This window comes from bacterium (genome assembly GCA_035703895.1).
GTDB lineage: Bacteria > Sysuimicrobiota > Sysuimicrobiia > Sysuimicrobiales > Segetimicrobiaceae > Segetimicrobium.
In genome coordinates this window covers 1-43,332 of sequence record DASSXJ010000137.1, presented here as the reverse complement: position 1 = coordinate 43,332, position 43,332 = coordinate 1, and the positions used below count along the sequence as shown (strand labels likewise).

The window sequence follows — 43,332 nt, the reverse complement described above, 5'->3', positions numbered from 1 at the left end:
CCGATCCCCCGCGCGGGGAGCGAGGTTGTTGAAGAGGACGAACGCGGGCAGGTGCCCGATGAGGGCCGAGTGGGGAAGCACGGCGCCCTTGGGGGGACCCGTGGTCCCGGACGTGTACATGATCAGCGCGGGATCGTCGGGACGCGTCTCGGCCGGCGCAAAGTCTTCGCTGGCGCGCTCCTCGAGCAGAGCCGCCCCGTGGGCTCCCGGTACGCCGCGCGCGGTCTCGTCGACGGCGATGAGATGCTGCAGATTGGGCAGCCGGTCCCGGATCCGGTCGAGCTTGGGGGCGGTCAGGCCGTCGAACACGACCGCCCGCGCGCCGCTGTCCCGCAACCGGAACTCGAGCGCATCGTCGCCGAACAGCACCGCGAGGGGCACAGCGACGGCCCCCAGCTTGTAGGTCGCGATGTGGGCTAGGGGCACCTCTGGCCGCTGCGACAGCACAATGGCCACCCGGTCCCCGCGTCCGATGCCTGAGGCCCGCAGCGCGTTCGCCCACCGGTTGGACCTCCGCGCCAGTTCCGCAAACGTGTACGGCGCGGGGTCTTCCGCGGTGACGTCCAACAATGCCACGCGCCCGGGATCCCTCGCCCATTTGTCACAGACGTCGACGCCGATGTTGTACACGGCGGGAATCCGCCAGCGAAAGGTCGCGTGGAGCGTCTCGAACGGCCTGCGGGCAAAGTGGACCAGCTCCATCGACGCCATTATAGTGCACCCGCCCGCATGCCGGGAGAGGGGCTCGTAAAACAACTTGACAATTGTCAACTAGATGCGTGACAATGTCATGAAAGCGTCGGGGTCCCGCCGCGAGCGGGTACGCGCGGCGGCGCCGGCGAGGAGGCCCGGATGACGGAGCTGCTCTACCTGCAGGACAGCTACCTGAGAGAAGTCGACGCCTCCGTCGCCGCGGTGGAGGACAGCGCCGTCGTCCTCGACCGCACGATCTTCTATCCGGGCGGAGGCGGCCAGCCCGCCGATACCGGCTCGCTGCGCTGGCCGGGAGAGGAGCGGCGGGTGGTCGAGATGCGGCGGGACGGCGAGGCCGTGTGGCATGTGCTGGATGGCCCCGCTCCAACGGCGGGAACACGCGTGCGCGCGGTGCTGGACTGGGACCGACGGTATGCGATCATGCGCTATCATTCTGCGCTGCACATTCTGGTCGGGACGGTCTACCGGCTCTTCGGAGCCCGCGTGACGGGCGGGGCGATCTATCTCGATCGTGCCCGTATGGACTTCTCGCTGGAGGATCTCAACAAAGAGCGCATCGCCGCGATCGAACAGGAGACCAATCGCGTCATCGTCGAGGATCGGCGCATCCTGGTTCGGTTCGTCTCGCGGGAAGAGTTCGAGCGGTCGGACCTCGTCCGGCTGGCCAGGGACCTCGTGCCGAGGGACGTGGAGCAGATCCGGGTCATCGAGATCGAGGGCTACGATGCTCAGGCCGACGGCGGGACGCACGTCTCGCGCGCGGGCGAGATCGAGGGGCTGAGGATCGTGAAAACCGAGAACAAGGGAAAGGCGAACCGCCGGCTGGAGATCAAGCTCGGCCGGCAGGCGGACGGCTGACGCGTCTGTGATGAGGTGCCACCATGCAGTACTACGCGCTCTTCTACGACGTGGTCGACGACTTTGTGTCCCGCAGGGTCCCGTATCGCGATGAACATCTGCGCCTCGCCAGGGACGCGCATCGTCGTGGGGAGCTGTTGCTGGCGGGCGCGCTGAATGATCCGGCGGATCGGGCCTTGCTGGTCTTTCGCGCCTCCGATCGCTCGGTCGTCGAACGCTTCGTTCGGAACGATCCGTACGTGTCCAGCCGTCTGGTCACCCGGTGGGAAGTCCGGCCTTGGTCCGTCGTCGTCGGGAACGAACCCTCCGACGCACCTCCGGCGGGCGCCGGACGATGATCGCCCGCGTCTGGTCGGCGCACACGACACCCGCATTGGCCCCCGCCTACGTTGATCATCTGAAGACCCACGTCCTGCCGGCCGTGAGGAAGGTGCCCGGGTACAGCGGTGCCATGCTCCTAGAGCGAGAGGTCGCCGGTGCGATCGAAGTCCTCGTCATTACCTGGTGGCGGTCGCTCGAGGCCATCCACGGGTTTGCCGGAGCCGACGCTGAGGATGCCGTCGTCGCCGATGAAGCCGCTGCGCTGCTCACTCAGTTCGACCGCCGCGTCCGGCACTACACGCTGGTCGTCAAGGACGACGCGGGCGGCGGTGGACCATCCGGACCTGGATGACGTGAACGCGGAGGCCGAAGGGAGTTTCGATCAGCGCGTCGCCGCCGTGCGGCGCTTCAATCGATTTTACACCCGCAAGATAGGCGTGCTGCACGAAGGGTTCTTGGGGAGCCCGTTTCCCCTGGCCCAGGTGCGCGTCCTCTATGAGCTGGCGCATCGCATGCGGCCCACCGCAGCCGAACTCAGCAAGGAGCTGGCCTTGGATCCGGGCTATCTGAGCCGCATGCTGCAGGGCTTTGAGAAGCGCGGCCTGATCGAGAAATCGCCCTCGGACACCGATGGTCGCCAGAGCCTCTTGTCGCTGACGGCGCAAGGACGGGAGGCTTTCGCCCCGCTCAACGCCCGCTCACGCGACGAGATCGGCGCGATGCTGCGCGACCTGTTCCCGGTCGAGCAGATCCGTTTGGTCGAGGCGATGCAGACGATCGAGGGGCTGCTCGGTGCACGACCCGAACCCAAGACCCCCTACCTCCTCCGGCCCCCCCAGCCGGGCGACATGGGGTGGATCGTCCACCGCCACGGTGTGGTGTACGCGCTCGAGCACGGATGGGACGAACAGTTCGAGGCGCTGGTGGCGGGCGTCGTCGCGAAATTCATCCAGACCTTCGACCCGAAGCGGGAGCGCTGCTGGATCGCCGAAAAAGACGGCGAGGTGGCCGGCTCCGTGTTCCTCGTCCATCAGTCGAAGACGGTGGCCCAACTCCGCCTGCTGTTCGTCGAGCCGAAGGCCCGTACGATGGGCATCGGCGCGCGCCTGGCGAGCGAGGCCATGCGCTTCGCCCGGCAGGCGCGTTACCGGAAGATCACGGCGTGCACGTACAGCGCGCTTCGCGCCGCCCAACGCGTCTACGAACGAGCAGGCTTCCGCCTCGTCCGCGAGGAACCCCGTCACCGTTTCGGCCATGACCTGGTCACACAGCGATGGGAGTTGAGACTGTGACTGACCGCATCGAGAGAGGAACGCCGTCGTGGCCATGAATTCGCCCGCGCAGTATGTGGCTGGCCGCCGGATCGGCGGGGCGCGCATCACTGTGATCTCGGACGGCACGCTCGAGTGGACGCCAAGGATCCTGGCTCCCGAAGGCGCCCTGCGGCAGGCGATCCCCGAACTCAGCGCGCGGGGCACGCTCACGCTCGGGCTCAATCTCGTCCACGTGGCGCTCGGCGCCGCGTCGATCGTCATCGACCCCGGATGCGACGACCCATCGTCATCCTGGCAGCAGGGATTCGCGGCAAAATGGCCGGGCCTCCGCCGGTCACCCGGACTGCGGGCCGGGCTGGCCGCCGTCGGCGTCGATCCGGCCGGCGTCACGCATGTGGCGATCACGCACGCGCACGCCGACCACTTCGCGGGCGTGATGGTCGAGCGGAACGGGCGCGACGTCGTGCGCTTCCCGAACGCCCGCCACTTTATCGGCCGCAGGGACTGGGAGGAGAGTCCGGCCCGGGGAGATCCCGCCTCCGACCTGTCGGTGCGTCTCGGCGCGGTCGCTCGGGCGGGCCTCCTCGACCTGATCGACGGGGAGCGCGAAGTGGCGCCCGGCGTCACCATCATCCCCGCACCGGGCGAAACCCCCGGCCACTGTATAGTCCGCGTCGATTCGAGCGGGGAGGGCTTCTATTACGTAGGCGATCTCTTCCACCACCCGTGCGAGGTGGAGCACGCGGACTGGATTCCGGCCGGCCGCGACCTCGACGCGTCGCGCGACTCCCGCGTCCGCGTATTCGGCGAGATCGCGGCGCGCCGCGCGACCGCCGTCTTCAGCCACGACCGCTTCCCGGCTTGGGGGCGCGTCGTGCCGGCGGGGAACTCCTTCGGATGGGAGCGCGACGGATAGCTCGCGGCGATGCTCCCGGTCCCTGATCGGACGCAGGACCGGCGGGACAGGTGGAACGGCTTACGCTTGCGCCTTGAGCTCCTTGTGCAATTGTGAGGTCAGTTCCATCAGCGCTTCGAGGTTCCTCCGGACTTGGCCGACCGCAGAAAATACGCTTCGCAGTTCGCTCGTACCCTCCGCCACCTGCAGCAACGTCAAACAGTTCCCACCGAGGGTGGTCATCTGGTCCAGGGCCTCGAATGCCCTGGCGATGCCGTGTGCCCCGTCCGCCCTCTCGCGCCCCCCGGAGAGGTGGTTCCTGTGGGTCAGAACCGACACCACGGATGTCCCGAAGCGCTTCGCGATGGTCTGAAACGGCTCGTTATTGAGAAGCGCCGCATCGACCTCCTCGTGCCGCTCGTGCGTGCATATCGCGCAGGGCCTACGCATTGGTATTCACTCTCGTCCCGCCTCTCGTGATCGCGTTTCTATCGGAAAAACGTTCTGCCCGGCGGACACGGTCCCCCCCATCGAATGGATCAATCGATTCATCGTTGTGATGAGCGCGGTGTATCCGATGATGGGGCCGCCGGGCAGGTGAAGGAACAGGACCCCGCGGCTCCTAAACGACTCACAGCCTGCCCAGCGGAGGACTGCCATCCCATGATGGAGCGTCTCGCGACCCGTCTCAACGAACTGTGCGGCACGCACCCCTTCGAAACCGGGTGGTACCTGAAAGATCTCTCGAGCGGTGAATCCACCCACCGGCGCGGCGACGTCGTGGTGCCATCGGCAAGCACGCGGAAGATCTCCATCATGATGGCCGCGCTGCGCGCGGTCCACACCGGCAGGTTCTCGCTGGACCAGCCCGTGACGATTCAGGCCAAGTATCAGATCAGCAACAGTGGGTGCTTCCAGCACCTCCGCCCCGGTTTCTCGGTGACGCTGCACGACATCCTCGTCATGATGATCGTCGTCAGCGACAACACGTGCACGGGGACCATCGCGGATATGCTCGGATTGGACCAGATCAACGAGTTCTGCCGGTCGGCCGGCATGACGGGCACGACCCACCGGCAGGGGATTCCACCCAATCCGGATGCGCAGGCGGATCGCCCCCCCGACCTCGGGCGGATAAATGTCACGACCCCGGCCGACGTCGGCCTCCTCCTGGATCTCGTCCAGCAAGGGACCCATGATGCCCGGGCGGCGGGGAGACTCGGGGGTACTCCCGAGCTCTGCCGTCTGGCCGTCGACATTCTGAGCTGGCAACTCCTGAATACGCGGCTCCCGGCGTTGCTCCCGACGGGCACAAAAGTCGCGCACAAGACGGGCACCGCGGGGCGAAACATCAATGACGCCGGGATCATCTTCCAAGACGATCGCCCGGCGTTCATCCTCACGGTCTACACCGGGGGCGTCCCGGAGGAACTGGCGGACGGCACGCCCGGGAAGGCAGCGGCCGATCACCACATCGCGCGCCTGTGCCGGACCTGCTGGGACGTATTGAGCGCAAAACGCGTGGGCGTCTAGGCGGGTAAACGAAGACCCCCGGCGTGGACCAACGCCGGGGGTCTGCTCCCCCCACGAACTGCTTACATCACATATGAATGCCCCCGGGGCATCGGAGGCGGTCACGGTGCGGCATCTCGTTCGGATGAAATCATTCATCCGTTCGGAGGAGAGTTTTCCGCTGACAATCTTACCGAAACTTCTCTCCGTCTTGCCTACTGCCGCGCCCAAACCACCCGGCAGGGCGCGCCGGCGCTCAAACGGCACGCCGCCGGGGCGGCCAGGGACGGACGAGGACGATAGGCCTCGTCCAGGAAAAAGGCGCGAACTAGTGCAACCTCGACCGGCGTCGATGGCGGTGTCGGGGTGCGCAGCGCGATGCCGGTGATCTTGGTTTCGGTCGCCCCGGGCGCCAGTTTGACCGCCGTGCTCTCCGCGTCCGCGCCATCGAACATCAAGTCCACCCGCCCCCACGCCGAGGTGTACCAGGTGTCCCCCACCCGGGCACTGGCCTCGAGTGGGACAACCGGCCCGCGGAGGCGCCTCCACTGTAAGAATAAATACGATCGGGGATCTGCTGGCGCCGGGGATTCAGGCATCGGCGGCATCTCGAGCGGCACCTGCCGGAGCACTTCCAAGGCGCTGATCCGGTAGATCCAAGGGAACTGCTGCAGCACGCCCTCGCGGGGCTCGCCGGCGGGCTGCGCACAGGCCGGCGCGATCGCCGTACGGTACGGGCAGGCGGTGCGGTCCACGACCATGCCGTTTCTAGTTGCGATCTGAAGCACGGGGTGACCGCCGAAGACGCGTCCGCCTCGGTAGCGGTGGGGACGGTGGCCGGGCCCTTGAAACTCCTCAGCAATCACGCCTCCGGCGTCGTCAAGCGTGACCCGCAACACCCATTCGATGTCCACCGTGTGCCCCCACCGCGCGAGCAAGCCGGTCAAATCCGTCCCCGCATCCTCGTGGCTCAACACGACGTGGTACTCGACCGAGGTCATGCCGTCGCGAGCGGCCGTGCGGTAGAAGAGCAGGAGCGGGGTGTCCGTCGTGACGCCGTCGAGAGGACTATCGAGGGCCCGGTAGTGGATGATCGGGGCATGCCGCCAGACGCGCGCGGCCGGATCGACGTCCTCGACACACCCGGTACGCACGCCCACCACCGCCACTTCCTGAGCGGCCGGCGAAGACAACCCGGGATGCATCTCGATCCGCAACACATGGGCGCCTCTTGCGAGACGGCCGAGGAACCGGTGGTACTCGACCGGCTCATCGCCGGCCGCCAGAATGATCTCCTGACGGTCGCCTCCATCGACGGTCAGCGCGACCACTGCCGACTCCCCCCGCAGCCAGGATGTGTCGGGCGCGGCCAGGGTGAGCGCCCCCCACGCTTCGCCGGAGTCAGCGAGCATGAACCGATGATCGAGGGCGCCTCCGGCCCGCAATCGCACGGATCCGTACGGTTGATGGGCTGGGGTCACGCCCGGTCGGCGGGGGTCGCTACCGGCGGACGCATCGGGCCGCCAATCTCGACGACCTCCGCGCCGTGGAACGCGAGGGCGTGGGCGATGCTGAGCCGGACCTCCTGACCTTCGGCAAACGATGCGCTCTTTTCGGTGAACATCCGAAGGGCTCCGGCGCCCGGGGCGTCAAGCAGCACCTGCAGGTAGTGCCCAAGATTGACGACCCGGCGGACTCTGGCGGGCGCGCCCTCCGCACTCACCACGAAGTCTTCCGGGCGGACGGCGAGCGTCACCGCGTCGCCCTCCGGCCACCGCCCCCCCACCACGGCCAGCCGCCACGGGCCCGCCGCGATGCTTCGACCACCGGGCAGCGCGCTGGCGGGGATCAGGTTCATGGTGCCGATGAAGTCGGCAACGAACAATGTCTGCGGGCGCGCGTACAGCGCGTCGGGTGTGTCGACCTGCTGGAGGATGCCGTCCTTCATCACCGCGATGCGGTCGGCGATCGTGAGCGCTTCCTCTTGGTCGTGGGTGACAAACACGGTGGTGATCCCGATCTTCCGCTGGAGCTGCTTGACCTCTTCGCGCATATGCACCCGGAGGCGTGCGTCCAGGTTGCTGAACGGCTCGTCGAGCAGGAGGATCTGCGGCTCCAGCACGAGCGCGCGGGCGACGGCGACGCGCTGCTGCTCACCGCCGGACAGCTGATGCGGATACTTCTGGGCGGAACCCGGGAGCCCGACCAGCGCGAGCACGTCCTTGATCTTCTGCCCGATGGCGTCTCCCGGCAGGCGGCGCAGTTTGAGGCCAAACGCGATATTTCCTGCGACGGTCATGTGCGGCCACAGGTTGTAGCGCTGAAACACCATCGCGGTCGGGCGCCGCTCCGGGGGGAGGGCGACGACGGTCCGGCCGCCGATCTGGATATCCCCCGCGTCCGGGATCAGGAACCCGCCGATCATCCTCAACGTCGTCGTCTTCCCACAGCCCGATGGGCCGAGCAGGCACATTAGCTCGCCGTCCTGCACCTCCAGGCTGACGTCGTGGACCGCGGCGTGGATCCCGAACTGCTTGGTGACGTGGCTCAGGGAGAGGCGCGCCATTTAGCCCGCGCTCACAAACTGTATCCGGCGGCGAGGTACCCGGCCCGCAAGTATCGCTGCGCCAGGAGCAGAAAGATGAGGGACGGCAGGGAGAGGAGCACGGAAAACACCGCGCCCACCGGCTGAGGATAACTGAGGACGAGCGTGTACATTAAGACAGGCATGGTCATGTGGTTGGGCGTCCCCACAATGAGCGTGCCCTGCGCCTCGTCGAAGGCGGCGAGAAAGGCGAACAGTAGCGCCACGATGATCCCCGGCAGCGCGATCGGGAGGGTGATCTGAAAAAACGTGCGGAGAGATCCGGCTCCCACGTCGCGAGCAGCCTCTTCCAGATTCCGGTTGATCCCTCGGAAGGTCCCCGTAGGGATCCAGATCATGAACAGCAGCGTGTTGACGATCTGGATCAGGACGACGCCAGCGAACGTGTCCATCAGGTTCAGGCGGTAAAACAGAGTCGCAATGCTGATGTACAGGCCGATCTTTGGAAACGCGTTCGCGCTGAGAAACGACAGGAGGAGTGCCCGGCGGCCCGGGAAGTCCAGGCGCGCGAAGGCGTACGCGGCGGGGATGCAGATAACGGCCGAGAGAAGCGTCGCAACCGGCGCACTCAGGAAGCTCATCTTAATCGCCTTCAGCACATCGGAGTTGCCAACGACGTAGGCCCACCACTTGAGCGAAAACTCCGGAAGCAGGTTGGGGAACAACCAGCTTCCCGCGACGGCCCACAGGAGGAGGGTGAACAGAGGCCCCAGGATGAACGCGGCGAGGGCGCAGAATGCGCCGAGCGCGACCGCGCGCCGCAGCCCTCCGATCGCCCAGTACCAGGGGCCGCTCACAACAAGTTCCTCTCCCGCCTGCTTACGCTCGTCACGTAGATGGCGCCCACCGCAGCGGCAATGATGAACGCGATCACCGCCATCGTCACTGCCTCAGTCCGCCGGAAGTACTGGGTGAGGTAGTTCGTCATCGTCACGCCCAGCATCTGCGGCGCGTTCCCGCCGACGAGATACGGGATCGTGAACGATCCGAAAATGCTTATGAACAGCAGGGTGAGCGTGATCATGGTGGGGATGGCGTTGAGGGGGAGGATAATCGAGACGAACGTGCGCAGCGGGCCGGCCCCGACGTCCCGCGCGCCGTCGATGAGCGCGTCGTCAATCGACTGCAGCCCCGCGCCCAGGATCAGCACGGCAAACGGAATGCTGGCCCACACCTGTGTGAGGACAATCCCGGTCGCATTGTACACGAGGGAGGGAAACCGTGCGATCCCCAGGCGGTAGAGCATCGTGGAGATCAGGCCGTGGTTCACGAGAAACGTGATCATGGCGAACGACGCGATGACGACCGGGACAAAGAGCGGGATCGTGAACAGGACGGCAAACAACGCCGGCAGCCGGCCCTGCGCGAACCGCAGGTAGAGGGCCAGCGGATAGCTCAGGCAAAACACCACGGCGACGGAGATGAGCGCGATGTCGACGCTAAAGATGATGTCGGACCGGACGATGCGCGCGCCCAGCACCTGCGCGTAGGTGTTAAAGGTCAGTCCCGTAGTCGTCCCAGCGGGCGGCGACAGCGTCTCGATGATGGCCGTGATGGCGGGAACCACGATCAGGAAAATCAGGACCAGAAGGGGAGGGAGCACCAGGGCGAGCCCCAGCGCTCCCTCTTTTCTTGCCGACGCGCTTCCTTTTCGTGCGTCCGTCACTGGCTGCCCGTCACATCACTGACCGACCACGACCTTCTCGTGCCAGAGACGCTTAATGTCGGCGAGATACTTGGGACTGGGATACGGGGAGAATCCCTTCGCCACATCCTTAAACTGATCGCGCAGGGGGGCCGGCATGTACTTCCACTCGATCCCCGGATACCCGGCGATCATATTGATAACCATCGTCTGGGCCTCGGGCGTCAGAAGCCAGTTAAGGAATGTCATCGCGCCTTCCAGGTGCGCCCCGCCTGCAGGGAGCATCACTCGCGCGTCATCTCCGATCAGGGGTGGGGTGATCTGGGTGAACTTCATAGTCTTGGGGAGCTGGCCGCGCTTGAAGAAATCTAACCCCTGATCAGACCAGACCGACGCCATGTAGATGTTCTCTTGCGCCATCAGCTGCAGGACAGCCACATTGCCGTTTGGGTGGAACCCGTTGTTGTACATTGCGGGCTGGAGTTCTCGCAGCAACTTCCAGCCGGGATCCCAGGCGGCTTCCTCCTTGGGATCGTAGCCCTTCGCGAACTTGTCCGGACCGGTGAACCGGTAAATCGCCGCCGTCACGAACGCCTGGCCCGATCCGCCGGTGTTCGGGTCGCAGTAGGTGAACTTGCCGGGATTCGCCTTGATCCAGGCCACAACGTCGTCGAACGTTCGGGGAGCCGTGTTGATGAACTTGCTGTTGTAGCCGATGACGACCGACGATCCTCGGTAGGGCACCCCGAAGTAGTCCACGGCCTGCAAGATATCCTGAGGCACCTTGGCGATATTCGGAAGCAGCTTGGGGCTCAGCTTGACCCAGAGATTCTCGGGGATTCCCGCGTCCACGTATCCAGGTTCCGCCTCCCAGAGGTCGACGTCCGTGGTGCGTCCGGCGCGCTTGGCGCCGAGGATTTTGGCGTAGACGCCGTCGGACCCGTTGCCGTGCAGCAGGCCCACGAAATTGACCTTGTACTTCGGGTACCGCTGGGTGAAGGCCGGAATGAAACCCTTCTGGAATAGATCGAAGACGTTGGTGTCGCCGCTGATGTAGAGGTTCAGGGTGACAGCTTCGGCGGCTCGGGCCGCGTTGGGAACGGTCGACCCTATCAGGACCAGCGCAACGGCGACCAGTGCGGCGACAACGGGCCTGTGGAATCTGGTCATCCTTCGCATGACTCACACCCCCTTAGGACTCCTCGGAGCCGTTCGTTTCATATGCTTGATTCGGGACGCGAGTTCACCTCCCCTCGGCCGATCTGTGAAGGATGGTTGAGAGGCTCTCCATACGGCTAAAATCCTCCTCCGCGGATCCCAGGAAGAGGTGGTAGCGGTACTCGTGGATCACGGTACCCTGGTACCCCCGCAGGACCTCGAACACCCTGTCCAGGGGAATGCTTCCCCAGCCGACCGGCAGGTGGAGATCCCCCTTCCCCAGCGGGAAGGTGTCGGAGGGGGTCTGCGTCCGGTACAGCGGAAAGTTCTCCAGCCGGAGGGGATCGTAGCGGCCGAAGTTGTCGTTGATGTGGACGTGCCGGACGTACGGCAGCGCGGACCGGATCGCCTCCAGGAACTCGAACCGAAAGTAGGCGGCCGCAAGATGCGCATGGCCGACGTCGAGCGTCATCGCGACGTTGGGGCGGTTGATCCGGCGCACGCACTCGATGACGGGTTCGATCCGTTCGACCTCAATGTTCTCGATCCCGAGGAGAACGTCTCCGGCCTCGTCGGAGAGTTTGAGGATGGCCTCCTCGAACGCCGCCTCGTCCTCGGGGTCCTGGCTCCGCTGTTCGAAGTGGATGACGAGCACCCGGCCGCCGGCCCGCTGGCAGAACTGCAAGGTCGAGCGGGCCAGCGCCATCTGCACCTCCCGGTCGGCGCGGTCCCGCAGGTCCAGGCTGCTCGGGCTGTGGACCGAGTACCGGAGATCGTGCCTCCCAAACGCCTCGAGCGCGTCCCGCATCATCGCCGGGTGCAGCCGCCCGCCGAGGATCAGGCCGGTGCCATCCATGCTGATCTCGGCGGCGTTGTAGCCCAACTTCCGGGCGAACCGCAGTTCCTCGTCCCGGCGCTCCCCGCCCCGGATCGACAAACCCACGTGGACCATACCACTCCTCCGCTCACCGCCCTCGCTCAAAGGATACGACATCAGGCACCCCCATGCACGCCCCCTGGGGGGCGTGATCGTACAGAGGTCTAGCCTCCCGGATTTTAGGGTACGAATCGCTAAGGGTGAGAGCATGAGCGACTCGACACGGAAATTGGTCAACGGGAGCGTCGTTGTGCTCAAGATCCTTGCGCTTGCGGCGATCCTCAAGCCGGTGCTCGTTCGTCACGCCTCCAAGGCCGTGACGGTGTTCGAGCAGGCGTTACCGGGGGTCAATCAGCCGAACCATCCGAAATCCTACACGTACTTCAGCGGGTTTCACGTGCTCAACTTCTCCGACATCAAGTTGGGGCTGGCGATCGGAGTGGGCCTCTACCTGGTCGCGCTGGCGATCCAGTTCGTGGCCGTCTCCCGGCTGAACCCTGCGCAGACCCCCGAGGGCCGCCAGGCCTCCTGAACCCATGTCTCTCCCCGTGTGGGCCCCACACAGATAAGCGCCGCGCCCAACGGGATGAAGGGGTGATCCGGCATGCTGGCCCTGCTGTTCCTGGTCCTCGCCGTAGCGGCCGCGTACTATTTTCTGGGCACGCCGCTCCTTGACTTTATTCACCGGTTCACGAGAGAGTTCACGCACTCGTTCCCCTTGTGGGCGTTTTTCCTCCCCTACCCCGGCACCCGCCGGGACGCCGGGGATCCGGCGAAGCCGCCCATCGAACGAGCGCCGCGATCGCGCCCGCCGCAATGAGTAGAGGAGCCCGGCGGTTCTGACGGCGAACGAGTAGCACGCCCACGCCGCCGAGCCGGCGGCCGGCTCGAGCACACGGCGATGAGCACTCGTCTGCGTATCAGCGGGCTTTTGGGAGTTCTCCTGATCGGGGTGGCCCTGACGGTTCAGGGGCGGGCGCAGGAATTCCGGCTCCACAGCGTCTTCCAAGTGCTGGTCATCAACAAAACCACCGGCCACGCCGTATCCGCCGGGACGGGGTTCTTTATCAAGGCCGATGGGACGGCCCTGACCAGCAGCCACATCGTCTATCCGGTGAAAGCCCGGCATTTGATCTACGAGGCGCTCGCCCTCCTGAACCGAGAGTTTTACGGGGTGGAGATCGTGTGCGCGAGCGATCTGCCGTATGATCCAACAACGACTGGGGTTCACGGCGCGGGGCGCGACGTCGCCGAGATCAGGCTCGTGGCGCCGCGCGAACCCGAGCTCACCTACGACAGGATCCGCGTCCCCGGGCACTACGGGCGCCTTCCCACGTTCCCGCCGATCCCGTTGGGTGACGATCCCGTCGTGGGTGACAGCGTGCGGATTCTGGGCTTTGGCGACCTCACGTCGCCGATGCCGTACGAGTGGTCGGCCACGGGCACGGTGAGCGGGACCGGCAAGGCGCCGGACGGCACGGCGGTGTTCAATGTGACCTTTACCCGAAAAACCGAGCCCGGCCACAGCGGCTCCCCAGTGCTGAACACCAAGGACCAGGCCGTAGGGATCCATACCTGGCACCTCGCCTTGGATCCGACGACGGGGCTCGAGATCAGCAGCTCGGCGCTCAGGCCGGCCTGCCCGTAGGGAACTCGGCACTCTGCCGCGAAGACGTCCGCACTGTGGCTCTGCTCCTGCGAGAGTCTCACCTGCGGCAGCTCCTCACGATGCGCGACCTCGTCCCGCTGATGGAGCGCGCGCTCGCCGCCTTCTCCACGGGAGGAGTCGTTCAACCGGTCCGCACGGCGATCCCGGTCCCCCAACACGAGGGCTTCCTGGGGGTCATGCCCGCCTACTTGGTCGGCCAGGGGTCGATGGGGCTGAAGGCGGTCACGTTTTACCCCGGCAACGCCGCCCGCGGGCTGCCGACCCATCTGGCCACGGTGCTGCTGCACGATCCGGCGACGGGCGAGCTGCTCGCGGTCATGGACGGCCGCTTGATCACGGAGATGCGAACCGCGGCGGTCTCGGCGGCCGCGACCAAGCACCTGGCGCGTCGGGGATCGACCGTCGTCGCATTCTTGGGGGCCGGCGTGCAGGCGCGGAGTCATTTGGAAGCGCTGCGAGAGGTCTGCGCTCCCGCCGAAGTGCGGGTATGGACCCGCACGCGCGCGCACGCGGACGTGTTCGCGCGGGAGGTCGCGGAACACGACGGCGTGCGGGCGATCGCTACGGTGTCGGCCGAGCGGGCGGTCAAAGACGCCGAGATCATCTGCACCGTGACCAGCAGCCCGACCCCTGTGCTCCGGGGGCGGTGGCTGTCCACGGGGACGCACATCAACGCGGTCGGGGCGGCGCGCCCGGATTGGCGCGAGATGGACACCGAGGCGGTCGTGAGATCCCGACTCTTCGTCGATTCCCGCGCGGCGGCCGCGGTCGAGGCGGGCGACATCGTCGGGCCCATCGGGGAGGGCGCCATCACGGACGCTCATGTGTACGCGGAGATCGGGGAGGTGTTCAGCGGCCGGCGCCCCGGTCGCACGGACCCCGGTCAGATCACCTTGTTCAAGTCATTGGGACTCGCGGTGGAAGACGTCGCGACGGCTCAGCTGGCGTACGAGCGGGCCCGCGACCGCCAGATCGGCGAGCCGTTCGGGCTGGACTGACGCATCCATCTCGCCCCGATCGTCGCCCGGCGCGCACCCCGCGTCAAGGCGGCGCTTCCCTCGTATGCTACAATGAAGTTCCAATGCGCGACTGCGTGCAGTGCGGTCACGAACTCGAACCGTTCTTCGACTCCACCTGCGAGCCTCCGGTAGCCTGGCTGTGCCAAACCTGCGGGAGCGTCGCCCTCGAAGAGGACCTGCGCTCGCTCTCCCAGACCGCGCGTCGCGAGCTGGCCGCGCTCCAGGCGTTCATGACTTCGGGGGCCGCCGCAGACCACTCCGGACTGGGCCGGGCCCAGGCCAGGGCCCGCGCGATCTTGGAAAACGCCTGGACCATTCCGGTCGACATCGAGCGAATCGCCGAGCAGCACGGCTATCCGATCCGGGAGCGGCCGCTCCCGGAGGGAGAGCGTGGGACGATCGCCCGCGAAGGCGATCACACCGTGATCGTCATCAGCCGGGAAGTGGGGGGACGCTCCCAGGCCGAACGGCGCTGGGTGATCGCCGAGGAACTCGGCCACGCCGTCCTAGAACACAGCGCGCTGGTCGCCAGCTCCACGCCCGGCCGCCCGCCGGGGATCGCGGAACCACGCCGCCGGGCCGAGGAACGCGAGGCCAAACGGTTTGCCGCTGAGGTGCTCATGCCCGAGGAAAAGGTGCGCGGGCGGTTCGCAGAGCTCGCGCCCCGAATCTACCAGGCGCTCGGCCTCCGGCAGCGACAGACCGAGACCGACGAGGTCGTCGCCGCGCTCGCCCGAATGTTCGCGGTGAGCCCGCTGGCGATGCGCGTCCGGCTCGAAGAACTCAACCTCATTCACTGACCCCGGCGCAGGGCGCCGCTACGGGTTCCACTCCATCAGCGTGATGCGGGCGTCGGATGTGCGCGTGGGGTTGTCCGCAGGACACGCTCCGCACAACAGCTCGACCGGTGGCTTCTGCGGCCCGCGGACCTCGTAGGTGACGGGATGCGACGTCCGCGGGAACGTGATGTGCAGGCCGGGGAAACGCCTTGGCACGGCCGGGCGCGCAAGCGCCTTTGTAACGCCGCCGGGCACCGCACCGATGGCCCGTTCGGAGGGCGGAGGCTCGGCGGACCGGGGCTCGGCGGGCTTCGCGACCGGCCCCGTCGCAACGGGCCCGGTCGGGGCAAGACGTACGACCGCGAGCATGCCGGCGCCGACGACCACGGCGCTCAGGAAGATCAAGGCGATTCGACCCCTCGCCATCCCGATCGTCCCTTCCTGCTGGGAACGCTACGCCGCCCGGGAGCGCAGGTGCGTTCGTTGAGCGCCGACTACGCGGAGCGCGGCCGTGAGCTGAGTGTCCTCACCGCGCATCATGTCGTTGATCGTCAGTGCCACGGCCACGTCGGGCGTAATGCCGACCCCTTCGACCACCGTCCCCTGCGGGGTCGTGATCCGTTCGACGGTCACCGACATTCCGGCGCGCTCGGGGAGCGGCACGGTGATCGAGCCGCCGAGGGCCCCCGCCGTCTTCTCCCCGACGATGGTCGCGCGATGATGGTCCCGAAACGCACCTGCCAGGATCTCTGAAGCCGACGCGCTCCCGCCGTCGATGAGGACGACGAGCGGTGTCTTAGGAAACAGCGGAACTCCGGATGTTTGAAGGACGTCCGGCGCGTGCCCGCGCTCGGTGATCTTCGACAACACGGTCCTGGGCGGAAGGAACAGGCTCCCGACCGCGACGGCTTCATGGATCAGCCCGCCCGGGTTCGCGCGAAGGTCGAGGACCACAGACTTCAGTTGGTCCTGGAGCGCAAGCGCCAGCAGTGTGCTCCGGAGCCTGGCGCCGGATCCCCGGGAGAACTCATAGAGCTTCACGTACGCGACGCCCGGCTGGATGAACCGGGCCTCGACGGGGCGCTGCTGGATCGGCGCGCGCACCACCGGCAACTGCAGCGTCTGCTCGCCGCGCATCACCGTCAGGGTCACCGACGACCCGGCCGGTCCGCGGATGTATTGGCTGGCGTCCTGACTGGTCGCGTTCTTGAGTGACCGCCCGTCGACCTGGATGATCCGGTCAAAGCGCTTGAGCCCGGCACTCTCGGCCGGGGATCCCGGAAACACGTCCTCGACAAATATCCACCCATCATTGGTGGCGGGGTCCTTGCGCGAGGTGATGAGCACCCCAATGCCGGTAAACCCCGGCCTGCCGAGGAGCTGCATGCGATTCTCCTGGAACTGCTGGGGATCGAGGAAGTTGGTATGCGTATCCTTGAGGGAGGCCAGCATGCCCGCGGTTGCCGCATAGGCGAGCTGTGTCTGGGGCATCGGGCTGGCCTGCGCCGCGCGCGCGAACGTTGCGGCAAATACCGCCTCCGCCTCTTTGCTCGGTGTCCCGCTGGGGATCTCGGGCAGCGCCGTAGCGCTCAGGTTGGCGGCCTTTCGCAACGTCACGATCGCCGCGTTCAGCAGGGCGACCGGCTGCACAGGGTCCACATACTCGTCCTCGAGCACGTGCAAGGCGGCGAACACGAGATTCTGATCGGCGGCGGCGACATGCTGGACGGGAGTAAGTGGAGACGTCATGAGGACGACGGCAAGGATCACCGCGAGCCACCGCGTAGAGACCGCGCGCACCAAGGACATGATTCACGCTCCTATCGTGATGAGACTGCCCCCTCGGGATCTGGGGAATTCTCTTCCGCTACGACCTTCCCCACTCTATATAGTCTTTATACCCCGCGTTGATTTCTCTAGCGTTCGCGGAGGCCGAGAAATTCCCATCGCTGCCGGCGCCGACGATGAGCAGGTCGGCCGAATCCACGGCCGGGTGAATCAGTACACCGGAGGGACGAGTGCGGCGTACACCATGCGCATCAAGGTGGTGATGTCGAACACCGGCAACCCCGTCGCCTCCCGGATCGCCGCCGCGTACGGGGGCATGTTGGTGCACTCGAGCACGATCGCGCCCACCTCGGGATGGCGCTCCACCATCTCCCGAGCCGCCTCGACGTTCTCCCTCCGCGCGGCGTCGACGTCGAGCTCGAGTTCGTTATCGAGCAGCACCGGCGTAAACGCCTGCCCGCGCTCGAGTCCCCAGATCACCACGGGAACGTCCTCAGCGATCCCCGCACCGGCCAGATGCCGGGGGCCGAGGGCGCGGCCCTCGACGGTCAGGATACCGACCGCGCGGTCGGGCGCGAGCATGCGGGACACCAGCGGAACCAATTGGAGCGCCGAGGAAAACACCGGAACCCGCACCGATTCCGCGAGCTGGCGCTGAAACATCGCGAGAAATCCACACGAGGTGGTGATCGCGAGCACGCCGGCGGCCTCGAGCGTCCGTGCCCCCTGGATGAACCCATCGAGGAGGGCGGGATCGCTTTCGCGCACCACACGCGACGGGGACGCGTTGCGGACTTTGTGATAGAGGACCGGGAACGGAAACGTCCCCGCGTGCCCGATGTCGCCCGGGATTCTCGGAAAGGCCGTGTCGAGAACGAGTACACCGATGGGGTGGCCGTAGAGGTTCCGACCGCCGCGGACCTTCATGGCGCCGTCTCACCGCCGACGCCGGGTAAAGGACCGGCGCCCGGCCGTCGGCTTTGTATTCGCAGATCCGGAATTGATTCCCTCCGGTCCGTGAGCGTGTGCCGGGCCCCCCCTACGGTCGAAGATCACCAACGCGAGCGCGGCGCGGCCGCCGTCGTCGCGGACGATCCCAAACCGGGTAAACCACCACACCGGACTCGACCCGGTCGCCACCTCCTCCACCCCGTGGTGGGGCCGGCCGGTCCGGAGGGTCGCGTCGAGCCTCGAGCGATCCCGCCAGACTTCGTCGGCACTCGCGCCGAGGACCACGGTGGCCGGATACGCGGCATCCGGTGACGCCGCACGCCACGCGAGCCGGATCCCTGCGGGGTCTTGCCGCCACAACAGCGCAAAGCCGGCCCAGGTTCCGGTCAGCAGCCACTGCCGGATGGTGAGGCGGATCGGCGCGGAGAACCGGCGGGCGAGGTCCCTCAGGCCGTCCATGGTCAGGTCGGTACGGGCGGCGATCGGCCGGAATACGCGCGCAGGAAGGAGGAGCTCGGCCGCACCGACCTCGGCCAGTTCGTTCGTGTCCGCGTCGCCCGCGCCGGGCGGCAGCAGCGTGCGCGCCACGGCGAGGGCGACGAGCCCGTTCCACTGCGGCGTGTGAGGCGGGATGCGGCCGTCGACGGCGAGGACTGCGCGGCCGCGGGCCTGCGTGATCAGCGCCGCAGGTTCCCGGGGGAGGTCGACGGGGCGGATCTCCCCGATGCCGCAGCGATGCGCGGCACGCTCCAGGGCAACCGGAGGGCGCGCGAGACCGAACGTCGCACTTGCCGCGCGCGCGCGGCGCAAGACCTGAGCCGTATGCCGCGGGTGCATGGGTTCTCAGTTCGGGCCGCATTCGAGCCGGCCCTCCGCTCGGCCGCCGGAGGACCGATCCGGGCGGCGGCGAAACACGACCGCACATCACCGGGAGGTTCCATCGATGCGCAAGGGAGTGCTGGGGTTCTGGATCGGTGTGGCGCTCACCTACCTCATCTTCACGCTCACGGCCTCCTCCTCGACGCTGGATGTCGATCTGGTCCCCGGCGAGGCCAACGGCATTGTCGTTGCGGAGCGCGTGGACCAAGGGCCCCTGAGCCGGCTGCTCAACCCCGGGATCGCCACCATCGGAACGCTCCGGCTGACGAAGCGCACCTGGGGTCTGGTCACGACGTATGGACAGGAACTCGGCGTCACCGCGGTCCGCCTCGCCCAGCAGGCCGGCACCCAGATCTCCGTCAAGGTCACCCTGGCGATCCCCGGAGCGCTCGTCGGCACGAACGCCACCGGTCGGGACGGCGGTACCTTGGTCTGGACCGAGATCCCGCCCGATGCCCCGCTGTGGGTGCGCACGCGGGCGATCAACTGGCCGGTGGCGGTCTTCGCCGCAGCCGCGATCGCGCTGTCCTTGTGGGGACGAATCGGCTGAGCGGCGCGTCCTGGTCCAGGGACTGCATCGCCATGGCGCGAAAGTAACGGGGCGATGCGCTTCCTCATCCGCGCCACCGATCTCCTCTATGACCTCTACATCTTCCTTCGCAATCTCGTCATCTCGCTCTTCGGTCCCCGGCCGGTGTACGTGCTGCTGGAACTCTCGGGGCCGTATCCGGAGCACCGTGCGCGCCGGCGATGGAGGATTCAATCGCCGCAGAGCCTCGACGACCTCCGCGATCAGCTCGACCTGATCGCGGCGAACGAGCATGCCGCGGGCGTCGTGATCACGGCGCACGCCCTGGAGACCGGCTTCGCGACGATCCAGGGCATCCGGACGGCGCTCCAAGCGTTCAGGAACCGCGGCAAGCGGGTCATCGCCTATCTCCCCCAGGCCAACACGCGCCTGTACTATCTGGCGAGCGCCGCCGACACGATCGTGATGCCGGAGGCGGGCATCCTCGACCTCGTGGGCCTGCAGGTGGGCGTGACGTTCCTCAAGGAGGCCCTGGATCGGATCGGCGTCGTCGGTGAGTTCGCGCAGATCGCCGAGTACAAAGGGGCGGCGGAGCCGTTCACCCGGCGGACGATGTCGGAGCCGATGCGGGACAGCCTCAACGCGATCCTCGACTCGGTCTTCGAGGACGTGCTCACCCACATCGCGGCCGCGCGCAGGCTCGACCCGCCCGCCCTCCGCGTGCTGATGGATCAGGCGCCGCTCAGCGCGCGGGAGGCTCTCGAGGCGGGGCTCCTTGACGCGGTCTGTTTCGAAGACGAGCTCCCCCGCTTCCTTCACCTGAAGCGGCAGCGGGTGCCGGTGATCCTCCCGTGGCCGCTCGCGCGCAAACGCCTGAGGAAGCCGTTTAGATGGCGGACGCCGGGGCAGGCCATCGCCCTCATCGGCGTGCGGGGTGCGATCCACATGGGCGAGAGCCGGACCCCGCCTCCGCTCCCGATCCCCGTCCTGGGCGGCGCGTCCACCGGACACGCCACCGTGGCCCGCGCTTTACGCGCGGTGGAGCGCAACCCGCTGTTTGGCGCGATCATCCTCTCCATTGATTCTCCGGGCGGCTCGGCCCTTGCCTCAGAACTCATCTGGCGCGAAGTCGACCGGGTGAAGCGGGTGAAACCGATCGTCGCCTACATGAGCAACGTCGCCGGATCCGGGGGCTACTACGTGGCGGCCGGCTGCACCCGGATCGTCGCCCAGTCCGCCACCCTCACCGGCTCGATCGGCGTGGTCTCGGGCAAGTTCACCGTCCGCGGCCTCGCCGCGCGCGTGGGCATCAGCCGGGAGACGCTCGTGCGAGGAGAGGCCGCCGCGATGACCTCACCGTTCACGCCGTTCTCCCCCGAGGAGCGGCGCCGCCTCCACAAGCAGATGGACGAGATCTACAACCGGTTCGTGCATCGGGTGGCCGCCGGCAGGCAGCTGGCCCGCGAGGACGTGGCGGCCGCCGCCCGCGGGCGCGTCTGGACGGGCCGTCAGGCGCTGGAGCTCGGGCTCATCGACCGCCTCGGAGACTTTTCCGCCGCGGTGATCGCCGCCAAAGAGTTGATGGGGGTTCCCGCATCGCGCGGGGTCGCTGTGGTCCAGATCCGCCCCCCGCGGAACGTCCCGGTGCGAGGACCGGGACTGCTCGCGGAACTCGGAGACCTCTGGACGGGCCTCACCACGCTCCTCGAGGAGCGTGTGCTCACCCTGATGCCGTGGGAGATCTGGCTCAGGTGAGCATGTTCCCCCAGGCGCCTCGCGCCGTGGTGCTGGCCAGCGGCAGCGCCGGCAACGTGCTGCTGCTCGAGGCGGGCCCGACCCGGATCCTGGTCGATGCGGGGCTCTCGGCCGAGGCGATCGAGCGCGGCCTCGGCGAAATCGGGGTCGACCCGCACGGACTCGCGGCGATCCTGCTCACCCACGAGCACGAGGATCACGCCCGCGCCGCGGGCCCTCTCGGCCGGGCGTTTGGCATACGCGTGATGGCCACCGCGGCCACGGTCGCCGCGGCCGGCGCGAGCCTGACCGGCGCCACGATCACGCCCTTCGACACCGCCCGGCCGTTTCAAGTCGGACCGTTCGAGGTGACCGCGTTCCCCGTCTCACACGACGCGGCGGACCCCGTGGGGTTCGCGTTCCAGGTCGGCCGGCATCGGATCGCGGTCGCGACCGACTTGGGCAGCGCCGGCGAGACCCTCGATCCGTACCTGTCGAGGGCCGATCTGGTGATCCTGGAATCCAACTATGATCTGCCCCTGCTCAACGTCAGCGCGTATCCGTGGTTCCTGAAGAACAGGATCCTGGGTCCCAAGGGGCACCTCAGCAACGATGACGCCGCCCGCGCGCTGGCACGCACGGCGGTGGAGCGAACCCGGACGGTGTGCCTGGCGCATTTGAGCGAGGTGAACAACCTGGCGGCGCTCGCCCGCGACACAGCCCGGGCCGCGATCGCGCGGCGCGGGGGTTCCGCGACCCGCGTGATCGCCGTGCCTCCGAACGGCCGGATGGGCGCGATCGTCCTCGAATAGGAGGGACTATGCGGAAGGTTCGCATCACCGCGGCGAACGTCACCTGCGAGGCGACGCTCAACAGCAGCCGGACCGCAAGCGCGATCTGGGACGCGCTGCCCATCGAAGGGCGGGGCAGCACGTGGGGAGATGAGGTCTACTTCTCCATTCCGGTGACCTGTGCGCCGGAGTTCCCCCGCGAGGTCGTGGAGATAGGCGATCTCGGCTACTGGCCGCCCGGGACCGCATTCTGCATCTTCTTCGGGCCGACGCCGGCGAGCCGCGGCTCGGAGATCCGGCCCGCAAGCCCGGTCAACGTCTTTGGCCGGGTCGACGGCGATCCGGCGGTCTTCAAGGCGGTCCGCGGCTCGAGCAACGTGAAGGTCGAACGGGTGGGCTGATCCCGGATCCCGATGCGCATCGACGATGCCTTGACCCTGGTCCCGGGGACGACCGGGCTCCGGCGCGCGGCGACCCAGATTCTCGGCGGCGCGCTCGGCGCCGTCGATGCGTACGGCGCGACGGCGCGCGCGGTCACACTCGACGGCGACACGCTCGTGGTGGATGGCCACCTGTTCCCGCTCGTGCCGGGAGGGCGCGTGATTGTGGTCGGGGCCGGCAAGGCGTGCGCCCCCATGGCCCGGGCGGTGGAGGACATCCTCGGGGACCGGGTCACCGCCGGGCTCGTCGTCGTGAAGACGGGCTACACAGTCTCCCTCAAACGTATTGCCCTGGTCGAAGCCGGCCATCCCCTCCCGGATACCGCGGGAGAGGCGGCGGCGGCGGAGACCCTCTCGCTCGTCTCGGGGCTGAGCCGCCAGGACCTGGTCGTCTGCCTGATCTCCGGCGGCGGATCGGCCCTGCTCCCCCTCCCTCGAGAAGGTTTGATGCTCGAGGACAAGATCGCCGCCACCGACCTCCTGCTTCGCTCCGGGGCGGACATCACAGAGATCAACATCGTTCGCAAGCATCTCTCCCGGATCAAGGGCGGACAGCTGGCACGAGCCGCGTCGCCGGCGCGGCTCGTCACCGTGCTCATCTCGGATATCGTCGGCAGCCCGATCGACGCAATCGCATCCGGGCCGACCACCCCGGACCCGACGACGTTTGCGGACGCGCTGGCTGTCCTCGAGAAGTACCGCCTCGGCGAGCGCGTCCCGCCTGCCGTCCTCGCTACGTTGCGGCAGGGCGCGGCGGGGAACCTTACCGAGACACCTAAGCCGGGAGACCCGGCGTTCGCCAACGCTGCCACCACCGTCATCGCCGACAACGCTCTCGCCGCCCGCGCGGCGGTCGCCGAGGCCGGGCGCCTCGGGTTCCATGCCCGATTACTCTCTACCTATATAGAAGGCGAAGCCCGAGAGGTGGGGCGGCTGTTGGCCGCGATCGGACGCGAGATCACGGCCACCGGGCACCCGATCGCTCCTCCGGCGTGCCTCGTGTGTGGGGGCGAGACGACCGTGACGGTGACCGGCCCCGGTCGAGGCGGGCGGAACCAGGAACTCGCGCTCAGCGCGGGACGCGCGCTGGCCGGGCTTCCCGCTGTGCTCCTCGTGAGCTTCGCGACGGACGGCACGGACGGGCCCACCGACGCGGCCGGGGGAGTGTCGGATGGGACGGCGTGGGCCCGGGCGCGCGCGAAGGGACTCGATCCGATCCGGCATCTCACCGACAACGACGCGTATCCCCTTCTCGACGCCGTCGGCGACTTGATTCGAGTTGGGCCGACCAACACCAACGTCAACGACCTGATGCTGATTCTCTGCGGTGAACCGCAGTAGGGACGGGCCTACAGGCCGAGATAGGCGCGCTTGATCTCGGGATCCTCCAGCAGATCCCGGGCGGACCCGCACCGGACGATCCGCCCGGTCTCCAGCACGTACCCGCGGTGGGCGATCTCAAGGGCCTGACGCACGTTCTGCTCGACAAGGAGCACGGTCACCCCACGGGCGTTGATCTCGGTGATGATCCTGAAGACTTCCCGCACGAGGATCGGCGCGAGCCCCAGCGACGGCTCGTCCAACATGAGGAGCCTGGGGCGGCTCATGAGCCCCCGGCCGATCGCCAGCATCTGCTGCTCCCCGCCGGAGAGCGTGCCGGCCAGCTGATCCCGCCGTTCGTTGAGACGGGGGAAGAGCGAGAACACCCAGGCCATCGCCTCGTGCCGCTGGGCGCGCAGGTGCCGAGGGTAGGCACCCAGCTCGAGGTTCTCGAGGACCGTCATCCGCGGCCAGAGGCGCCGCCCCTCGGGAATCTGCACGAGGCCCGCCTGCACGATGCGGGGGGGCGGGAGCCGGTCGATGCGCTGGCCGGCAAAGGTGACCATCCCGGCCCGGGGCCGCATCAGCCCGGAGAGCACGCGCATCGTTGTGGTCTTCCCCGCGCCGTTCGCCCCGAGCAGGGTGACGATCTCGCCCTCGTCGACCTCGAGGGATACATCCCAAAGGGCGCGCACCTGGCCGTACGCGGCGACGATCGAGGCCACCTCGAGGACGGCCACGTCCTACCCCTCGAGCCGCTGCCCCAGGTACGCCTCGATCACCTGGGGGAGGTTGGCCACGTCGGTGGGCGGCCCGTCGGCGATGAGCTGCCCGTAGTTCAACACCAGCACTCGATCGGAGAGCGCCATCACCGCCCGCATGACGTGCTCGATCATTACGATCGTGACCCCGCGAGACCTAATCTGCCGGACGAGATGGACCGCCCGCTCGGATTCCGAGGGGTTGAGTCCGGCCAGGACCTCGTCGAGGAGGAGCACGGCCGGCCGGGTGGCCAACGCGCGGGCGATCTCCAGGCGCTTGCGTTCGGCGAGGGTCAGGACGGACGCCGGAAGGTCGCGTCGGGCGGACAGTCCAGTGAACTCCAAGACGTCCAGCGCCTCGGCCCGAGCCGTGTTCGTGATCCGGCCTCCGCTGCCAAACGCCGCGGAGACCATCACGTTTTCCAGCACCGTGAGGTCGAGAAACGGCCGGACGATCTGATGCGTGAGGCACACGCCGAGCCGGCAGACCGCGTGCGGGCTCAAGCCGGTGATGTCCCGGTCTCCAAATCGCACGCGGCCCGCCGTCGGGCGCATGCCGCCGCTGATGATCCGGAACAGCGTGGTCTTGCCCGCCCCGTTCGGGCCGATCAGGCCGGTAATCTGGCCTGCCACGACCTCCATCGAGACGTCTTGGACGGCCTGCAGCCCACCGAACCGTTTGGTCACGTGGCCGAGCGTCAGCGCGGGCCTCATGCCGGCCGCTCCGCCCCCGCGCCGGCGGGACGCGCGCCCGCGGGAGTCACCGGGGTGCGGGGCCGGCGCAGTCTGGCGGCCAGCCCCACCAACCCGTTCGGCTCGAAGAGCAGGATCACGATCAAGAGCGCCCCGTACACCAAGAGGTGGAAGGTCGGATAGCGCGTCTGCAGGTAGTCCTGGACCGCGTAAAAGACCACGGCGCCCACCACGGGACCCCACACGGTGCCGATGCCTCCGATCAGCGCGATCAGCACCAGGCTGATGCTTTGTGTAAAGCTGAAGACGGTGTCCGGGTGAACGTACTGCAAATACGTCGCGTACAAGCCGCCGCACGCCCCGACGATGAATGCGCTCACGATGTGCGCCAGATTTTTGAAGAGCGCGGTCGGCACCCCGAGCCCCTCAGCCGCCTCGAGGTCCATGCGGAGGGCCAGGAGCCCCAGCCCAAACTGGGATCGGCGGATCACGGCGGCCGCCGCGATGGCCGCGGCCGCGAACAGCAGGGCCACCAGATAGAACCAGCTCTTCGACGGAACGGACGTGGGAAGGTTCAACCCCGACGCGCCACCGGTGACCCGGTCCAGATTCAGCATCAGGATGCGCATCGCTTCGCCGACGCCGATCGTGGCGATGGAAAAGTAGGGGCCGACCAGCCGAAGCGTCGGCACGCCCACGACGAGTGAGAACGCAGCTGCGATCACCCCGGCCACCGGGTAGGTGAGGACGGGCGGCCATCCCCCGAGCCAGAGCAGCGCGGTCGTGTACGCGCCGAGGCCGAAGAACGCGGCGTACCCGAAGGACACGTAGCCGGCGTACCCGCCGAGGATATTCCAGGCCACGCCCTGGGCGACGAAGAGGAACGTCAGGAACCCCAGGTTGATGAGCGTGATGTTCCGGGGGGCGAGGACCGGGACCAACGCGAGCATGACCCCAACGACCAGCGCCGGAACGACGGCGATGCGGGCGCGCGGCATCACGGGTGGATGGTCAGGACCGCCGCTGGAGGAACTGCCCGATCCCGCCGGGCATCACGACGAGCGCCACGACGAGGAGGGCGTACGCGATCACGTTTTGCAGGCTGGCCCGCATGAACAACACCGCATACGACTCGGTGAACGCGAGGACCGCCGCCCCTACCGTCACACCGGCGAGGTTCTCCAGTCCGCCCAGCACGATGATCGTGAAGCTCTTGAGCTGAAACGATCCGCCGAAATCCGGATTGAAGCTGAAGAGGAGCGTGAGCAGGCTCCCCGCGAAGCCGGCGAACGCCGTCCCCAGCCCGAACGCCATCGCGCTGATCTGCTCGGTGTCGATGCCCACGAGCAGCCCAGCCGTCGGATCCTGGACGGTGGCGCGGAGCGCCTTGCCGATGAAGGTGTGGCCCAGGGCAAAGTGGAGGATGCTGAGCACCGCGAGCGCCACGGCGAACACAATCAGCCGCGTCACCGGGATGCGAAACCCAAAGAGGGTCAGCGCCTTGTACGTGTACGAGGTGATGATCGACTGATCTTCGCCTCCCCAGATCGCCACGGCGAGGTTTTGGATCACCAACCACAGGCCAAAGAGCAGCAGCAGCGAGGCGATCGGCAGCGCCGTCGCGACGCGGCGGACCAGAATCCGATAGACCACCCACCCGGCCACGAAGAACACCGGGAGGTTGACGAACGCCCCCGCGACCGGATCGAGATGCCACCACTGGAAGTACACGAGGGTCATGAATGCGCCCAGCATCAGAAACCCCGCGTGGCTGAGGTTGATGACCTTCATGACCCCGTAAATGATCGCGAGGCCGTACGACATAATGGCGTACAGCCCCGCGGTCAACAGCGCAGCGATGCCGATCGAGATCAAGTTCTGGGCCGAGAACACCTCCGCCTGATCCCGCCTGACCCTCCCGCTACTGCACGTGAGGCATCGGGAGGCTGGGGTCCCGCGCTTCAGGCAGCTTCTTGGGCCAGACGATTCGCACGGTGTTGCCCGGCGTGTTTTGCACCATTACGTACGGCGCGATGATCTGGCCGTCGGGCGCAAAGCGGATCACGCCGCCGGGCAGCAGCGAGTTCCGCATCACGAGCTTGGAGAGGACATCGCGCACCACCGGTCCGTTGAGGCTCTTGGCCTCGCGGATCGCCTGGAAGAGCACCCGGGCGGTGTCGTACGAGAGGGCTTGGAACCAATCGGGTATCTGATGGTACTGCTGCATGTATTTCTCGGTAAAGAGCTGCGAGGCCGGGTCCTTGAGCGCGGGGGTCCACCACACCGCGGCGACGAGGTAATCGGCGCCCGGTCCGAGCGCCTGCCGGCCCCGCTGGTCCGGTCCCCGGCCGCCGTAGGTGACGAACTGGTGGTAGAGGCCGAGCTGCAGATACTGGCGGTGCATCGTGATGAAATCGGGCAGGTGGGCGTCGGAGAGAAACGCCTGCGCGTTGGACGCCTTCACCTGCTGGAGGAGCGGGCTGAAGTCGCTCCCGTTCAGCTGGAACGGCTGGTTCAGCACGATCTTGAACAGGTCCGGGTGCTTCTGCGCTTCCTCGACCAAGGCCGTCTCATAGTCTTTTCCGTGGTCCGTGTTCTCCCACACGAGCGCGATCGTGAGCGGCTTCGGCAGCTTCCCCGCCGACTGCTGGGCGCTGATAAAGTCCGCGGTGAACTTGCCCATGTTGTAGATGCTGGCCAGGGTGCCAAACACGTACTTGTAGCCGCGCTTGAAGATCTCCGAGGCCGCCCCGCCGCCCTCGACGTACGGAATCTTGTACTGATCGGGGACGACTTCTTGCGCCTCGACCAGGGACGTGTCGTAGCCTCCGAGGAGGAAGTTGACGTGCTGGTCGGTGACCAGTTTTTCCACGAGGCTCCGGGAGCGCGTCGCGTCACTGCCGTCGTCCAGGATCGTCAGGCTGACCGTGTACTTCTGGCCGCCGACGTCGAGCCCGCCGGCCTTGTTGATCTCGTCGATCGCCATCGTGTAGCCTTGCTTGAAGTACTGCCCCGAGGCGACGAACGGCCCGGTGAGCGGCAGGACCGCTCCGATCTTGATCTCGGACGGAGCGGGCTGCCCGGTCGTCACCAGGCCCAGGAGCAGCGCGGGCACGATGACTACTGCAAACATCGCCCTCGTGTATGACCGCATGCACATCCCTCCCTGATGACGCCCTGGTGTGACGACGGTCGCCCGGTATGTTCCGGCCACACCCGAGGACCTCCTGCACCAGCACCTGATCCCCAAACGAAGGGTTCAGGGCGGCGGTATCCCTCCTTCGAACGGATGAAGCGCGGGCGAGGTTCCACGCGAACGTATGAAGGACCCGTTTCGCTCATGGCGAACACCGGGCGTCGTGGGAATTGACCTCGTGCGTCGCATCTTTGCCCCGCGCCCATGAGCGATCGCCTGCGGGTGTGCGTCTGCACCTCCGAGGCGGTGCCGTTCGCCAAAACGGGCGGCCTGGCCGATGTGGCGGGAGCGCTCCCACGGGCCCTCGCGGATGCGGGGTGCGACGTCCGCGTCGCGCTTCCGGCGTATCAATCGATCAATCGCGACCGATTCGCCTTCCGGCCGATCGGGGAGGCGGCGGTGCCCCTCGGAACCGCCCGGGTACCGGTTCAGTTTTTCGAATCACGGCTGCCGGGGAGCGCCGTGCCCGTGCATCTCGTCGCCAGCAACCGGTACTTCGACCGTCCGGGGCTCTACGGTGAGGGCGGGCACGACTATCCGGACAATCTCGAGCGGTTCACGGCATTCTGCCGAGGCACGCTCGCCTTGTTGCGGCACATCGGCTGGTCGCCCCAGGTCCTGCACTGCCAGGACTGGCAGACCGCGCTGCTCCCTGTCTGGCTTCGTGTGGAACCGCGCGACGCGGTGACCGCGAATACCGGCACCCTCTTCACCGTACACAACCTCGCCTACCAAGGCCTGTTCCCGCCCGAGCAGCTGCCCGTCACGGGCCTGACCGCAGACATGTTCACCCCGGCCGGGATCGAGTTCTACGGGAAGATCAACCTCCTCAAGGGCGGGCTCGTCTTCGCCGATCTCCTCAGCACAGTCAGCGCACAATATGCGCGCGAGATCCAGACCGAGGAGTTCGGCTGCGGTCTCGAGGGCGTGCTCCGCAACCGCGCGGGCTCGCTCGTTGGGATCTTGAACGGGGTCGACTACGCCGCATGGGATCCGGCGACCGACCGGTTGATCCCGGCCACCTACACGCCCGAGGACCTCACGGGCAAAGCCGCGTGCAAGGAGCAGCTGCAGCGGGCGTTGGGGCTGGCCCCCGAGCCGCGCGCGCCGCTCATCGGCATGATCACCCGGCTCGCGGACCAGAAAGGCCTCGACCTGGTCTCGGCGATCATCGAGACGCTGATGGACATGGGCGCGCAGTTCGCCCTCCTCGGCACCGGGGACCCGGCCTATCACACGCGATTTCAGGAGATCGGGGAGCGGTATCGAGGACGCGCGGCGGTGACCCTGGGGTTTGACGAGACCCTCGCGCACCGCATCGAAGCCGGCGCCGACATCTTCCTCATGCCGTCCCGTTACGAACCGTCCGGGCTCAACCAGCTCTACAGCCTCCGGTACGGCACCGTTCCGGTGGTGCGGAAGACCGGCGGGCTCGCCGATACGATCGTCGACGCCACCCCCGACGCCCGCGCGCGCGGGATCGCGAACGGGTTTGTGTTCGAGGGGTATTCATCCGACGCACTCCTCGGCGCCGTCACGAGAGCCCTCGTGACATTCCGGAAGCCGGAGGTCTGGCGGCGGCTTCAGGCCGTGGGGATGCGCCAGGATTTCTCGTGGGGCAGGTCGGCGGACCGATACGTCGCGGCGTACCGCCGGGTCGTCGCGGCGCGGGCCGGAGCCGGGGTTCCGTCAAGAGTCTAGAACTCATCGGGGAAGTGCACCTAGGATGAGGAACGGCGAAAGGACGTGGTGGCGCAGTGCCTGAGCTACGGAAGGACCCGATTACCCGCCGGTGGGTAATCATTGCCACGGAGCGCGCGGCGCGCCCGACCGATTTCCCGCCCGGGGAGCCGCTGCAAAACCACTCCGCGTCCTGTCCGTTCTGCGAAGGACAGGAGGGGCGGACGCCACCGGAGATCGCCGCGGTCCGGCGTCCCGGGACGGCTCCCAACTCACCCGGGTGGGAAGTCCGCGTCGTCGCCAATAAATTTCCGGCGCTGCGCATCGAGGGGACGGCGCAGGTGGCCGTCGACGGCCTCTTCGAGACGATGGGCGGCTTGGGCGCCCACGAGGTCATCATCGAGACCCCTCAACACGCGCTCCACCCCGCCACCATGCTTCCGGCGCAGATCCGCACGGCGTTCTGGATGTACCGGGAACGATATCGCGACCTCGACCGAGACGACCGCTTCAAGTACCTCCTGTTGTTTCGGAACCACGGGCGGCCGGCGGGGGCCTCGCTGAGCCATCCCCACTCCCAATTGATCGCGCTGCCGATCGTGCCGAAGCGGGCAACGGAAGAGCTCGAAGGCGCCCAGGCGCACTTCGCCCGCGAAGGACGCTGCGTGTACTGCGACGTGCTCAAGCAGGAAGCGGAGGGGCGGTTCCGCGTCGTGTGGGAGAACGACGAATTCCTCTCGTTCGCCCCATTTGCCGCCTGGTGCCCATTTGAATGCTGGGTCGTGCCAAAGCGTCACGAGGCCAGCTTCGGCAACATCGGTAACGATCAGATCGCTGCCCTCGCCGACATCATGCACCAGACGCTGGGACGCCTGTACCAATGCCTCAGCAACCCCCCATACAACTACATTATCCACACCGCCCCGTACGATACCAAGGTCGGCCATTTCTATCACTGGCACATCGAGATCATCCCGCGCCTCTCCCAGGTGGCCGGGTTCGAGTGGGGGTCGGGCTTTTACATCAACACCGTCCCTCCGGAGGACGCGGCCCGGTATCTGCGCGAAGCGGTCTTCCCCGTCCCCGCGACCCAGCCGGCGCCGACCGAGTAACCCGAGCCCGGAACCAGGGGCCTGGCCGTTTTCGCCGAATCCCAAAGTGGGGTCCTGCGACCCCGCGCCGGAGCACGCGGTCGCCACATCTCGATCACAGCGTGAACTCGCCGCATTTGCCTATCCATCCAAAGGGCCGGTGCGTCCTATGCGCATTCAGGGGAGGGATGTGTGATGCGAACTGAACCACGCGCGTGGTGGGCGGCGGCCGTCGCCGTTCTCGTGCTGGCGCTGGCCGGCACGGGGGCGGGAGCCGCACCAACCCCCGGCAGCACCCTCACGGTGGGGTTGGACCAGGAGCCGCCGACGATCGACCCCCACGCCTCACCCTCGGCGGTGACGTACCAGATCACCTCGAGTGTCATGGAGAACCTCATGTACCAGGGGACAGACGGCAAGGTCGTGCCCTGGCTGGCCACCGCCTACAAGGTGTCCCCGGATGGGAAGTCCTACACCTTCACCCTCCGGAAGGACGTCAAGTTCAGCGACGGGGCACCGCTCAACGCCGCGGCGGTCAAGTGGAACTTCGACCGGATCGTCGACCCCAACTTCAAAGCGGGCGGGGCGCTGCTCGCGCTGATCGGATACGCGGGCTCCAAAGTGATCGATGATTACACGGTTCAAGTAAGCTTCAAGGAAGCCAACGCGCCATTCCTGGTCTATGCGAGCGGCGGAACCCTCGCGCTGATCTCGCCGAAGACCACGCCAACGCAGGGCGACGCGGTCAACCAGAAACCGGTGGGCAGCGGGGCGTTTCTCGTGACCGAGTACTCGCAGAAGGATCACATCACGATCGCCCGCAACCCCGACTACAACCGCAAGGCGCCCTGGAGCGATCGCCAGGGGCCACCCCCCCTCGATCGGATCGTGTTCAAGATCATCCCCGAGCCGGGGACCCGGACGGCGACAGTCGAATCTGGGGAAACGCAGATGGTCAGCACCATAAACTTTCCGGCGCCGGCCCTCGCACGGCTAGAAAAGGACAAGAACTTCAGGGTAGAGCGCACTCCCTACCCGGGGGCGCCGCGGATCTGGGTGCTGAACGTCACGATCCCACCGACCAACGACCTCAAGGTGCGCCAGGCGCTGAACTATGGGGTGAACCGGGCGGCGTTCATCGAGTCCGTCTATAAGGGCCTCGGCAAGGCGGCCTGCGCCCCTGTCACCCAGGCGATGCTGCCCGCTCCGGCGTTGTGCGCACAGTATGCGTACAATCCCCAGAAAGCCGCCCAGCTCCTCGACGAGGCCGGCTGGAAGTTGGGGCCCAACAACGTCCGGATGAAGGACGGCAAGCCGCTCACGATCCTGATCAACTCGATCAACTACGGCGCCGGCAACCTGCCGGAGATCGAGCTGCTGCAGGGGCAGCTGCTCCAGTTGGGCGTCGATGCGAGGATCAAGAGCCAGGCCAGGCCGCCGTGGTACGAGGACAATTACCACTGCGCCACCAACGGACCTGTGCTGTTCCTTCGATCCGTCGACTGGGACAACGTGATGTACGGACTATTCTCCTCGGCGACCGTGCACAGCAACTTCAACTGGGCATGCTACTCGAACGCCGACGTGGACAAGCTGATCACCGAGGGCAAGGTGGAGTTTGACCCCGCGAAGCGGCGGGCGATCTATCTGCGGATCGAGAAAATCCTCGTCGATCAGGCGGTCACCGTGCCCCTGGTGGATGAGCTCTCGGTCTGGATCATGCGGGGGAACGTCAAGGGCACCGCCTACAACTACTCCGCGTATCCCATCCTGACCGACGTGTCCCTCGCGAAGTAATCGCCCGGCCGGGGCCGGTCTCACCGGCCCCGGCCCCGTCTTCTCCAGAGGCAGGCCGTGACCCGATATATATCCGCGAGGCTTCTCGTCACCGTCCCTGTCGTCTTCGGCGTCACCCTCGCCGTGTTCTCGATGCTGTTCCTCATCCCGGGCGACCCGGTCAAGATGATGTTGAGCGAGTTCGTCACAAATCCGGAGCAGATCGCGAGGATGCGCGCCCAGTTGCATCTCAACGAGCCGTTCGCCGTGCAGTACGGCCGGTTCGTCTGGAACGCCGCGCACGGTAATCTGGGAGACTCGATTCGCGACCGGCGTCCGGTGACTACCGAGATCATCGAAGTCGCACCGTCCACCATGCAGTTGGCGATCGCAGCCCTTCTCCTGAGCAGTGCCGTCGGGATGACGTTGGGCATCGTCGCCGCGGTCCGCCAGAACTCGTGGATGGATCTCGGCTCGATGCTGGTGGCTCTCGTGGGCGTCTCGATGCCCTCGTTCTGGCTTGGCCTGCTCTTGATCTTCGCCTTCTCCCTGCACCTCGGGTGGCTGCCCGCCACAGGCGGGGGCGGGCTCGATCACCTCCCGCTGCCGGCCCTCGCCCTCGGCCTGGGCGCCGCGGCGATCATCGCCCGGCTCACCCGCTCGAGCATGCTCGAGGTGCTGCGGATGGAGTACATGACCACCGCGCGGGCGAAGGGGCTGGCGAGCCCGGGGGTCGTGCTGCGCCACGGCCTCAAGAACGCGCTCATCCCGATCATCACGATCTTCGGGCTGCAGTTCGGCCAGTTACTCGCCGGGACGGTCTTCATTGAAACCGTGTTCGGCCGGCCCGGGATCGGCCGGCTCCTCGTCGGCGCGATCCTGAACAAAGACTTTCCGCTGGTGCAGGGCATCGTGCTCTTCGTGGCGTTGGGATATGTGCTGATCAACCTCGCGGTGGACGTGATCTACGCCGCGGTCGATCCGCGGATTCGCTATGGCTGAGATGGCCGTTCCGATCGCCCCGCGGGCACCTCGCTCCTCGTGGGCGCGCATGCTGCCGAGTGTGCGCCGGCATAGGGGGGCCATGGCGGGGATGGGCATCGTCATGGTGCTCATCCTCATCGCGTTCGGTCAGAGCGTGCTCGCGCCCCAAAGCGCCACCAAGATCGACATCGCGGCTGCACTTCGCGCGCCCGACAAAGTCCACTGGATGGGCACGGATCAGTACGGCCGGGATGTCTACAGCCGGGTCATCCACGGATCCAGCATTTCGCTCACCATCGGCTTCATCTCGGTCGGGATCGCCGCGACCGCGGGGACCGCCGTCGGCCTCGTGGCCGGGTTCTACGGAGGGAGGGTGGACGGACTCCTCATGCGGCTCATCGACGTCATGCTGGCGTTCCCGGGCGTTCTGCTGGCGCTGGCGATCGTCAGCGTGCTCGGGCCCAGCCTGCGCAACCTCATGATCGCGGTCGGCATCTCTGCGATCCCGTTCTACGCGCGCCTCGTCCGAGGATCGGTGCTCATCGCCAAAGAACAGCTGTACGTCGAAGCCGCCCGGGTCGTCGGCGTGCCGATCTCGACCATCCTCATCCGGCACATCCTCCCGAACGTCGTGGCGCCGATCATCGTCGCGGCGACTCTGGGGATGGGCACCGCGATCCTGGCCGCGGCCGGCCTCTCGTTCATCGGCCTGGGGAGCCAGCCGCCCACCCCCGAGTGGGGCCGGATGCTGAGCGAGGGCCGGGACTACCTCCGGGACGGATGGTGGATCTCGACGTTTCCCGGGATCGCGATCATGCTCACGGTCCTGGGCGTCAATATCCTCGGCGACGGCCTCCGGGACGTCCTCGACCCCAGACTGCGAATCTGAGGGACCGCCATCACCTCGGGCCGCGATCGCGGCCCGAGACCAACTTTCTGAGTCGCTTTTCCATCTTGGCGACTTGGGTTCTGGCTCTCTCTTCCGCCTCGGACAGAGGCCGGCCCCGCACCGGTGGATTCGCCGGGCGCTGCTGATCCACGTTCGGTGCCGGACGCTGAATCCGTCTCGTCTTTTTTCTGCGCGACGCCACGATGAGGAATCACCTCCGATGGGGCGCCAGGTCGCGGGAGTCCGCGCCGTTCGCCACGAAGTTCGCTTGGGAAGGTTCGTGCGCCTGCCATTCGGGACCTGAGCCGCAAAGAGGAGGTCACAGACCAATGAAAGACACGGTGCTGATCGAGGAAATGACCTGGCCCGAGGTGACCGACGCGATCGCCTCGGGAAAGCGACGCGTCATCGTCATGTTGGGGGCGATGGAACAGCACGGTCCCCACCTGCCGATCGGCACGGATACGTACCTCGGTTACGCGACCGGTGAGCGCCTGGCCCGGCGGTTGGGGGACGCTCTCGTCGCGCCAGTGGTATCCCTCGGGTACTCGGTCGGGCACCTCCCGATGGCCGGCACGGTGAGCATCGAGGAATCGACCCTGGAAGCCATCATCGTCGACGTGTGCCGATCGCTGGCGCACCACGGGTTCCGCGAGATCATCCTCCTCTGCAGCCACGGGGGCAACTACCGCGCGATCCGGAGCGTGCTCGCGCGGCTGCGCGAGGAGCACCGGGACATTCGGATCTCGACGATCACCGATTTCGACGAGTGGCTGGAGAGCACCAAGAAGTTTGCCGCCCGCGAGGGGCTGGATATGGCCCGGCTGGGGGTGCACGCGGCCCAGGGCGAGACGTCGCTCATGCTGGCGCACCGCCCGGAGCTCGTGCAGATGGCCAAGGCGTGCGAGGGGTTTGTCGGCGACGCGTCGATCCGCTGGCGTTCCAAGGTACCGCCGCCGATGGACACGATGAGCCCCACCGGGATCTTGGGGGATGCGCGCGGCTCCACCGCGGAACTGGGCGAGAAGATGTTCAACGAGCGGATCGAGCGCGTGGCCCGGATGATCGAAGAAGGCGTTCTCGCGGGCTGACCCGCGCCGCCGAGGACGGACCGAGAGGAGCGGAGGCCGTGAGCACGCTGGGATTCGTGGGGCTCGGCTCCATGGGAAGCGGCATGGTCGGGCGGCTCCTTGCGGCGAAGCGCAAGGTCGTGGGCTACAACCGGACGCGGGCCAAAGCCCAGCCCCTACTCGACCGCGGGATGACGTGGGCGGAGACGCCGCGGGCGGTCGCCGAGGCCGCCGACGTGGTGTTCACGATGGTGAGGGACACTCCGGCGCTTCACGCCGTGACGGAGGGGCCCGACGGGATCCTGGCGGGTCTCGGCCCCGGCAAGATCTACGTCGACATGAGCACCGTCAGCCCGGCGGCGAGCAAGCACCTCGCGGCGCGGGTCGCCGAGCGTGGGGGGAAGATGCTCGACGCCCCCGTGTCGGGCAGCACCGTCAGCCTCCGGGAAGGGAAGCTGACGTTCATGGTGGGCGGAGAGCGGGCGACGTGCGATGCGGTCACGCCGATCCTGCTGGACATCGGCCCCAAGGTCACTTACGTCGGCGGTCACGGCCAGGGGGCGCTCATGAAGATCGCGACCAACCTGAACCTCACAGCGCAGATGCTGGCCTTCAGCGAGGGCGTGCTCTTGGCCGAGAAGGGCGGGATCCGGCGCGAGACCGCGGTCGAGGTCCTCCTGAACAGCGCCCTCGCCTCGCCGATGCTCCGGTACCGCGGTCCGTTCGTGCTCCGGGACCCGGAAGAGGTCCTCTTCGACGTGAACATGATGCAGAAGGACATGCTGCTGGCGCTGGAGATGGGCCGGGCGCTCGACGTCGCCCTGCCCACCACCTCGCTCGGAAACGAGTTCCTGACGGCCGCGCGGGCGATGGGGCTCGAGCACAAGGACTGCGCTGCGGTATTCGAGGCGCTGGCCCGGCTCGCCGGCCTCCCGCGGTAGCCCTCGTCCCGCGGACACACCAACCGGGCCGGCGGCTCGATGCCACCGGCCCGGCCCCGACCCGGTTACTTCGGGATCTCAGGCAACCAGAACGCCATGAGCCCGGCGCTGTTCGGGCGCTGGTCCAAGGTGTAGATCACGTGGTTCGTCTCGTCGAAGGCGACGGCGTGGCTCCCCACCGCCGTCGGCAGGTTGGCGAGCCAGCGGACCGGCGACCCGCCGAAGACCGCGAGGGCTGCTCCCTTGGGAAAGTTGGACGCCGCGAAGAACCACAGGTTCGTCTTTGGACTGTAGAATGCCATATCCCCAGCACCGGCTTGGTCAAACTTCGCGATGACCGCGTGCGTCTTCAAGTCCCACAGCACTGTGATCGGGGTTTTCTTGTTCGAGCATCCCAGCAGAGCCTGGTTTGTCCTCGGATTGATCGCCAGGCCGTTCGGGTCGCAGTCGGCCCCGACATTGTGCTTCCCGACCAGCGCGTCCGTCACCGGATCGAATTGGTAGACGGCGTTCTGGTCGGAACTCGTCATGTACATCATGCCGTCGGCCGCGTTGTAGCGCGGCTGCTCGAGACCCTCTCCGAGATTCTTGAACTGCTTGATAATCGTGTTCTTGACGGCATCGACCGAGGTGACCAATCCGTCGTCGCTGTTGGCCGCGTAGAGCTTCTTGTCTTTGGCGTCATAGTCCATTTCATCCACCCGCTTCTTGCCACCGGACGACAGGCGGGCGATCACGGTGTTACGGGTGGAGGAGGCGGGGTTGATGTCGATGATAGCGATGTTGCTGTCGTTGGTCCCGGCGAACACCTTGTTCACATTCTTGGCCAATGACACACCGTTCGGTGGACTCCCGGTCGCGATTGTCTGAAGATACTTGGCCGAGGGGGTGGAGATGTCGAAGATGTCCACGCCCCCGGTCGTCCGGTCGGCCACGTACATCAAGTGGGCGGCCTGGTCGATCTCGATGATGTCGAAGGATCCCGTCTTCCCCTTGGCGGGCGGAATGTCCACGTTCGGGAGCGGCAGCGCAACGTCGGCCCCGATGACGGGCAGGCCGAGCAGGAACACCGCGATGACGCCCGCCGCCGCGGAGAGCAGGGAGCGGGCGCGGTGCGCACGCACGGACAGAGACTGCCTGACTGACTCCATACCGACCTCCTCACGCAACGGTCCCGGGTCTCCGGGGCGTCCACGCGCAGATCGCCTCCGCGCGCACGGCCCGGGCTCGGACCCTTTCTCCACGGATCGTCAAACCGCCTGCGCCGGCGGCGCCCTCCCAGAGCGAACGGCGCACGGGGCGGCGTACAGGAGCGGGGCGCGCGGCGCGCGAACGTGCAACGTACGCACATGATACAGGATCAAGCCCGCCTAGACCCCGCGGCCGTCCCCGGCCAAGCGGCCGTCCCCGCCGGGCCCCGGATCGCCGTGGAGCGGGTGTGCAAGAGTTTCCGGCAGGGCGCGGGGGCGGCGCTCCAGGAGTGCACGCTGGAGGTCCGTCCAAACGAAGTGCTCTGCGTGATCGGGCCGAGCGGGTGCGGGAAGACGACGCTCCTCCGAATCATCGACGGGCTCAGCCGCCCCGACAGCGGGCGGGTGCTCGTCGACGGGACGGAGATCGTCGCCCCCAGGCGGGACGTCGCCATGGTCTTTCAGCATTTCGGGCTGTTCCCCTGGAAAACCGTGTATGACAATGTGGCCTATGGGTTGCGCGTGCGGAAGCGGCTCGATCAGGAGAGCCGGGCGACCGTCGCGCGCTGTATCGAGCTGGTCGGCCTCACGGGCTTCGAGCGACACTACCCCTATCAGCTGTCGGGCGGGATGCAGCAGCGCGTGGGGCTGGCCCGCGCCTTTGCGGTGAACCCCGGCGCGCTCCTGATGGACGAGCCGTTCGGCGCCCTCGACGCGCAGACGCGCGAGGTGATGCAGGAGGAGCTGCTTCGGCTCTGGCGGATCCAGCGGAAAACCCTGGTGTTCGTCACCCACAGCATCGATGAAGCGATCATCCTGGGAGACCGTGTCGCCCTGATGACGCAGCGGCCCGGCCGCATCAAAGAACTCCTCGACGTGGACATCCCGCGGCCGCGCGATCCCGAGGCCGTGCGCGCGTCTCCCCGGTACGCGGTCCTTCGCCGCTATATCTGGAACCAGTTGAGGCCGGAAGTGACGGCGGGCTCGGCGCCATCATGAGGGGGGTGGTCTCTCCCGCGGTGATCCGAGTCGCGTCCGTCCTCGTCGGGCTGGCAGCCTGGGAGATCTACGGCCGCACGATCCATACGGTCATCTTCGCGTATCCGTCACAGATCGCGAGAGCGTTCGTCGAACTCGCGCGCACCGGGGAGCTGTGGTTCTACCTCCAGGGCAGCCTCGTGGTCCTGGCGCTCGGGCTGGGGCTCGCGATCGCGATCGGGATCCCGCTCGGCATCGTCATGGGCAGGCGGGCCGCGGTCGAGTACGCGCTGGAGCCATACATCAACGCCCTGTACTCGACGCCGACGGTGGCCCTGATCCCGCTGATCGTCCTGTGGGCGGGGTTTCAGGTGAAGGCCAAGGTGATCCTCGTCTTCCTCTTCTGCGTCTTTCCCATCTTGATCAACACCTTCCAGGGGGTCAAGAACACCGATGCCAAGCTGCTCGAGGTCGCCCGTTCCTTCTCCGCCGGCGAATGGTCGATGTGGCGCGACCTCATGGTGCCGTCCGCCGCGCCGTACATCCTCGCAGGGATCCGGCTCGGCATCGGGCGGGGACTGGTCGGGATGATCGTCGCCGAGTTCTACACGGCGATCACCGGCTTGGGGTACATGATCGTGCAGTACGCCAACAACTTCCGCACGGACCGCCTGTTTGTGCCGATCGTGGTGCTGATGGTCCTCGGGATCGGCCTGACGAGCCTGCTGCGAAGAATCGAGCGGTCGCTCGCGCCGTGGCTGCACGTGGCCCAGCACGAGTAACCGGCACACACGACATTCCGGGAGGGGCAGCGCACATGTCGAGAACGTGGATGGGGCATCTGATCGCCGTGATCGCTATCGCCGCCATGATCGCCGGGCTCGGCGGGATGGCGGCCGCGCAGCCGAAGTTGCGGGTGTTGGGCCTGGCGATGCCGACGACCCCGCCCAATCTTGTCCACATCCCGCCGTGGGTGGCCCTGGATGCGGGGATCTTCGCCAAGTACGGCATCGAGGTCAAGATCTTTACGTTCGAAGGCGGCGTGGCTGCGCTCCGCGCCCTCATCGGCGGACGCGGCGAGGTTCAGCTCGCGGCCCCCGGCGTCCCCCCGTTCATCGCGGCGGCCGCGCGCGGAGGGGACTTTAAGGCCGTGGCGACGTACGCCACGAAACACCCCGTGGCGATGGTGGCCCAGGCCGAGATCAAGCGGTGCGAAGACCTGCGCGGGAAAAAGATCGGGACGCCCGGCGGTGTCGGGGCCTATGCCGAGACCATGGCCAGGGCGGTGATGCAGACCTGCGGCCTCACGCCGCGGGACGTCCAGTATGTCAGCATCGCGACGGGCTCGCGGGTCCCCGCTCTCGCGACCGGCCAGGTGGATGCGTTCGTCATCCACGTCGACCAGGTGTTTGAGGCGGCGAAAGTCAAACCCTCGCTGCACGTCCTGGCCTACCTCTCCGACGTGCTTCCCAAAGGGTGGTACGCCGCCTACGTGACCACCGGCGACGTGATGCGGGGTGACCCCAAGCTGCTGCAGGATGCCGTGTCGGCGTTGGTGGAGGCCAACCGGTTCATCTACAAGAACCGTGACCGCACGGTCGAGATCGGCGTCAAGTACACGAAGTTCGACCGGGATATTGTCGGACGCACCTACGATGTGCTGGCGGCGCGGGGCATCTGGCCGGTGAACGAGGGACTGCAGAAGAGCGTGGTCGAGGCCGGCCTGGACGAGGAGACCCGGATCGGCACGATCACGCCCGATATCAAGCCGACCTACGATCAGGTCGTGCAGTTGGGCTTCATCACCGCGACGATGACGAAGCTGGGCCGGTGGACCGGGGATGCGCGGTGGCAGTGATCAACGACTCGGGAGGCGCGGGAGTGCAGGACGCCGGCTTTGACGCCATCCGATCCACGCTCGACCAGGGCGCGACGTTTGCCCGGATGCGGGGCACCCCGTACTACGAAGATGCCGTGTATGAGCGGTTCTCCGAGGGTGAGTACCGCCGCCGGTACGAGCGGACCCGGGCCAAGATGGACCGGATGGGGCTCGACGGCCTGATCGTCTGCGGCGGGCCGAATCACTGGTCCTACGGAAGCGGGCTGTTCTGGCTGACCAATCACCGGGAATGGCACGCGCTCACGCTCTACCTGCTCGTCCCCCGCGAGGGCGACCCTACGCTGCTGTATGGGATGGGCGGCACGCACATCGAGGCGATTCGCCGCGCCGTCGCGGTGAAGGACGTGCGGCCGGCCGGGCGGGGGCAGTTCGCCCAGATCCTCGTGGAGCGGATCCGGGAGTTACAGCTCGAGGAGGGACGGCTGGGCATCACGGTGATCGATCCCCGGTACGGCGACTACCTGCCGGTGAACCAGTACCGAACGCTGACCGAGGCGCTCCCGGCGGCGCGGATGGAGTTCGTCGGCGACTTCTTCCACGAGTTCCTGGTCATGAAGAGCGCCGAGGAACTGGAGCGGGTTCGCCGGGCGGGCGACCTGTGCGCAGCCGCGACCCTCGCGATGGTCGAGGCGGCGCGGCCGGGGGTGCCGGAGTACGCCCTCAAGGCCGCCGCGGCTCACGCGATCCTCGCAGGGGGCGGGGAGATCGACTTCCTGATCATCGGGTCGACGCCCATGGATCGCCCGCGGATGGTCTTCGGGAGCCCACGCCCGTCCGCCCGCCGGCTGCAGCGAGGAGATCTTGTCCTCAACGAACTCGCGGCAGGCTATGAGGGATATACGGCTCAAGTGGGAGTGCCCATTTGCGTCGGTGCTCCGACGGATCAGGTGCGGCGGATGTTCGACGAGGTCGTGCTCCCTGGGTTCAATCTGCTGGCGGCGGAGCTCCGCCCCGGCAATTCGTTTGAGGGGCTGCGCGAGAAGGCACAGTTCTTCCGCCAAAAGGGGTACCAATCGCGCCCCACGATCCTGCATGGCCTGGACCTGGTCAGCCACGCCCCGGACGTCTCGGTCGAGGCCGTTCACGCCGATCCGGAGGACAAGGTCATGAAGCCCGGAATGACCCTGATGCTCGAGCCCAACCCGATCACCCCGGATGGATTGCTGGGGCTCTTCTTCGGCCACACGTTCATCATCACAGATTCGGGCAACGAGCGATTGGGGACTCAGGTGCCGCTCGACCTGATGGTTGCCGAAGCGTAGACGGACGTGCGGGCCGAGGCGATCGAGCGGAGGTTGCGCGAGCAGGTCGCCGCGTGCACGCTGCTCCTCAACGATTTGGGGATCTTGGGGTACAGCGGCCACCTCGCCGCCCGGTTGCCTGGACGGGAAGCGCTCCTGGTTCAATCCTTCGACCAGAGCCGTGCCGATCTGGGACCCGACGACTTGCTGATCTGCGACTTCGACGGCTCGGTAGAGACCGGCCCCGCGGGGCTGCGGCCGCCCGCGGAAGTTCATCTGCACTGCGAGATCTTTCGTGCCCGCGGTGACGTGCACGCGGTCGCGCATTTCCACGATGACGTCGCGACCGTGTTTACCCTGGTCGACGGCATCCCGCTCAGACCCATCAAGAACCACGCGGCGCGGTGGGCGGACGGCATCCCGATCCATCCCGACCCGAGCCATGTCAGCACTCCGGCGCGGGGCCGCGCCGCGGCGGCGTCTCTCGGGCAGCATCACGCCATGCTGCTGCGGGCCCACGGCCAGGTGGTCACGGCGGAGTCGGTGCCGGCCGTATTGGTCGATTGCGTGCATTTCGTCGAGAATGCCGAGGCGATGTACCGGGCCGCCGCGCTCGGGCCGGTCGTTCCGTTGAGTAGGGATGAGATCGCCGGCTTCCTGCGGGCATTCGACCGGAACCGCCACGTCGCCAAGTTGTGGGCCTATTACGTTGGCCGGGGCCGGGCGAGCGGTCTGCTGCAGGCCGTGTGGGCGGTGTCCTAGCGGACCGGCCTATTCGAGGAGGAGCAGCTCCAATGTGCAGGAACATCAGAACGCTCTTCAATTACCATCCACCCGCCACGGTCGAGGAAATTCGGGCCGCGGCGCTTCAGTACGTGAGAAAAATCAGCGGGTTTTCGAAACCGTCGAAGGCAAACGAAGGCGCGTTCCAGGCTGCAGTGGACGAAATCGCCGGCGTTTCGACTCGCCTGCTCTGTTCGCTCGACACCAACGCGCCGGCGAAGAACCGAGAAGAGGAGGCGGCAAAAGCGAAAGCTCGGGCCGCGGAGAGATTCGGCGCTGCGACCTCTTCTAATAAGAACTAAGAGCAATCGGTTCGCCGCGTTGGGGCTGTGACGCTGCCAACCCGTTGATGCACTAACCTACCGCGAACCTCCAGCGCACCGGCTGGATCGAATCGGCGT

The 43,332-nt window shown here is 67.1% G+C and carries 47 protein-coding genes; 29 read left to right on the top strand and 18 right to left on the bottom strand.

The genetic code is table 11. The annotated features are described in order from the left end of the window. A partial coding sequence (locus tag VFP86_09485) for an AMP-binding protein (protein ID HET8999864.1) occupies positions 1 to 711 on the bottom strand: 711 nt, incomplete at its 3' end. Between the two features lie 141 nt (positions 712 to 852). Here VFP86_09485 and VFP86_09480 point away from each other — a divergent pair. The 5 genes from VFP86_09480 to VFP86_09460 are packed head-to-tail and all read left to right on the top strand — an operon-like array spanning position 853 to position 4,083. Continuing rightward, on the top strand, positions 853 to 1,572 hold the full coding sequence (locus VFP86_09480; protein HET8999863.1) for an alanyl-tRNA editing protein: 720 nt from the start codon (positions 853 to 855) through the stop codon (positions 1,570 to 1,572). Between the two features lie 23 nt (positions 1,573 to 1,595). Further along, a complete protein-coding gene (locus VFP86_09475) occupies positions 1,596 to 1,910 on the top strand; it encodes a YciI-like protein (GenBank protein HET8999862.1) in 315 nt (104 codons plus the stop codon). Further along, positions 1,907 to 2,245 carry an antibiotic biosynthesis monooxygenase gene (locus VFP86_09470; protein HET8999861.1) on the top strand — a complete coding sequence of 113 codons (339 nt, stop codon included), beginning with the start codon at positions 1,907 to 1,909 and terminating at the stop codon, positions 2,243 to 2,245. Before VFP86_09475 ends, VFP86_09470 begins: the two co-directional genes overlap by 4 nt. Continuing rightward, complete coding sequence (locus VFP86_09465; protein HET8999860.1) at positions 2,223 to 3,185, top strand: helix-turn-helix domain-containing GNAT family N-acetyltransferase; 963 nt, start codon at positions 2,223 to 2,225, stop codon at positions 3,183 to 3,185. Before VFP86_09470 ends, VFP86_09465 begins: the two co-directional genes overlap by 23 nt. Before the next feature lie 34 nt (positions 3,186 to 3,219). After that, positions 3,220 to 4,083 (top strand): MBL fold metallo-hydrolase, encoded by an 864-nt coding sequence (locus VFP86_09460; GenBank protein ID HET8999859.1) that lies wholly within the window; start codon positions 3,220 to 3,222, stop codon positions 4,081 to 4,083. Positions 4,084 to 4,143: 60 nt separating this feature from the next. On the opposite strand, the gene VFP86_09455 is transcribed toward VFP86_09460, so the two are convergent. Then, positions 4,144 to 4,512, bottom strand: coding sequence for a hypothetical protein (locus VFP86_09455; protein ID HET8999858.1), 369 nt, complete (start codon positions 4,510 to 4,512; stop codon positions 4,144 to 4,146). A 213-nt stretch (positions 4,513 to 4,725) separates the two neighbouring features. On the opposite strand from VFP86_09455, the gene VFP86_09450 reads away from it, so the two are divergent. Further along, entirely contained in the window at positions 4,726 to 5,595 is an 870-nt protein-coding gene (locus VFP86_09450) for a serine hydrolase (GenBank protein HET8999857.1), read from the top strand. A gap of 194 nt (positions 5,596 to 5,789) precedes the next feature. Here the strand turns inward: VFP86_09450 and VFP86_09445 are convergent, their stop codons facing one another. The 6 genes from VFP86_09445 to VFP86_09420 form a co-directional block, all read right to left on the bottom strand. Further along, positions 5,790 to 7,019 (bottom strand): hypothetical protein, encoded by a 1,230-nt coding sequence (locus tag VFP86_09445; GenBank protein HET8999856.1) that lies wholly within the window; start codon positions 7,017 to 7,019, stop codon positions 5,790 to 5,792. 32 nt (positions 7,020 to 7,051) lie between these two features. Further along, a complete protein-coding gene (locus VFP86_09440) occupies positions 7,052 to 8,140 on the bottom strand; it encodes an ABC transporter ATP-binding protein (protein ID HET8999855.1) in 1,089 nt (362 codons plus the stop codon). Positions 8,141 to 8,151: 11 nt separating this feature from the next. Further along, the gene (locus tag VFP86_09435) at positions 8,152 to 8,976 is read right to left on the bottom strand and encodes an ABC transporter permease subunit (protein HET8999854.1); all 825 of its coding nucleotides are present in this window, start codon (positions 8,974 to 8,976) and stop codon (positions 8,152 to 8,154) included. Further along, a complete protein-coding gene (locus VFP86_09430) occupies positions 8,973 to 9,845 on the bottom strand; it encodes an ABC transporter permease subunit (GenBank protein ID HET8999853.1) in 873 nt (290 codons plus the stop codon). Before VFP86_09430 ends, VFP86_09435 begins: the two co-directional genes overlap by 4 nt. A 15-nt stretch (positions 9,846 to 9,860) precedes the next feature. Beyond that, a complete protein-coding gene (locus VFP86_09425; GenBank protein HET8999852.1) occupies positions 9,861 to 11,003 on the bottom strand; it encodes an extracellular solute-binding protein in 1,143 nt (380 codons plus the stop codon). 64 nt (positions 11,004 to 11,067) lie between these two features. Beyond that, entirely contained in the window at positions 11,068 to 11,934 is an 867-nt protein-coding gene (locus tag VFP86_09420) for a sugar phosphate isomerase/epimerase family protein (GenBank protein HET8999851.1), read from the bottom strand. 133 nt (positions 11,935 to 12,067) lie between these two features. On the opposite strand from VFP86_09420, the gene VFP86_09415 reads away from it, so the two are divergent. The 5 genes from VFP86_09415 to VFP86_09395 all read left to right on the top strand — a co-directional run bounded on the left by VFP86_09415 (position 12,068) and on the right by VFP86_09395 (position 15,347). Further along, positions 12,068 to 12,391 (top strand): hypothetical protein, encoded by a 324-nt coding sequence (locus VFP86_09415; GenBank protein ID HET8999850.1) that lies wholly within the window; start codon positions 12,068 to 12,070, stop codon positions 12,389 to 12,391. A gap of 72 nt (positions 12,392 to 12,463) precedes the next feature. After that, entirely contained in the window at positions 12,464 to 12,679 is a 216-nt protein-coding gene (locus VFP86_09410) for a hypothetical protein (GenBank protein HET8999849.1), read from the top strand. An 81-nt stretch (positions 12,680 to 12,760) separates the two neighbouring features. Then, a complete protein-coding gene (locus VFP86_09405; protein HET8999848.1) occupies positions 12,761 to 13,507 on the top strand; it encodes a serine protease in 747 nt (248 codons plus the stop codon). A 35-nt stretch (positions 13,508 to 13,542) separates the two neighbouring features. Beyond that, positions 13,543 to 14,526, top strand: a complete 984-nt coding sequence (locus VFP86_09400) for an ornithine cyclodeaminase family protein (protein ID HET8999847.1) — start codon at positions 13,543 to 13,545, stop codon at positions 14,524 to 14,526. An 83-nt stretch (positions 14,527 to 14,609) separates the two neighbouring features. Next, a complete protein-coding gene (locus tag VFP86_09395; protein ID HET8999846.1) occupies positions 14,610 to 15,347 on the top strand; it encodes an ImmA/IrrE family metallo-endopeptidase in 738 nt (245 codons plus the stop codon). Between the two features lie 18 nt (positions 15,348 to 15,365). Here the strand turns inward: VFP86_09395 and VFP86_09390 are convergent, their stop codons facing one another. The 4 genes from VFP86_09390 to VFP86_09375 form a co-directional block, all read right to left on the bottom strand. Beyond that, a complete protein-coding gene (locus tag VFP86_09390) occupies positions 15,366 to 15,752 on the bottom strand; it encodes a hypothetical protein (GenBank protein ID HET8999845.1) in 387 nt (128 codons plus the stop codon). Positions 15,753 to 15,779: 27 nt separating this feature from the next. Further along, a complete protein-coding gene (locus VFP86_09385; GenBank protein ID HET8999844.1) occupies positions 15,780 to 17,135 on the bottom strand; it encodes a S41 family peptidase in 1,356 nt (451 codons plus the stop codon). 189 nt (positions 17,136 to 17,324) lie between these two features. Further along, positions 17,325 to 18,041 carry an aspartate/glutamate racemase family protein gene (locus tag VFP86_09380; GenBank protein HET8999843.1) on the bottom strand — a complete coding sequence of 239 codons (717 nt, stop codon included), beginning with the start codon at positions 18,039 to 18,041 and terminating at the stop codon, positions 17,325 to 17,327. Positions 18,042 to 18,050: 9 nt separating this feature from the next. Further along, positions 18,051 to 18,902 carry a hypothetical protein gene (locus VFP86_09375; GenBank protein HET8999842.1) on the bottom strand — a complete coding sequence of 284 codons (852 nt, stop codon included), beginning with the start codon at positions 18,900 to 18,902 and terminating at the stop codon, positions 18,051 to 18,053. Between the two features lie 106 nt (positions 18,903 to 19,008). Between VFP86_09375 and VFP86_09370 the strand changes: the two genes are divergently transcribed. Genes VFP86_09370 through VFP86_09350 form a run of 5 tightly spaced genes read left to right on the top strand, consistent with a single transcriptional unit; the run spans position 19,009 to position 23,779 of the window. Next, positions 19,009 to 19,494 carry a hypothetical protein gene (locus VFP86_09370; protein ID HET8999841.1) on the top strand — a complete coding sequence of 162 codons (486 nt, stop codon included), beginning with the start codon at positions 19,009 to 19,011 and terminating at the stop codon, positions 19,492 to 19,494. A 54-nt stretch (positions 19,495 to 19,548) separates the two neighbouring features. After that, positions 19,549 to 21,228 (top strand): signal peptide peptidase SppA, encoded by a 1,680-nt coding sequence (gene sppA, locus VFP86_09365; GenBank protein ID HET8999840.1) that lies wholly within the window; start codon positions 19,549 to 19,551, stop codon positions 21,226 to 21,228. A gap of 2 nt (positions 21,229 to 21,230) precedes the next feature. Beyond that, entirely contained in the window at positions 21,231 to 22,019 is a 789-nt protein-coding gene (locus VFP86_09360; GenBank protein ID HET8999839.1) for an MBL fold metallo-hydrolase, read from the top strand. Positions 22,020 to 22,027: 8 nt separating this feature from the next. Further along, a complete protein-coding gene (locus tag VFP86_09355) occupies positions 22,028 to 22,399 on the top strand; it encodes a cyclophilin-like fold protein (GenBank protein HET8999838.1) in 372 nt (123 codons plus the stop codon). A 12-nt stretch (positions 22,400 to 22,411) separates the two neighbouring features. Beyond that, entirely contained in the window at positions 22,412 to 23,779 is a 1,368-nt protein-coding gene (locus VFP86_09350; GenBank protein ID HET8999837.1) for a glycerate kinase, read from the top strand. 8 nt (positions 23,780 to 23,787) lie between these two features. Here VFP86_09350 and VFP86_09345 read toward each other — a convergent pair whose 3' ends face one another. From VFP86_09345 to VFP86_09325, 5 genes are read right to left on the bottom strand one after another with little or no spacing between them, the layout of a single operon-like run. Next, a complete protein-coding gene (locus VFP86_09345) occupies positions 23,788 to 24,498 on the bottom strand; it encodes an ABC transporter ATP-binding protein (protein ID HET8999836.1) in 711 nt (236 codons plus the stop codon). Between the two features lie 3 nt (positions 24,499 to 24,501). Beyond that, positions 24,502 to 25,233 carry an ABC transporter ATP-binding protein gene (locus VFP86_09340; protein HET8999835.1) on the bottom strand — a complete coding sequence of 244 codons (732 nt, stop codon included), beginning with the start codon at positions 25,231 to 25,233 and terminating at the stop codon, positions 24,502 to 24,504. Continuing rightward, positions 25,230 to 26,210: a branched-chain amino acid ABC transporter permease gene (locus VFP86_09335; GenBank protein ID HET8999834.1), complete on the bottom strand. Its 981-nt coding sequence runs from the start codon at positions 26,208 to 26,210 to the stop codon at positions 25,230 to 25,232. Before VFP86_09335 ends, VFP86_09340 begins: the two co-directional genes overlap by 4 nt. 13 nt (positions 26,211 to 26,223) lie before the next feature. Beyond that, a complete protein-coding gene (locus tag VFP86_09330; protein HET8999833.1) occupies positions 26,224 to 27,105 on the bottom strand; it encodes a branched-chain amino acid ABC transporter permease in 882 nt (293 codons plus the stop codon). Between the two features lie 28 nt (positions 27,106 to 27,133). Then, positions 27,134 to 28,366, bottom strand: a complete 1,233-nt coding sequence (locus VFP86_09325) for an amino acid ABC transporter substrate-binding protein (GenBank protein HET8999832.1) — start codon at positions 28,364 to 28,366, stop codon at positions 27,134 to 27,136. Positions 28,367 to 28,612: 246 nt separating this feature from the next. Here VFP86_09325 and glgA point away from each other — a divergent pair, with 246 nt between their 5' ends. The 7 genes from glgA (at position 28,613) to VFP86_09290 (ending at position 36,839) form a co-directional block, all read left to right on the top strand. Further along, positions 28,613 to 30,109, top strand: coding sequence for a glycogen synthase GlgA (gene glgA / locus VFP86_09320; GenBank protein ID HET8999831.1), 1,497 nt, complete (start codon positions 28,613 to 28,615; stop codon positions 30,107 to 30,109). Between the two features lie 56 nt (positions 30,110 to 30,165). Beyond that, a complete protein-coding gene (locus VFP86_09315) occupies positions 30,166 to 31,200 on the top strand; it encodes a DUF4931 domain-containing protein (protein HET8999830.1) in 1,035 nt (344 codons plus the stop codon). 174 nt (positions 31,201 to 31,374) lie between these two features. Beyond that, on the top strand, positions 31,375 to 32,976 hold the full coding sequence (locus tag VFP86_09310) for an ABC transporter substrate-binding protein (protein HET8999829.1): 1,602 nt from the start codon (positions 31,375 to 31,377) through the stop codon (positions 32,974 to 32,976). Between the two features lie 57 nt (positions 32,977 to 33,033). Continuing rightward, entirely contained in the window at positions 33,034 to 33,957 is a 924-nt protein-coding gene (locus tag VFP86_09305; GenBank protein HET8999828.1) for an ABC transporter permease, read from the top strand. After that, positions 33,950 to 34,828 carry an ABC transporter permease gene (locus tag VFP86_09300; protein HET8999827.1) on the top strand — a complete coding sequence of 293 codons (879 nt, stop codon included), beginning with the start codon at positions 33,950 to 33,952 and terminating at the stop codon, positions 34,826 to 34,828. The genes VFP86_09305 and VFP86_09300 overlap by 8 nt, the downstream gene beginning before the upstream one ends. Before the next feature lie 329 nt (positions 34,829 to 35,157). Then, positions 35,158 to 35,919, top strand: coding sequence for a creatininase family protein (locus VFP86_09295; GenBank protein ID HET8999826.1), 762 nt, complete (start codon positions 35,158 to 35,160; stop codon positions 35,917 to 35,919). Positions 35,920 to 35,957: 38 nt separating this feature from the next. Then, positions 35,958 to 36,839, top strand: coding sequence for an NAD(P)-dependent oxidoreductase (locus tag VFP86_09290; protein HET8999825.1), 882 nt, complete (start codon positions 35,958 to 35,960; stop codon positions 36,837 to 36,839). Positions 36,840 to 36,904: 65 nt separating this feature from the next. Here VFP86_09290 and VFP86_09285 read toward each other — a convergent pair whose 3' ends face one another. Then, the gene (locus VFP86_09285) at positions 36,905 to 37,990 is read right to left on the bottom strand and encodes a hypothetical protein (GenBank protein ID HET8999824.1); all 1,086 of its coding nucleotides are present in this window, start codon (positions 37,988 to 37,990) and stop codon (positions 36,905 to 36,907) included. 183 nt (positions 37,991 to 38,173) lie between these two features. Here VFP86_09285 and VFP86_09280 point away from each other — a divergent pair, with 183 nt between their 5' ends. The 6 genes from VFP86_09280 to VFP86_09255 are packed head-to-tail and all read left to right on the top strand — an operon-like array spanning position 38,174 to position 43,233. Beyond that, complete coding sequence (locus VFP86_09280; GenBank protein HET8999823.1) at positions 38,174 to 39,028, top strand: ABC transporter ATP-binding protein; 855 nt, start codon at positions 38,174 to 38,176, stop codon at positions 39,026 to 39,028. After that, positions 39,025 to 39,789 carry an ABC transporter permease gene (locus VFP86_09275; GenBank protein HET8999822.1) on the top strand — a complete coding sequence of 255 codons (765 nt, stop codon included), beginning with the start codon at positions 39,025 to 39,027 and terminating at the stop codon, positions 39,787 to 39,789. The genes VFP86_09280 and VFP86_09275 overlap by 4 nt, the downstream gene beginning before the upstream one ends. A 35-nt stretch (positions 39,790 to 39,824) precedes the next feature. Next, entirely contained in the window at positions 39,825 to 40,865 is a 1,041-nt protein-coding gene (locus VFP86_09270) for an ABC transporter substrate-binding protein (protein ID HET8999821.1), read from the top strand. Continuing rightward, on the top strand, positions 40,856 to 42,169 hold the full coding sequence (locus VFP86_09265) for a M24 family metallopeptidase (GenBank protein HET8999820.1): 1,314 nt from the start codon (positions 40,856 to 40,858) through the stop codon (positions 42,167 to 42,169). Before VFP86_09270 ends, VFP86_09265 begins: the two co-directional genes overlap by 10 nt. A 6-nt stretch (positions 42,170 to 42,175) precedes the next feature. Beyond that, positions 42,176 to 42,910 (top strand): class II aldolase/adducin family protein, encoded by a 735-nt coding sequence (locus tag VFP86_09260; protein ID HET8999819.1) that lies wholly within the window; start codon positions 42,176 to 42,178, stop codon positions 42,908 to 42,910. A gap of 32 nt (positions 42,911 to 42,942) precedes the next feature. Then, a complete protein-coding gene (locus VFP86_09255) occupies positions 42,943 to 43,233 on the top strand; it encodes a DUF2277 domain-containing protein (GenBank protein ID HET8999818.1) in 291 nt (96 codons plus the stop codon). The last annotated feature ends 99 nt before the right edge of the window (positions 43,234 to 43,332 follow it).

What these genes read in the sequence shown, in the direction of transcription:
- VFP86_09385 (HET8999844.1), bottom strand. Translation starts at nt 17,135, where the DNA reads ATGTCCTTGGTGCGCGCGGTCTCTACGCGGTGGCTCGCGGTGATCCTT.
- VFP86_09370 (HET8999841.1), top strand. Translation starts at nt 19,009, where the DNA reads ATGCGCAAGGGAGTGCTGGGGTTCTGGATCGGTGTGGCGCTCACCTAC.
- VFP86_09440 (HET8999855.1), bottom strand. Translation starts at nt 8,140, where the DNA reads ATGGCGCGCCTCTCCCTGAGCCACGTCACCAAGCAGTTCGGGATCCAC.
- VFP86_09390 (HET8999845.1), bottom strand. Translation starts at nt 15,752, where the DNA reads ATGGCGAGGGGTCGAATCGCCTTGATCTTCCTGAGCGCCGTGGTCGTC.
- VFP86_09335 (HET8999834.1), bottom strand. Translation starts at nt 26,210, where the DNA reads ATGCCGCGCGCCCGCATCGCCGTCGTTCCGGCGCTGGTCGTTGGGGTC.
- VFP86_09410 (HET8999849.1), top strand. Translation starts at nt 12,464, where the DNA reads ATGCTGGCCCTGCTGTTCCTGGTCCTCGCCGTAGCGGCCGCGTACTAT.
- VFP86_09270 (HET8999821.1), top strand. Translation starts at nt 39,825, where the DNA reads ATGTCGAGAACGTGGATGGGGCATCTGATCGCCGTGATCGCTATCGCC.
- VFP86_09310 (HET8999829.1), top strand. Translation starts at nt 31,375, where the DNA reads ATGCGAACTGAACCACGCGCGTGGTGGGCGGCGGCCGTCGCCGTTCTC.
- sppA (HET8999840.1), top strand. Translation starts at nt 19,549, where the DNA reads ATGCGCTTCCTCATCCGCGCCACCGATCTCCTCTATGACCTCTACATC.
- VFP86_09455 (HET8999858.1), bottom strand. Translation starts at nt 4,512, where the DNA reads ATGCGTAGGCCCTGCGCGATATGCACGCACGAGCGGCACGAGGAGGTC.
- VFP86_09325 (HET8999832.1), bottom strand. Translation starts at nt 28,366, where the DNA reads ATGCGGTCATACACGAGGGCGATGTTTGCAGTAGTCATCGTGCCCGCG.
- VFP86_09480 (HET8999863.1), top strand. Translation starts at nt 853, where the DNA reads ATGACGGAGCTGCTCTACCTGCAGGACAGCTACCTGAGAGAAGTCGAC.
- VFP86_09275 (HET8999822.1), top strand. Translation starts at nt 39,025, where the DNA reads ATGAGGGGGGTGGTCTCTCCCGCGGTGATCCGAGTCGCGTCCGTCCTC.
- VFP86_09255 (HET8999818.1), top strand. Translation starts at nt 42,943, where the DNA reads ATGTGCAGGAACATCAGAACGCTCTTCAATTACCATCCACCCGCCACG.
- VFP86_09415 (HET8999850.1), top strand. Translation starts at nt 12,068, where the DNA reads ATGAGCGACTCGACACGGAAATTGGTCAACGGGAGCGTCGTTGTGCTC.
- VFP86_09350 (HET8999837.1), top strand. Translation starts at nt 22,412, where the DNA reads ATGCGCATCGACGATGCCTTGACCCTGGTCCCGGGGACGACCGGGCTC.
- VFP86_09300 (HET8999827.1), top strand. Translation starts at nt 33,950, where the DNA reads ATGGCTGAGATGGCCGTTCCGATCGCCCCGCGGGCACCTCGCTCCTCG.
- VFP86_09375 (HET8999842.1), bottom strand. Translation starts at nt 18,902, where the DNA reads ATGCACCCGCGGCATACGGCTCAGGTCTTGCGCCGCGCGCGCGCGGCA.
- VFP86_09405 (HET8999848.1), top strand. Translation starts at nt 12,761, where the DNA reads ATGAGCACTCGTCTGCGTATCAGCGGGCTTTTGGGAGTTCTCCTGATC.
- VFP86_09355 (HET8999838.1), top strand. Translation starts at nt 22,028, where the DNA reads ATGCGGAAGGTTCGCATCACCGCGGCGAACGTCACCTGCGAGGCGACG.
- glgA (HET8999831.1), top strand. Translation starts at nt 28,613, where the DNA reads ATGAGCGATCGCCTGCGGGTGTGCGTCTGCACCTCCGAGGCGGTGCCG.
- VFP86_09285 (HET8999824.1), bottom strand. Translation starts at nt 37,990, where the DNA reads ATGGAGTCAGTCAGGCAGTCTCTGTCCGTGCGTGCGCACCGCGCCCGC.
- VFP86_09475 (HET8999862.1), top strand. Translation starts at nt 1,596, where the DNA reads ATGCAGTACTACGCGCTCTTCTACGACGTGGTCGACGACTTTGTGTCC.
- VFP86_09295 (HET8999826.1), top strand. Translation starts at nt 35,158, where the DNA reads ATGAAAGACACGGTGCTGATCGAGGAAATGACCTGGCCCGAGGTGACC.
- VFP86_09450 (HET8999857.1), top strand. Translation starts at nt 4,726, where the DNA reads ATGATGGAGCGTCTCGCGACCCGTCTCAACGAACTGTGCGGCACGCAC.
- VFP86_09420 (HET8999851.1), bottom strand. Translation starts at nt 11,934, where the DNA reads ATGGTCCACGTGGGTTTGTCGATCCGGGGCGGGGAGCGCCGGGACGAG.
- VFP86_09360 (HET8999839.1), top strand. Translation starts at nt 21,231, where the DNA reads ATGTTCCCCCAGGCGCCTCGCGCCGTGGTGCTGGCCAGCGGCAGCGCC.
- VFP86_09460 (HET8999859.1), top strand. Translation starts at nt 3,220, where the DNA reads ATGAATTCGCCCGCGCAGTATGTGGCTGGCCGCCGGATCGGCGGGGCG.
- VFP86_09395 (HET8999846.1), top strand. Translation starts at nt 14,610, where the DNA reads ATGCGCGACTGCGTGCAGTGCGGTCACGAACTCGAACCGTTCTTCGAC.
- VFP86_09470 (HET8999861.1), top strand. Translation starts at nt 1,907, where the DNA reads ATGATCGCCCGCGTCTGGTCGGCGCACACGACACCCGCATTGGCCCCC.
- VFP86_09340 (HET8999835.1), bottom strand. Translation starts at nt 25,233, where the DNA reads ATGAGGCCCGCGCTGACGCTCGGCCACGTGACCAAACGGTTCGGTGGG.
- VFP86_09380 (HET8999843.1), bottom strand. Translation starts at nt 18,041, where the DNA reads ATGAAGGTCCGCGGCGGTCGGAACCTCTACGGCCACCCCATCGGTGTA.
- VFP86_09425 (HET8999852.1), bottom strand. Translation starts at nt 11,003, where the DNA reads ATGCGAAGGATGACCAGATTCCACAGGCCCGTTGTCGCCGCACTGGTC.